The organism is Nocardia sp. NPDC019323, assembly GCF_044389845.1.
GTDB lineage: Bacteria > Actinomycetota > Actinomycetes > Mycobacteriales > Mycobacteriaceae > Nocardia > Nocardia implantans.
The window spans coordinates 341,441-399,111 of record NZ_JBIRYN010000001.1; the positions used below are offsets into that span (position 1 = coordinate 341,441).

The following is a 57,671-nucleotide window of genomic DNA, read 5'->3' on the forward strand; positions in this document are numbered from 1 at the left end:
ACGGATCGCGCACGGACGGAACAGTCCATCGACATCGCGACCACCCGGCCGCTGCCGGGCACCTTCACGTGGACCGACGACCGCGAAGTGACGTGGACGCCGACCGGGTTCCTGCCCGCCGAAGCGAGCATCCTCGTCTCGGTCGGCGGCGTGCGCACGGAGTTCCGCACCAACGCAGGCGTTTTCGGTGAGGCGGACATGTCGGCGCACACGTTCACGCTCACCGTCGGCGGCACGGTCGTCCGGACGATGCCCGCCTCGATGGGCAAGCCGGGATACGAAACGCCGACGGGCACTTGGCCGGTGCTGGAGAAGTTCCGGTCCGTCGTGTTCGACTCCCGCACCATCGGCATTCCGCTGAGTTCGCCGGAGGGCTACATCATCAACGGTGAATTCGCCGAACGGCTCACGTGGGGTGGGGTTTTCATCCACTCGGCCCCGTGGTCGGTGGACCAGCAGGGGTACGCGAACGTCAGCCACGGCTGCATCAACCTCGCTCCCGACGACGCGGAATGGGTCTATCACACGATCGGCGTGGGCGACCCCGTCGTCACCCACTGGTGAGCCGTGTCCTCCTCCGGGTAGCGTCGGACGACGTATCCGACGGGAGGGGCACCATTGCGCGAGTTTCCGATTCCACCGCCGCGTGACGCGAAAGAAGCCGAGTTCCAGGATCTCTGGGGCCCTTGGGCGTCCGTCATGCCCGGCGATGTCGGCGAGATCCTCGGCGACATCGCTGCTCCGTGGTGGATCGCGGGCGGCTGGGCGATCGACGCCTGCACCGGCACCCGGCGGCAACACAGCGACATCGACGTGGCGATGTTCCGCGCCGACCTGCCCGCTCTGCGCACCGCCGCACGCGGCCGCCTGCACATCTGGTCCGCGGGCCCGGACGGCATCCGCCCCGTCGACGAGCGCTTCCCCGAGGTGGCCGAGAACGCCGATCAGGTGTGGCTGCGCGCGAACGCCCGGTCGCCGTGGCTGATCGACCTCCTGCTGAATCCGGGACAGGACGGGGCATGGGTCAACCGGCGCGATCGCGCCATGGTCGCACCGCTCGACGAGGTGACCTGGATCGCCGACGACGGCATCCGGTACCTCAACCCGGAACTGGTGCTGATCTTCAAAGCCAAGCAGGGCAGGCCGAAGGACCGCGCGGATCTCGAGCGGACCTGGCCGCACCTGACCTCGGCACAGCGCGCGACGGTGCGTACCTACGTGACCGGCCACTTTCCCGAGCACGAATGGCTGGATCTGCTGGGGTGATGCCCGCAATCCCGCAATGCCCGCCGTGCGACGACGCTCGTACTGCCGGCACGGCGGGCCCGCGTCGGTCGCGGTCGGCGCGATCCCGGGAGCCGGGCCCGATCACGCGGCGCAGGTGCGCCGGATCGGCGTACCGGACGGTACCCTCCGAGGTGCGGGCGGCTCAATTGTGAACGCGGCAGGGCGTTCCCGGCTCGTGACGATGCGGTTAATCTGACGGGGACCTGATGAAGGGCGGGGCGATGGATCGACCGGAGATGAGCGCACGACCCGGTTACGACCGGGGGAATCCCTACGATGCCGAACGGCCGCTGCAGGCGCCGTCCGGCGAGGACTACCGCGGCGAGTGGGCCGCGTGGGTGGATCGGCCGCCCGCGCAGCCGCCCGAACCCAGGGGGCCGCAGGAAGCCGAGCCGGACCTGTACGAGGACCAATTCTCGGGACTGATCGACCGCTCACCCGCGCCGCGTAGCGCGTGGCGATGGGCGCTGCCGCTGCTCGCCACGCTCGGCATCGCCGCGCTGGCCCTCGTGGCCTATCTGCTGGTCGGGACCGGCGGGCCCGATACCCCAGCCGCCGCACCAGCTCCGTCCGCGCCGAACACCGCCCCCGCGGCGCCCGCCGCGCAATGCCCCGCCGAGCGAGTGGGCAACCGGATCCAGGGCAACGGCGTGGGCGGTTTCGACTCCGGTCCCGCGGTGATTTTCGCCTTCCAGCACGCCTATTACGTGGACCGGTCCGGCGAGCAGGTCCGCGCCACCACCACCGCGGACGCCGCCGTCCAAGCAGCCGACGCGATTCAGCGCGGCATCGACAGCATTCCCGCGGGCACCACCCACTGTGTCGCGATCAGTCCCGCCGCTTTCGCGGGCCAGTACATCGTGGTGGTCACCGAGCACCGCCCCGGGCAGCAGCCGGTCACCTACAACCCGCAGATCGTCACCACCACCAAGGACGGCGAGCGCACACTCATCAGCGCCATCGCCCGGGGGTGAGGCGGCTCGGGCCGAGTTCGCCGGGAACGCGGTCGCTCAGTCGGATTCGGCGGCGGTGACCACGTGACGCATGAGCAGGGCCGTGGTGACCGGGCCGACGCCGCCGGGGACGGGGCTGAGCCCCGCGGCCTTGCCGCGCACCGAGTCGGCGTCGACATCGCCGACGATCTTGCCGTCGGGAGCCTCGTTGGTGCCGACGTCGATGACCACCGCGCCCTCCCGGACGTGCTTGCCGGAGATCAGGCCGATGCGGCCCGCCGCGGCGACGACGATGTCGGCGGTGGCGGTGACGGCGGCGAGGTCGGCGGTGCGGGAATGGCACACGGTGACGGTCGCGTCCTTCGCCAGCAGCAGCTGGGCCAGCGGCTTTCCGACGATGTTGGAGCGGCCGACCACCGCGACGTGGCGGCCCGCCAGCGGGATCCGATGGTGTTCGAGCAGTTCCACCACGGCCTCGGAGGTGGCGGGGACGAAGCCGTCCAGCCCCGCCGCCAGCAGGCCGAGCGACAACGGGCTGACGCCGTCGACGTCCTTGGACGCGACGATCGCGGAACTCACGTCGTCGAGGGTGACGCCCTTCGGCAAGGGGGTCTGCAGCATGATCGCGTGGGTCGCCGGATCCGCACTCCGCGCGTCGAGTTCGGCCCGGATCGCGGCCACGTCGGCATCCTGGCCGAGATCGACCGTGTCGCAAGCGATGCCGAGCCGTTCGGCCGCTTTGCGGAGCGAGTTCACATACCAGGCGCTGGCCGGGTCGTCGTTCGCCACGACCAGAGCGAGGCGCGGGGCGGCGCCCCCCTCGGTGCGCGCGGCGGCACGAGCCTTGGTGTCGGCGTTGATGGCGGCGGCGAGTTCCTTGCCGGACAGCGAAACGGTATCCACGTTGACACAGCCTAACGGGCGCGGGCGGACGAATACCGCACCAGTCCACGTCGAGCCGCGCTGACAGGAGGCAATCGCACGCTGAACGGGCGGCGCGGCGAACGCGACCGGACCCGGCATCCCGACGACTCTCGTCCACCGTCCCGGTGGCACCGGCGAGCCCGCCTCGGACTTACGTCCGCCCCGGCGCCCTTCCCGACCGGCTCGCCATGCCGGGCAGAGCGACACGGACGGGAGTTACGGCGGCAGTTCGCCTGGCGCCGCTTCGGAGTTCTTCGCGCTACCGAGCGACAGTGAGTCGGCGACCGGCACCGCTCCGAAAACCACCGACTGCGACTTTCACGACCCGCGATTGCGCCGAGCGCGCGTCGCCGTGACGGCATCGCAGGACCCGTTCGCAATGTGCCGGATGGTCGGGAAGTTCGGCCGTATGGTAATCCGTGCTTGCCCCAGCTAACTGCTAGCACGTGCCATCCCGTCCCAGAGCGGAAAGGTGACGACTGTAGTGATGATCTCGAGGCATTGGAAACTTCTCGTCGCGGCGTCGTTCGCCGCGTTCTCGCTCACCGGGCTCGCCGCGGTCCCCGCGCACGCCGCGCCGGAAACGGACGCGCTGTACAACTCCGCCCAGCGCCACTTCGCCAACGGCGACGACGCCGCGGGCCGCGCCGACCTGCGCAACCTGATCGGCGCCGACCCGGCGGACGCCGAAGCGCTCGCCCTGCAGGCGATCTGGTCGGACTACGCGGGTGACTTGCCCGCGCTGGTGGACGCCATGGCTCGGCTGCACGCGGTCGACCCCGGCTTGGCGCAGGGCACCGACAACGTGCTCGGCGCCATCCGCGCCGCGGTGGGCACCCTGCCGAACCCGCTGCCCGCGCTGGCGGGACCACAGACCGGCATCGTCGTGCTCGGCTACGGCCTGCTCCCGGACGGGGCGCTGCGTCCGGAACTGGTGAACCGGCTCATCGCGGCGTGGTTGCAGTCGGTCGCGGCGCCGCTGTCACCGATCGTCGTCACCGGCGGTAATCCGCAGAACGGCGTCACCGAGGCCGAGGCCATGCGCGACTGGCTGGTGGGCCACGGCGTGCCGCCCACCCGTATCCACGTGGAGAGCCGCGCGGGCTCGACCGTGCAGAACGCCCTGTTCAGCACGAGGCTGCTGCGTGACGTCGGTGCGACGAGCGCGATCGTGGTCACCTCGCCCAACCACATCCGCCGTGCCGTGGCCGATTTCATCGTCGCGGGCACCAGGGTCGTCGGGGCGACGACCTCGCTGGAACAGCTGGTCTCGCAGCTGCCGCCGCCGGGCCGAGCGGGCCAGCGCGGCATCTATCTCGACGCCACCCGCACCTTCCAGCTCGACACGGCACGCTGACGCCGGGCCGATCGCGACCCGCGTCCGCGGCGCCGGTCCCCATCACCGGGGAAATCCGTTGGCGCCATCGCCTGTGCGCGCGGCACGATGGCCCGGTGACGTCAGCGGGAAGTACCGATGTGGTGGCCCGGCTCCGGGCGGCGGGCTGCGTGTTCGCCGAGGACGAGGCGCGGCTGCTCACGGCCGCCGCCGCGGAGACCGGCGCGGATCTCGAATTGCTCGTCACCCAGCGCGTCACCGGCAGCCCGCTCGAGCACGTGCTCGGCTGGGCCGAGTTCCACGGGCTGCGGGTCGCGGTCTCCCCCGGCGTCTTCGTGCCGCGGCAGCGCACCGCGTTCCTCGTCGACCGCGCGGTCGCGTTGCTGCGCGACCGCACGGGTCATCCGGTGGTGGTCGATCTGTGCTGCGGTTCCGGCGCGCTGGGCCTCGCGGTGGCGCGGACCGTCGCCGACGAGGGCCGCCCGATCACCCTGGCCGCCGCAGACATCGATCCGGTCGCGGTCGAGTGCGCCCGCCGCAACCTCACCCCGCTGGGCGCGCCGGTCTACGAAGGGGACCTCTTCGAACCCTTGCCGGAGGAATTGCGCGGCTGCATCGACATCCTGCTCTGCAACACGCCCTACGTTCCCTCGGCGATGATCGCGCGGATGCCGCCGGAGGCTCGTGAGCACGAGCCGCGCACCGCTCTCGACGGCGGTCCGGACGGCTTGGACGTCTTCCGCCGGGTCGCGGCCGAGGCCGCCGCGTGGCTGTCGCCGGGCGGACATCTGCTCGTGGAGACCAGCGAGCAGCAGGCGCCGCCGGCCCTGTCCATCCTGGCGCGGCACGGCCTCGCGGGCCGGGTCGCCGAATCCGAGGAGCACTACGCGACCGTGGTCATCGGCACCCGTCCCCGCTGACGAGGGCGTCGGACCGTCCCGTCATGGCTTGCCGCGCGCTACTTCTCGCGGCCGGTGAACTCGTCCATCGAGTGGTAGACCCCGACCGTGTTCAGGAACAGGTCGCGCAGCTTGATCGGCAGCAGACCGGACAGGGCCTTGTTCAGGCGCGAAGTCCACGGCAGCACGACCAGCGGGGTGCCGTTCTTCATCTCGCGCCACGAGGTGTCGACCACCTTGTCCTGTTCCAGGATCGGCGTGAACAGGAATCCCTTGGCGCCTTCGAACATTCCGGTGTTGATGTAGGTCGGGCAGACCGTGGTGACCTTCACGTGGTCGTGGCCGACCTGTTCCAGCTCGATGCGCACGGAGTCCGACCAGCCGAGCGCCGCCCACTTGGACGCGGCGTAGACGCTCATGCGCGGGTTCGACACCAGGCCCGCCGAGGAGGCGATGGTGAGCACCCGCGCTTCGGTGGACCCGGCGACCATCGCGGGCAGGAACTCGAGCGTGACATACATCGGGCCGAGGGAGTTGATCGCCATCGTCTTGTCGATGTCGGCGCGGTTGCCGGTTTCCCAGAAGTAGCTGTTGCCGCGCACGATGCCCGCGTTGTTGACCAGGATGTCGATGCCGCCGACCTGCGAGCGCACGCTCGCGGCCGCCTCGGCGATCGAGTCGGCCGAGGCCACGTCGACCACGTGGTGGTGCACGGCGCTGCCGCGGCCGGTCAGTTCCGCGGCGGTGTCCTTCAGCGCGGCCTCGTTGATGTCCCACAGCACCACCGCCGCGGCGCCCTCACGCACCGCGCGCTCGGCGAACAGCTTGCCGAGGCCCATCGCGGCCCCCGTGACCAGGACCCTCTTGCCCGCCACCGTGTCCAGTTTCATCCGTACTGCTTCCTGATTCGTAAGTTGTGCGCGTTATTTCTGCCGGAGCGCTTTCATGACGCCGAAGTACAGCGTCATGGTCTTGGCCCAGAGCGCTTCGGACATGCCGGGCAGCGGTGCGATCGGCAGCACCCGCTGCACCGCGATGGTCTGGGTGTCGATGTACTTGAGCAGGCCTTCCGGACCGTGCCTGCGCCCGGTGCCGGAGATGCCGAGCCCGCCGGAGGGGGCGTCGGCGCTGCCCCACGCGGCGATGAAGCCCTCGTTGACGTTCACCGAGCCCGCGTTGATCCGCGCCGCCACCGCGCGGCCGCGTGCGGTGTCCTTGGTCCAGACGCTGGCGTTGAGGCCGTAGGCGGTGTCGTTGGCCTGCGCCACGGCTTCGTCGTCGCTGCTCACCCGGTAGATCGAGACCACGGGACCGAAGGTCTCCTCGCGGTGCACCGTCATGCCGGGCCGCACGCCCGCCAGGACGGTGGGCTCGTAGAAGTACGGCCCCAGGTCCGGCCGCGCGCGGCCGCCCGCCAGCACCGTGGCGCCCTTGGCCACCGCGTCGTTCACGTGCTCCACCACCGTGTCCAGCTGGCGCCGGAAGGTCAGCGACCCCATGTCGCTGTCGTAGTCCAGCCCGCCGCCGAGCCGGATGGCCTCGACGTGCGCGACGAATTCGGTGACGAAGCGGTCGTAGACGCTGTCGTGCACGTAGATCCGTTCCATCGACTCGCACAGCTGTCCGGCCGAGGCGAAGCAGGCGCGGATGGCGATCTTGGCGGCGCGCGAGACGTCCGCGTCGGCGAGCACCAGCAGCGGGTTCTTGCCGCCGAGTTCCAGCGAGTAGCCGATCAGCCGCTCGCCCGCCTGCTGGGCGATGGTCCGTCCGGTCGCGCTGGAGCCGGTGTAGTCGACGTAGTCGGCGCGGGCGATCACCTCGCCGCCGATCACCGAACCCCGGCCGAGCACCGCCTGCCACAGCCCGCGCGGCAGTCCGGCGCGCACGGCGGCGTCGATGGCCCACAGCGCGGTGAGCGCGGTCTGGTTGTCCGGGCGCGCCACCACCGCGTTGCCCGCGACGAGGGCGGGCAGCGCGTCGGAGACGGCCAGGGCCAGCGGGTAGTTCCACGGCGAGATCACCGCGACCACGCCCTTGGGCCGGTGCCGCACGTCGACCTGGGTGAGCACGGGAAGCACCCCGCGCGGTTTGCGGGTGGCCAGCAGCCGTGCGGCCACCGAGGCGTAGTACCTGGCGTTCACCGCCACGTCGCCGACCTCGTCGAAAGCGTGCGCGCGCGCCTTGCCCGTCTCGGTCTGCACGATGTCGAGGATGGTGTCCTGCTCGGCCAGCACGATGTCGTGGAACCGGCGCAGCACCGCCACGCGTTCGCGCACCGGACGCAGCGCCCATTGACGCTGCGCTTCGCGGGCCGTGGCGAACGCGGTCTCGATGTCGGCGGCGGAGGACTGCGGCAGATCGGCGATCTTCGCGCCGGTGGCGGGCGCGAACACTTCGACCGCGGGCGCGCCGCCCGCGACGGCGTGCGCGAGCAACGGCCGCACCAGCGCGGAGGGCAGCGCGTCGGCGGTGGCCGGGTGGGAGGCGGTGGTCATGGTCGGCCCTCTCGCGGACGGTGGGCCGCGCCGCATGCGCGCCCTATTTAATGAACAGTGGTGTTAGATTAATGTCTATGTCACAGCTCGTGTCAAGCTGTTCGTCGTGGCGCACAGATATCCAGGGGGCCGCGTTGTGAGGTGGCACCATGCCTGCTGAGTCGGCGGCCGCCCGCCGCGGCCGGCCGCCGCAGACCCCGGAACAGGCCGAGGAGGTGCGCGCCCGGATCGTGCTGGCGACGGCGGAAGTGTTCACCCGCACGGGTTCTCGCGGGTTGAGCGTCGCGCAGATCATCGAGCAGGCCGGACTGGCCCGGCCGACCTTCTACCGCTACTTCGCCAACGCGAACGAGCCGCTGCTCGCGGTGCTCGACAGTTCCAACGACGGGTTGGTCGGCGGCATTCGCGCGGCGCTGACCGGCACCGACGAGCCGGTCGAGCTCGGCATCCGGCTGATCGACGCCTACCTGGACTGGGCGCGCGGGCACGGCCCCATGCTGCGGCCGCTGTTCGCCGAGCTGCACGATCCGGGCTCCCCGGTGTCGGCCTACCGGGAGCGCGCGCTCGACGACATCCGCGCGTTGGTGCGCGAGACGTTCGCCGGACTCGGCCGCCCGGTGCCGAGCCCGCTGGACCTGGACGCCGCGCTGCACCTGTGCGAGTACGTGGTCTACCGGATCTCCGCGGGCACCGCACCGGGAGCCGAACCGGACGCCGACACCGTGGCGGCGGCACGGCTGACGATGATCCGCGTGCTGCTCACGACGCTCGGCACGCGGGACGACCTGGAGTACGCGCTGACGCTGCCGACGATCTTCCCCGCCGAGCCGTAGCCCGGCCCGCGGTCAGCGCGGCACCGGGGTTACCGGGCGGCTGTCGAGGACGCGCTGTTCGACCCGGTGGATCAGGTCGTGCACGCGCGGGTCCCGGGTCAGCCTGCTGTCCAGCACCACGTTGATCGCGCCGCGGAACAACGCGTAGGGCTCCCATTGCGGCGGCGCGATGGTGCGCGCCGCGCGACGGGCGATGCCGTCGGCGATGGACTCCGCCGCGTCGCGCACGGTGATGCGCAGGTTGAGCGGCCACGGCAGCAACGCGCCCAGATCGGCGCCGAGTTCGTCCTCGTCCAAGGTGCCGTGGGTCATCGCGGTGTCGACGATGCCGAAATACGCCACGCCGGCGGTCGCGCCGACCGCGGCCAGCTCCACCCGCAGCGCCCGCCCGAACTGCTCGACGGCGGCCTTGCTCACCATGTAGGGCGAACCGGCCATGCCGGGCGCGAACGCCGCGGCAGAGGAGACCACCACCACATGTCCTTTCGCGGCCACGATGTCGTCGAGCGCCGGATGCACGGTGTTGAACACCCCGGTCACGTTGATGCCGATGACCCGATCGAAGTCGCCGGGGTTCATCGTCCTGATGGTCGCCGGCTCCGGCACCACTCCGGCGTTGGCCACCACGACATCGATCCGGCCGAACCGCTCGCGCACCTGAGAGATGGCCTCGCGCATGCCGATTCGATCGGAGACGTCCGCGCGCACGACCAGCGCCCGCTCCCCCATCGAGCGGCCGACGGCCGCCGCCGCGGCCTGGTCGATATCGATCAGCGCCACCGAAGCGCCCGAGGCGTAGAGTCTTTCGGCCAGCGCTCGGCCGATGCCGGTGCCCGCCCCGGTGATCACCACCACCCGGTCGCGGACGTCCAGGCGGTGCTCGGCGGGCGGCGACACCAGCTGACGCAGCAAGTCGACGATCACGGCGCTCACCCGGCCCGCAGCAGGTAGGACTCGGGATCGAACCGACTTGTCCGCCTGCGATATTCGAAACTCCAGTTCGGGTACAGGCCCGCGTTGCCGCCCTCGGCGGTCTGGTAGTAGCTGCGGCAGCCGCCGGTCAGCCAGGCGGTGTCGCGGCTGCGCTCGTTCACCTCGTCGAGGAAGGCTCGCTGCACCTCCTCGCGCACCGCGATCCGCTGGATGTTCCGCGCACGCATGGTGGTCACGGCATCGACGATATAGCGCACCTGGGCTTCGATCATATAGATCGCGGACTGATTGCCCGCCGCTCCGAACGGACCGAGTGTGCAGAAGAAGTTCGGGAAGCCCGCCATGGTCGTGCCCAGGTAGCTGCTCGGCCGTTCCCGGTACCGCTGGCCGATGGACCGGCCGTCGATGCCGTGCACCCGATCGAAGACCGCTGGTGGAACGCCGAATCCGGTGCCCCAGATGATCGTGTCCACGGGGCGCCGCACGCCGTCGGCGGTGACGATCGAACCGGCGCGGATCTCCCGGATCCCTTCGGTGACCACCTCGACGTTCGGTCGGGTCAGCGCCGGGTAGTAGGCATCGGAGAAGATCGCCCGCTTGCACCCGATCACGTAATCGGGGGTGAGTTTGCGGCGCAGTTCCGGATCGCGCACCTGCCGCAGCAGCTGGAGCCTGCCCAGCGCCTCGTACGGATGCCGGAATCGCTTGTCCACGAAGCCGACCAGGCCGAATCCTTCGATGCCCGTGTAATACAGGCCGCGCAGCGCTCTGCCGAGCGCGGGCACCCGCCGCAGCAGCGCGCGTTCGGCGGGCAGCGTGCGGCGATCCAGGCGGGAGACGATCCACGGCGCCGAACGCTGGAAAACGGTCAGCTGACCCACCACCGGCTGGATCTCCGGGATGAACTGCACGGCCGACGCGCCCGTGCCGATCACCGCGACCCGCTCGCCGGTGAGATCGTGCTCGTGATCCCAGTGCAGCGAATGGAATTGCTTTCCCGCGAAGGTTTCCGCGCCCGGCAACCGCGGGATCCGCGCCTCGCTGAACGGCCCGACGGCGGAGACCAGGACGTCCGCGGTCAGGTCGCCGCGACCGGTGCGCAGCCGCCAGCGCGTGGCCGCTTCGTCCCAGCGCGCCTCGAGCAATTCGACGCCGAACCGCATGTGCCGCAGCACATCGTGGCGCGTCGCGACCGAGCGCAGGTAGGCGAGAATCTCCGGCTGCGTGCCGTAGGTGCGCGACCACTCGGGGTTGGGCGCGAAAGAGTACGAGTACAGCTGCGAGGGCACGTCACAGGCGCAGCCCGGGTAGGTGTTCGCCCGCCAGGTGCCACCGAGGTCGTCGGCGCGCTCGAGCAACACGAAATCGTCGATGCCCGCCGCGCGCAGCGAGACGGCGAGACCGATCCCGGCTATCCCCGCTCCGATCACCACGAGCGGAACGTGCTCCGGTTGCGCAGCCACTGCCATGTCCTCCTCCCACCGCGGGCGACGTCGCCCGCCGGGCTCACAGATCCAGTTCGAGTTCGCCGCCGCACGCGCGGGAGACGCAGGTCAGCATCGTGTCCGCGCGCTCGGAGTCGAGCAGCGTCCGGTCCCGGTGCTCCACCGCGCCCGCGAGCACCCTGGTCTTGCACGTGCCGCAGAAACCCTGCTGGCAGGAGTAGGCCACGCCGGGCAGCACGCGGCGGATCGCGCTGAGCGCCGACTCGTCGGCGGCGACCTGCACGTCGAACCCACTGCGCCGCAGGCTGATCCGGAACGGCTCGCCGTCGCGCACCGGCAGCGGCGAGAACCGCTCGGTGTGCAGCGATGCCGACGGATCATGCAGCACCAGCACCCCGCGCGCGGCCTCGGCCAGCGGCGGCGGACCGCAGACGTACACCGCGGCGCCTGGCGGCGTCTGCTCGAAGATCATCCGCGCGTCGGGTACGCCGAACTCGTCGTCCGGCCGCACCACCACATCGCCGCCGGTGTAGCGGGCCAGGTCGTACAGGAACGGCATGCGCGTCCTGGACCGGCCCAGGTACATCAACCGCCACGGCACTCCCGCACGCTCGGCCGCGGCGACCATGGGCAGGATCGGCGTGATCCCGATGCCGCCGGCGACGAACAGATAGCACGGGGCCGCGACGAAGGGGAACGCATTGCGGGGGCCGCGCACGCCCAGTCGGTCGCCCACCCGCAGATCGCGGTGGATCTCGGCGGAACCGCCGTCACCGTCGGCGATGAGGCGCACCGCGATGCGGTAGAACCCCCGGTCGGCGGGGTCGTTGGTGAGCGAGTACTGCCGCTGGCGACCGGACGGCAGGAAGACGTCCAAGTGCGCGCCCGGCGTCCACGCGGGCAGCGGGCCGCCGTCGGGATGGCGCAGCCACAAGCTCACCACCCCGTCGGCCTCGGCGCCGATCCGGTCGACGACCACCTCGAATTCGTAGCCGCTGCGGCGCACCGGATCGGGGCGCGACAGCAATCGCGCGGCGTCGCTTTCGACGAACAGTCGTTTGTAGGCGTCGGCCGCCGAGCCGATCAGACGCAGCGCCGGTCCGGGCTGGAACCGCTCGACGGCGGTCACGCGCGCGCCGCCCGTGCCGCGGGCGACTGCGCGAGGTAACGCAGCGCGTTGTCCATCGGGCCCAGCTGCGAGGGATGGAAGCCCGGCCGCAGGTAGCGCGGGATCTCGGTGAAGAACGTCGTGAAGCTCGGCACCACACCGCGCACCGAGGCGCTGGCCAATTGCAGCGGCCAGAACCGGCCTTTGTGCTTCGACGGGTCTTTGTGGAAGAGATAGCCGCCGGAGATGACGAACAAGACGAGCAAGCCCGCGCTGGCGAGCAGCGCCTGCCGCGCCTTGCGGGCGTAGCCACCGTCGACGTGCATGTACGCGTCGTAGACCACGCTGCGGTGCTCGACCTCCTCGGCGCCGTGCCAGCGGATCAGATCCAGCATCGCCGGGTGCATGCCCTTGGCCTCGAGCTTGTCGTTGGTGAGCAGCCATTCCCCGATGACCGCGGTGTAGTGCTCCATGCCCGCGAACAGCGCCAGCCGCTCGCACAGCCACTCCCGCTTGGCCCGGCCGGACAGTCCGTGGTCGCCCAGTATCCGGTCGACCAGCCAGGTGACCCGCTCGACCATCGGGCCGACCTCGAGACCCAGCCGCTCCAGCTGTTCGCGCGCCTTCTCGTGCGAACTGGCATGCATGGATTCCTGGCCGATGAAGCCGCGGACTTCCTCGCGCAACCGCTCGTCGTCGATCAGGGGCAACGCCTCGGCCAGCGCCTGCGCCATCGCGCGCTCGCCTTCGGGGAGCACCAGGTGCATCACGTTGATGATGTGGGTGGCCATCGCCTCGCCGGGGATGTAATGCATCGGGACCGTGGCGAAGTCGAACTCCACGGCCCGCGCGTTGATGGCGTGCGCCTGGTCGGCATATACGGCAGAACCCATCTCGCACCCCTCGTGATCGATCGGTTCTTCGCAATGTATTGGTGACATCACATGCTGTCAACATCACATGATGTCAATTCGGACGCTATGAGAGGATGTCGGCCATGGACGAAGCCGACGGGTCGATTCCCGGCATGCGCCGCTGGCGCGGGCAGTCCCCCGCCGATCGCGTCGCCGCACGCCGGGAACAGCTGATCGAGGCGTGCACGGAGCTGATGGCCACCGTGGGCGCGGCCGAGACGTCCATGCGCGGCGTCTGCAGGCAGGCCGGCCTCACGGAGCGCTACTTCTACGAGAGCTTCCCGAACCTGGACGCGCTGCTGACCACCGTGCTGGACACCGTGGTACTGGGCGCGCGCGACCGGCTGCTGGACGAACTGCCCAACGCGCCCGTCGAACGCGACGCGATGTTCCGCCACATGGTCGCCGTCTTCACCGACTACCTGCTGGAGGACCGCCGCCGCGGCCGGATCATGTTCGTCGAGTCGCAGGCGACGCCCGTGCTCCTGCCGCGCGCCTACGAACTCATCGGCCTTTTCACCGCGCCGATCGCGCTGGTCATCAGCGCGGGCGACTACACAGGACCGATGCCGGACGAGCACGATCACGAGCTCAACGCCAGCGCCATCTTCGGCGCGCTCGCCTACCTCTACCGCCCCTGGCTCGACGGCGAGATCCTGGTCTCCCGCGAGCGTTTCGACGCGCACGCCTCCGACGTGCTGGAACGGATCGCCACCGCGCGCTCCTCGCTGAGCACCGAAGCCTAGCTCCGGACGCCGCGCGCCCGTGCACGCGTCGCGGTCACTCCGGTCGGCGAATCACCCGCGGCTGGCGGTCGAACGGAGTTCGACGCAGCATTCACCCGCCGCGGGCGCCAGGATCGCGGTCACGCTGTCGGCTTCCAGACCGTCCAGAAAGCCGCGCAGATAGGCGTGGTTGATTCCGCACACCAGGTGGGGGGCCTTGGCCGCCAGCGGGTGGAACGGGCAGTTCCGCAGACGCAGGCAGCCGGAACCTTCCCGGCTGGGTTCGAACCCTTGATCGGTGAGCGACGAGCGCAGCAGGGTCAGCGCGCGTTCCGGGCCCAGGCGCCCCGGCCGGAGTTGCCGACGTAGCGCCCGTCCGTCTTCGGCGCCGCGATCACCCGCGACCCGGATCGCCGCCTCGCGCGACGTCTCGCCGGCCGACTCGGCGAGGACGGCGTCGGCGAGTATCTCCGCCAGCACCTGATGGCGCCGTTCGGGGATGCTCACCTGAACGTCGGTGTCGGCCGGCTCGTAGACCTTCGGCGCGCGCCCCACCCGCCGGACGCCCCCGACCTGCTCGTAGCGGGCCCGCAGCAGCCCGGCGTCGACGAGCTTGTCCAGATGGAACGCGGCGAGCTTACGGGATATCCCGACCTGTTCGGCGGCCTCGTCCCTGGTCACCGGACGGCGGGCGCCACGGATGTACCGGTACATCCCGCGCCGCAGTTCGTCATCCAAGGCGGCCACGGCACCGATCGCCGCATCGCTGGTCACCCGATCACAATAACACTCATAGTGCTGGCCGAAGCAGGTCTGGCAACGACTTCACGTGCTGGACTTGACCGGCGATAACTATTTCACCAATAATATTTGTCGTAATGAGCGCTACAGGAGATCGTCGTGACCAGTGACATGCAGCAGGCCGAGCGCTTGGTGGGCGGGATGCTCGCCGACCACACCGTGCGTCCGTTACGAGTCGTCCACGACTCCGGCGCCACCATCGACCTGGCCGCCGCCGAGCGCGCGGCGGGCGAGTTCCTCTCCGCTCTCGGCGTCGGCCTCGACGACGAACACCTCAGGGCCACTCCGGGCCGGATGGCGCGCGCCTATGCCGAACTGTTCACTCCCCGCCCGTTCGACCTGACCACCTTCCCCAACGACGAAGGCTACGACGAGCTCGTGCTGGCCCGCCGCATTCCGTTGCGGTCGGTGTGCGAGCACCACCTGCTGCCGTTCGTCGGAGTCGCCCACGTCGGTTATCTGCCCGGCGACCGCATCCTCGGGCTGTCCAAGCTCGCCCGCATCGTCGAGCACTTCTCCTGCCGCCCCCAGGTGCAGGAACGGCTGACCAAACAGATCGCCGATTGGCTGGCGTCGAATCTGAGCCCCAAAGGCGTCGGGGTCGTCATCGAAGCCGAGCACACCTGCATGACCCTGCGCGGCGTGCAGGCCGTCGGCACGACCACGGTCACCTCCACCATGCTCGGCACGCTGCGTGACGATGCCCGCTCCCGCCAGGAGTTCTTCTCCCTCACCGGCATCGCGCCATAATTACGCCGTCGCGCGCCCGCCCTTGCGCCGGCCGATGGCGCCGATCGCTGTCTGCCACAACGATGTTCGGCGACGATCGGCCCACCGTCCGCACCGGCCGCCGCACCCTCACCCGGCGCGCGCTTCGCAGTGAAGTCACTCACATCCGGCGAGAGAGACAGCCCGCCGAGCACTCATCGATTACCGCCATCCGGCAATAGCCGATCGGTAGCCATTCACGGGGCGACACATTCGCCCGCACCGCGGGCCGCACACGCCTTCGGACACGAAACAGCGCGACAAACCGAAACGGCAACTCACATCGCCATACTGCGAACGCCATAGCCAGCCGGTCACCGGTTGGTGATACCTCACGAAACAGATACTCTCCGCAGTGATTTCCGTCTCAGACGGAACGCTTCAAGGCGATATAGCCATTCGTTGTTACCGTCGGGTAGTGTTCACCGCACCGACGATCAGAGTCGATCCGGAACCGTAATTCCCCACGATTTCAGGAGCGCTCGTGTCTCCCCATTCCCGTTTCGAATCCATCGGCGCCTATCTGCCTTCCAGAGTTGTCACAACGGCTGAACTGCTCTCCGGCCTGAAAGAACCGCCTTCATTCGATCTGGAGAAAATCACCGGCGTCCGCGAACGCCGGGTCCGCGATACCAGGCCGGAAAGTCACGAAGACTCGTTCACGCTCGCCACCAAGGCTGTCGAAGACTGTTTGTCCAGGTCGCAGTATGCGCCGGAGGAGATCGACGTGATCATCTCCGCCTCGATCACGCGCAGCAAGCACGCCACCAGGATGTACATGGAGCCGTCCTTCGCCGGTTCGATAAGCCGCCTTATCGGTGCGAAGAACGCGATCACCTTCGATATCACGAATGCCTGCGCCGGAATGCTCACCGGCACGTACATCCTGGATCGGATGATCCGGTCCGGCGCCGTCCGCAACGGCCTCGTGGTCAGCGGCGAGGCGATTACTCCGATCGCCGAGACCGCGGTCGCCGAGATTTCGCAGAAATACGATCCGCAGTTCGCCTCGCTGTCGGTCGGTGATTCCGGATGCGCGATCGTCCTCGACCAGGCGGTCGACGAAAACGACATCATCCACTACATCGAAATGATGACCGCCGCGGAATACGCGCAGTTGTGCCTCGGCATGCCGAGCGGCAAGACGCAGGGCATCGCGATGTACACCGACAACCGCAGGATGCACAACGAGGATCGTTTCCTGCTCGGCACCAACACGCAGCGGAAATTCCTCGAGGCGCAGGGCAAGACCTTCGCCGACGAGAAATTCGACTATGTCATCCACCATCAGTTCGGCGCCGCCGCCATCCCGTGGATGAACGCGATCGCCGAGCGCGAGTTCGGCAGCCCGATGCCGCCGGACCTGCGGGTCATCGAGAAGTACGGAAACACTTCCACCACTTCGCATTTCATCGTGCTGCACGATCAGCTCAGCGAGCAGAACATTCCCGCGGGCTCGAAGCTGCTGCTGGTGCCCGCGGCTTCCGGCATCGTCACCGGGTTCCTGTCCACCACCATTTCGTCGCTGAAGGTCTGAGGTCCGGTCATGAGCGTGCGTATCAAGTCCACCGCGATCAGCCGGGGCGGGGACACCAACAGCATCGTCGAGCACAACGGGCGCGCGGCCAAGCGGTGCCTCGAACGTGCCGGTATCCGTCCCGACCAGGTCGGCCTGCTGATCAACGCGGGCATCTTCCGCGATTCGAACACCGTCGAGCCCGCGGTGTCGGCGCTGATCCAGAAAGCGGCCGGCATCGGCCTGGAATACGCCAAGGACGACCCGCGGACGTTCTCGTTCGACCTGATGAACGGCGCGGTGAGTGTGCTCAACGCGGTGCAGGTGGCCACCTCGGTCCTGGAGACCGGCAGCGCCGAGCACGTGCTCGTCGTCTCCGGCGACACCCATCCGTCCCTGTTGCGCTCCGTCGGTGACGAACGGTTCCCGTACGCCACCTGCGGCGCGGCCCTGCTGCTCGAGCACACCGACGAGCCGACCGGCTTCGGCCGGGTGCACACCGCCGCGGGCGAGGGCACGCCCGCGATCGAGGCCTACGTCGACGTCACGACCATGGGCAATACGGGGCGCGGCGCCATGACGGTGGAGCGCGAGCCCGGCTTCGAGGAGCGTCTGCTGGACGTGGCGATCGACGTCGCGCGCCGGGCGCTCGCCGAGTCCGACCACGTCTCGCTCGACGAGATCGCGCTGATCGCCTCGACGCCGAGCCCGCAGTTCCCGAAGAGGCTGGCCGCCGCCCTCGGCATCGACGAAAGCTCGGTCCGCACACCGGATCTGCGCGACGGCGACCCGCACACGGCGGCGCTGACCGCGGCCTACGACCAGGCGGTGGCGGACGACACCCTGGCCCCGTACCGCCAGGTGCTGTTCGTCGCCGCGGGCGCGGGTCCTTCGGCAGCGGCGGTGCTCTACCGGCTGCCCGTCCTCGCCGGGGCGCCTGCGTGACAACGGGGACCTACTGGCAGGCCATCGATCGGTTCCGTGCGGTCGTCCGCACCGACCCCACCCGCGTGGCCGTGCGCTACGCGGACGGGGTCGGCCCCGATGGCCTGCCGGCCTACCGGCACCTGACCTATCGCGAGCTGGACGCGTGGTCGGACACGATCGCCCAGCGGCTCGCCGCGTCGGGAGTCGGTACCGGGACGCGCACCATCGTGCTGGTGCTGCCGAGCCCGGAGCTGTACGCGATCATGCTCGGGCTGTTGAAGATCGGCGCGGTGGCCGTGGTGATCGACCCCGGCATGGGTGTGCGGAAGATGTTGCGCTGCTTGCGCGCCGTGGATGCCGAGGCGTTCATCGGTATCCCACCGGCCCATGCGCTGCGCGTGCTGTTCCGGCGCGGCTTCCGCACCGTCCGCACGACGGTGACGGTCGGCCGACGCTGGTTCTGGCGCGGCGACACGCTGCGCGACTGGGGCCGCACGCCCACCGGCTCGTTGCCCACCGCCCGCCCGGCCACCGAGGACGACCCGCTGGTGATCGCGTTCACCACCGGCAGCACCGGCCCCGCGAAGGCCGTGCAGCTGACCCACGGCAACCTTGCCGCGATGGTGGAGCAGGTGCACCTGGCGCGCGGTGAGGTGGCGCCGGAAGCCTCCTTGATCACGCTTCCGCTGGTCGGCGTGCTGGATCTGCTGCTCGGCTCGCGGTGCGTGCTGCCACCGCTGATCCCCAGCAAGGTGGGGGCGACCGACCCGGCGCACGTGGCCGACGCGATCAGGAGGTTCGGGGTGCGCACCATGTTCGCCTCCCCCGCCGTGCTCATCCCGCTGCTGGAATACCTGCGCGCCCACCCGATTCCGCTCGACTCGCTCGAGAGCGTCTATTCCGGTGGCGCGCCGGTGCCGGACTGGTGCATCGCCGGGCTGCGCGCGGTGCTCGGCGCGGACGCGAAGGTCGTCGCGGGATACGGGTCCACCGAGGCGCTGCCGATGTCCACCATCGAGTCGCGGGAACTGCTGGACGGCTTGGTCGAACGGGCGCACCGCGGCGCGGGCACCTGTATCGGCAGGCCCTCCTACCAGGTGCAGGCGCGCGTCGTCGCCATCACCGACGACCCCATACCCACGTGGGACCGGGCCGAAGAACTCGCGGGCGGGCTGGCGGACACGCGCGGCATCGGCGAACTGGTGGTGAGCGGGCCGAACGTCAGCACCAGGTACTACTGGCCGGAGCAGGCGAACGCGCTGGGCAAGATCGCCGACGGCGACCGGATCTGGCACCGCACCGGCGATCTGGCGTGGATCGACGAACAAGGACGGATCTGGTTCTGCGGCCGCAAGAGCCAGCGCGTGGTCACGGCGCGCGGACCGATGTTCACCGTCCAGGTGGAGCAGATCTTCAACACCGTCGCGGGCGTGGCCCGCACGGCGCTGGTCGGGATCGGTCGGCGCGGCGCGCAGCGGCCGGTGCTCTGCGTCGAGCTGGAGCCCGGCGCGGACCCCGCCGTCGTCGAGCCCGCGCTGCGGGCCCACGGGGCGGGATTCGAACCGACCAGGACGATCGCCGACTTCCTGGTTCACCCGTCGTTCCCGGTGGACATCCGGCACAACGCCAAGATCGGGCGCGAACAGCTCACGGTGTGGGCGGCCGAGCGCCTGGGAACGGACACCTGATCATGAAAACGACCGTATTGCGGGCGGTTCCCGTCCTGGGATGGCTGTATCTGGCGGGCGGCGCGCTCGCCGCGGCTACCGGCCGGGTCCCCGGCAGCCGGATCCTGCGCACCGTCTGGTGGATCGACGCGTTCCTCAGCGTCGTCGTGCACGCGGCCCAGATCCCTGCGGCCTTGCGCGCCGCCGACGGCTCCGGCCACGGCAGGCTCCGGACCGCGGTCCTGACGCAGATCTTCGGCCTGACCTGGTGGCGGACCCAGCCCGGCAAGGAGGAAAGGCAATGAGCAAAGTTCTGGTGACCGGCGCGTCCGGTTTTCTGGGCGGCGCGCTGGCGCGCAGGCTGGTGCGCGACGGCGAGCACCACGTGTCGATCCTGGTGCGTCGCACCAGCGATCTGTCCGATCTGGGCCCCGACCTGGACAAGATCCAGCTGGTCTACGGTGACCTGACCGATCCCGCGTCGCTCGAGCGGGCCACCCGCGGTGTCGACATCGTCTTCCACAGCGCGGCCCGGGTGGACGAGCGCGGCACCAGGGAACAGTTCTGGAACGAGAACGTCAGGGCCACCGAGCGGCTGCTGGAGGCCGCCCGGCGCGGCGGAGCCGCACGGTTCGTGTTCATCTCCAGCCCGAGCGCGCTGATGGACTACTACGGCGGCGATCAGCTCGACGTCGACGAATCGGTGCCGTACCCGCGGCGCTACCTGAACCTGTACTCGGAGACCAAGGCCGCGGCCGAGCGGGCGGTGCTCGCCGCCGACACCGACGGGTTCCGCACCTGCGCGTTGCGCCCGCGCGCGATCTGGGGTGCGGGCGACCGGTCGGGCCCCATCGTGCGGATGCTCGGGCGAGCCGGCGCGGGAACGCTGCCGGACCTGTCGTTCGGCCGCACCGTGTACGCCTCGCTGTGCCACGTCGACAACATCGTCGAGGCCTGTGTGCTGGCGGCCGCGTCGGACGAGGTGGGCGGCAAAGCGTATTTCATCGCCGACGCCGAGAAGACCGACGTCTGGGGATTTCTCGGCCAGGTGGCCGCCCAGCTCGGATACCGGCCGCCGACCAGGAAACCCAACCCCGAGGTGATCGGTGCGGCGGTGCGCGTCATCGAGACGATCTGGCGCGTTCCCGCCGTCGCGACCCGCTGGTCGCCGCCGCTGTCGCGCTACGCCGTCGCGCTGCTGACCCGCAGCGCCACCTACGACACCAGCGCCGCGGCACGCGATTTCGGCTACCGGCCGGTCGTCGACCGCGACAGCGGGCTGACCGCCTTCCTCGCCTGGCTGGAAGACCAGGGCGGGGCGGTGGAACTCACCCCCCGTCTGCGCTGAGCACTTCATCGGCACCGGAGACCAGCATGAGCAACGCACCCGTCTTCCGCAGGAAGATCACCCCCACCGAACGCCTCTATTTCTCCACCCGGCAGGTGACTCCGCCGTTCGTGATGCACCTCGCCGTCCACGGCGACGGCAGCCTGGACCCGGCCGCCTTGCAGGCCGCCGTCGACCTGGCGTCGGCGGCCGCCCCCGGCGCGCGCTTGGTGCGCGACGGCCGCGACTGGGTGGACAGCGGTCTGGCCGCCACCGTGCGCGTGGTGCCGGGATGGTCGCTGAACTACGACGCCCTGGAGCACGACGCGGTGCTGAACAGCCCGATCGGTCCCACGCCTGACCGCACCACCGAGGTGCTGCTGCTCACGGGCGCGCAGACCACCGTGCTGTTCCGCGCCTTCCACGGCGTGATGGACGGCATGGGCCTGCGCCTGTGGGTCGACGACGTCTTGCGCGCCTTGCGTGGCCGGCGTCCCGTCGGCGCGCCGCACCCGGTCGCGGACGCCGAACTGGTCGCGCGGACAGGCGCTGCGGGCCGACCGACGCTGGTGCTGCCCACGTTCAAGGCGCCGTCGGGGCGCGGCCGCCAGGATCCGGCGGCCCCGCGCTGGCTGCTGCGCCACCGCACGATCGAGGCGACCGGCAAGGGCATCGTCGCGCGGGTGGCGGCGATCCTGGCCGGGGAGTCGGATGCGAAGTCGCGCTTCATGATCCCGGTCGATCTGCGCAGGCACGATCCGGCCCTGCGCTCCACCGCGAATCTGGCGCTTCCCCTGTTCCTCGACGTGGCGCCCGGCGAAGACTGGGAGACGGTCAGGGAGCGGATGCGCAGCGGGCTGCGGGAGAAACGCGAACTGAACGAATTGGACAACGGCAAGTTGTCGAAGTTTCCGGACGCCGTCATCCGCGCGGTGCTGCGCGGCAGCAACTGGCTGGGCGCTCGGCTGAATCGGAACATGGTGTCGGCCACCGTCTCCCACCTGGGCGCCTTCGATCTCGACGAGATGGCGGTGCCCGGCTGGACACCGACGACCATGCGGGTGCTACCGCAGCACAGCGGCGCGATGCCGCTGCTGTTCGCGATGGTCGAATCGCGCGGGAAGCTGGAGCTGACCGTCTCCTGCCGCAACGGCGCCGGCATCGAGCCCCGCCTGGAGGCGCTGCTCGACACGATCACCGCGCGGCTCGAGGCCGAGCTCGCGCCGCACGATGCGGCCGTGGGATGACCGCCGTCGCCCGGGTGGTCCTCGCCCGGCCACGGATGGTGCTCGCCGTCGTCGCCGGGGTGATGCTGCTGTCCGGCCTGCTCGGCATCGGAGCGTCGGACAAGGTCACGGCTGCCGGGTTCATCGATCCCGGCAGCGAGTCCGCGCACGTGGATCAGCTCGTCAGCGAGCACTTCGGACCGCAGAACCCCGACGTGGTCGTGCGCTACACCGCTCCGGAGGGACAGACGCTCGACGACATCGGCCCCCGGGTTCGGGAGGCGCTCGCGCGGATCGATCCGGCGATGCTGCAACGGCCGATCGAAACCTATTGGAACGCCGGATTCGCGCGCAAACAGTTCCTGCGGTCGGCCGACGACCGGCACGCGCTGGCCGTGGTCTATCTCGCGGGTGACGCCAACCAGCGCGTCGCCGCGTATCCGGACATCGAACCGCTGCTCCGCGTTCCGGGTGTCCCGGCCGATCTGTCCGGCTACAGCGCGGTCTCCACGGAGATCAACGCGCAGTCCCAGCACGATCTGGTCCGGGCCGAAGCGCTCTCGCTGCCGCTGACGCTGCTCATCCTGGTGCTGGTGTTCGGCGGTCTGATCGCCGCGTCCTTCCCGGTGGTGGTCGGCGGCCTGACCGTGCTCGGCGCGAGCGGCGCCATCCGCGTGCTCGCCGAACTCACCGAGGTCAGCACGTTCGCGATGAACATCGCCTCCTTGCTCGGCCTCGGGATGGCGATCGACTACGGACTGTTCCTGGTCACGCGGTTCCGCGAGGAGGTCGCCGACGGGCACGACGCGCGCTCCGCGATCATCCGCACGTACGCGACCGCAGGGCGCACCATCGCGTTCTCGGCGCTGCTGCTGGTCTGCGCGTTCGCGGGGACGTTCGTCTTCCCGCAGGCGGTGCTGCGTTCGCTCGGCATCGGCGCGATCACGGCGGTGGCGCTGGCCGCCGGGCTCTCGCTCACCGTGCTGCCCGCACTGCTGGCCCTGTTCGGCGCGCGCATCGGCACCGCGCGCGCGATCGATCGCACCGACCGGTTCTGGGGTGGCCTGGTCGACCGTGTGCTGCGGCGGCCCGGTCTGGTGACGGTGCTGGTCGGCGCCGTCCTGCTGGTCTTCGCGGCGCCGCTGGCCGGGCTGCGGCTGGGCGACATCGACCATCACGCCTTGCCGCCGGGCAACCCCATGCGCGTCACCATCGAGGAGCTGACCGGGCAATTCCCCGCGGCGGGCAGCGGAGCCACCATCGTGCTGCGCGGCACGGACGGGCCGCCGCAGTCGGCCGCGGTGGACGCGGCCGCGGCGGCACTCGGCACGGTCGACGGTGTGCGGCAGGTCGTCCAGGTGGGCCGCGCCGAGGATTTCGTCGTCTTCCACGCGTTTCTGCGCGACACCGATCGCACCGAGGCGGCGAGCGACTCGGTGCGCTGCATGCGCGGTCTGACGCCCCCGGACGGCACCGTGCTGTGGATCGGCGGCGACACCGCGGCCACCGTGGACAGCGTGCGGTCCATCGTCGCCGCCATGCCGTGGATGATCCTCGTCATGGTCGGCGCGACGGTGGTGCTCTTGTCCACCGCGTTCCGCTCGATCGTGTTGCCGCTCAAGGCGGTCGTCCTCGCCTTCCTCAGCCTCGCCGCGACCTTCGGCGTACTGGCCTGGATCTTCTGCGGCGGGCATCTGGCCGGCGCGTTCGGCGTGAGCACGGGCCCGATCGCGGCGGGCATGCTGGTGCTGATCATCGCCGTGGTCTTCGGCCTGTCCACCGACTACGAGGTGTTTCTGCTGTCGCGCATGGTAGAAGCGCACGACGCGGGCGCCGACACGGCGGCGGCGGTGCGCCTCGGCACGGTCAGGACCGCGCGCGTGATCACCGCCGCGGCAACCCTGCTGGTGATCGTCACCGGGGCGTTCACCCTCTCCCCGCTCACGCCCATGCGCTTCCTCGGCCTCGGCATGATCATCGCGCTCGTCGTGGACGCCACCCTGGTCCGCATGCTGTTGGTGCCCGCGCTGGTCCAACTGATGGGCCCGGCCAACTGGTGGTCGCCGCGCCGCCGCATCATCCCGGCCACCGTCGGCCGCATCCGCGACCGCACGCCGACCGCGCGCTGAGCGCCATCCGCGCGGGCATCATGTCTGCCGTGCGCCGGTCGGCTGCGCGGGCGTCCCCGCCGGCTGGCGCTCGCTCGCCACGGCGTCACGGTTGCATTCCCGGAATACGCGCCGGGTGCCCTACGGAGTGAGTGCCTTACTCGACTCCGCGGCGGTTCTCTGGGTGAATCGTGCACCGAGGCGCGTCGTGGGACAGAGCCGTCCGGCATCTGCGCTGGCGGAGCCGTTGTACAAGAAATCGCGGACGGTCGCGCCGAAGGGGAACCGCCGGTCACCACGATTCGATCAAGGGGACGTCGTGCTCCTGCCGCCGCCATTCCTCGGTGAGGCGGCCGAGTCGGTCCGGGGCGGCGATGCCGCGCACGCCTGCGATCTTGTCGTCGCGGACTTCCAGCACCACCAGGCCCACGACACGGTCGCCGAGCGTGGCGACCATGGCCGGGCAGCCGTTGACCACGGCGGCGTGGATCGCCGGGGTGCCACCGGCGAGCCTGCGCTTGGCCGGCGTCGGTTTGAAGCCGGCTCGCACCGCGCCTGCGATCCGCTCCGGGGTCGCGTACCGGATCAGCTTCCCCGCCAGGCCCAGCCCGGCGCCGTCGGAGATGCCGGTGGCGTCGTCGGTCAGCAGCGCGACCAGCCGTTCGGTCCGGCCCGATGAGGCGGCGTCGACGAACGCCTCGACGATGCGGCGCGCGCAGGCATGGTCGATGTCCGCGCCGTTGCGGGCGGCGGCGATTCGGCGCCGGGCTCGGTGGGTGTGTTGCTGACTCGCGGACTCGCTGATGCCGAGGATCCCGGCGATCTCGGCGTGGCTGTAGTCGAAGGCCTCGCGCAGCACGTAGACGGCCCGTTCGACCGGCGAGAGACGCTCCATCAGCGTCAGCACCGCCAGGGTCACCGATTCGCGCTGTTCGACGGTGTCGGCCGGGCCAAGCATCGGGTCGCCGTCGAGGAGCGGTTCGGGCATCCAGGCGCCGACCGCGCGTTCGCGCCGCAGTCGCGCCGACCGGAGCCGGTCCAGCGCCAAGTTGGTGACGATCTTGGTCAGCCACGCCTCCGGCACTTCGACGTACTCGCGGTCGGCGGCCTGCCACCGCAGGAAGGCGTCCTGCACCGTGTCCTCGGCGTCGGCGGCCGAGCCGAGCAGACGGTAGGCGAGTGCGGCCAGCCGATTCCGGCTGGCCTCGAAACGCGCCAGGGTGGCCGTGTCCATGAGCGTGACTCTATGCGGCGATCGCGTCGAGGGAGCGCTCTCGGGCGGTGGCCGAGCGGTAACGGCGACTCGGCCTTCCGAAGGTCGGGTGGCTCACGCTCCAGGCGGCGGTCCCGACGATCGCCGACTTGACGCGCGCGGCCGCCCGGCCACGCAGCGCCCACGACTTCGATCGCGCCGCACCGTCCACGAACTGGAAGATCCCGTCCTTGCGACCGAGGCTGATGTGGTTGCCGACATACGACAGCGCGGTCGTCGGGATCTCGCGCCCGGTCCGGTCCCCGATGATCGCGGCCGTCGCCTGCATGCTGGTGTATCCCGCCGAAGCGCAGGACATCGGCAACGGGCCACCGTTGTCGCCGATGACGAAGACGCTGTCACCGGCGACGTACACATCCGGGTGGGAGACCGACCGCATCTGACGGTCGACCTCGATCCGGCCGTCGGGGAGCACCTCGAGGCCGCTGGCGGCGGCGATCGGGTGGACGGCGAACCCCGCGGCCCACACGGTCGCGTCGGAGGCGAGGGCAGTGCCGTCGGACGCGACCGCCGCCGCCTGCTCGACGCGCTCGATGGTGGTGTGCTCGTAGACCGTGATACCGAACCGATCGAAGGCGCGCAGCAGGTGGCGGCGGGCCTCGGCGCCCAGCCAGCCGCCCAGTTCGCCGCTGGTGGCGACGGCGACCCGGAGCCCGGGGCGGGCTTCGGCGATCTCGGTGGCGGCTTCGATCGCGGTCAGGTTGCCGCCCACCACCAGCACTTCGCCGTCCCCGCGCAGCTCGTCCAGTCGTGCGCGCAGCCGCAGCGCGGACGGCCGCGCCGCCACGTGGAAGGCGTGTTCGTCGACGCCAGGAACACCGTGATCGGCGACGGTGCTGCCGAGCGCGTAGAGGAGGGTGTCGTAGCCGAGCCGGTCGACGCCATCGCCGTCGGCGACCGTGACAGTCCGGTGCTCGACGTCGACGCCGGTCACCCGCGCCACCCGTAACCGGATGCCGGTGCCTGCGAACACCTCCGCCAGCGGCCGGTGCGGGAGATCATGCCCGGCGGCGAGCTGATGCAGGCGCAGCCGTTCGACGAAATCCGGTTCGGCGTTGACCACGGTGATCTCGAAGTCGTCGGAGTGGAGCCGACGCGCCAGGTAGCCGGCGGAGAAGGCTCCGGCGTAGCCTGCCCCGAGGACGACGATGCGGTGCTTCATGGTTCGCTCCTGTCTGGTTCGCGTGTTCCCTGAACGAGACAGCTGCCGGATTCCTGACAGCGTCAGGCAGTGATGTGGATCACCCCGAGGTTCACTCGGCGGACAAGCCGGTGGGACGGTGCCTCCGCAGCAAACCGATCCCGTCGCCGCGCCTTTTCGGTCCCTCACCGGCACTGCCTGGCTGTTGCGGCGAAAACTCCTGCGGGGCCGCTACGGCACCAACCTGTTCGGATTCACGGTCTACGATCTGGCGATCGACCTGCCGTTCCTGCCCGCCCATCCGACCTTCGGTCTCACCGGCCCGCACGGCCGCGCGGACAGCCCGCCGATCGATGGCACCCTCACCAACGGTGGCGCCAGTTGCACCGGAGGCGGCCGGGGCGCCCTGTTGTGCACCTCGAAGGGCCACAGCTTCAGCTTCGGCTGGTCGGGCACGCAGATCAGCTGACCGAGGAAGCCGCCCGGCCCGCGCGCAGTGCGGGCCGGGCGGCATGTTCATCGCGCCCCGCCGCACCTCCCGCATCGCCCGACATGTGCACCGCCTTCCGGACCCCGCGGTGCTACGCGACCAGTTCCATCAGCCCGCGTGGATCCCACGGCATCGGCCCGGTCGGGAAGCTGAGCCGCGCCAGCCGGTGCGGCGGGTCCGCGTCGAAGTGGGCCACCGCGGGCGGCAGGAATCCGCCGATCACCTTCTCCACCATCGTGTTCAACCCGGACAACCGCGGCCGTAGCCGTACCTGCCAGCTGGTGATGCGCCCGGCCGGTACGTCGACGACGGTGCGCTGCTCCACTTTCGCCCCGAGCGGGACGTGGACAGAGAAGGCCAGCCACAGATCGACGCACTCCTCGGCGCCCTCGGCGAAGTCGAGGCCGCGCAGCAATGTCAGGCCACCGGCGAGCGGCATCACGTTGGCCGGGAAGGGCGCGATACCGCCGCCGAACTGAAGGTGGGTGGTGCCGATGAAGTTGGCTTCCTCCCGGCTGACCACCGTGGCGCCCGAGCGGGTTTCGGCGCGGTAGCGCTCGGCCGACAACCGGTCCCCAGAGCGCTGGAACCGCTGCTCGACGGTCATCGCGAAGTTCGCGTGCCCGAGACCGACCTCGAGCATCGAGCGGTAGCCGTCGCCGTCGTGCGACACCACGCTGATCAGGTCCAGCTTCGGCGGCCGGTCGGCGACGGTGACGGTGTAGACGGATTTCTCTCCGTCGGGGATCCCCGGATCCCGGAATGCCGTGTGCACAGGTCCTCCTCACCGTGTCTTCCCGGCCGCCGCCGCGAACACCGCTCGCAGCGTGGCCACATAGCGCTCGACGGAATCGTGCGCCACCGGCGTGTCCGGGTAGATGACGCTCAGCGTGGTCTCCGACGCGAGCCGGTTGATCCAGATCAGCACCTGCTCGGAGGCGGCCCGATTGGCGTACAACCCGCACGACGCCAGGTCGAAGAACTCGTTGCCGAGCAGTTCTCTGGCGTCGACGTAGGAGATCATCGGCGTGGACCAGCCCGGTTTCAGATCCAGATCGGAGTCGGCGGGCAGCAGTTCCACCACGCGCTGGAACGAGGTGGGGGCCAGGCGAAGGCCATTCTCGTAAGCGTGCTGCGCGAGGGCCGCGGCTCGGCCGAAAGAGGTGGCAGACCCGAGCGGGAAGGCCACCGGAAGCAACGTCACATACCAGCCGACGGACGCTCGTTCGGCCGCGGAGCTACGGGTGCTGACGGGCGTCATGCCGAAGTAGTAGTCGCTGTCGACGAGCTCGCGCTCGGCCAGCGCCGCCGCGGCGAAGATGCCGCCGACGAACTCCGCGCCGTTGTCGCGGCAGACCCGCTCGAACCGCAGCGCGGTGTGCTCGTCGAACAGCGTGACCGTGCGGTGCGCGCTGCGGTTGTAGACATCGGTGCGCCTGCCCAGATCCAAAGGAAAAGAGGGCAGTTCGCCGTCGTTTCCGCGAATCAGCTCCAGCCACTTCTGCACGCCGGGCGAGGCGAGCGTCATCCGGCCGGTGTACTCTCGCTCGGCGGTGCAGTAGTCGAGATAGCTGGCCGCGGGTTGCAGCATGCCGACGTCTTCCCACACCTCGCGCAGGTACAACAGCGCGAGGTCGAACCCGGACAGGTACTGGCCGAATCCGTCGGTGTGCAGATGATCGACCGCCAGGTAGACCGTCGTGGAGTCCTCGCGTTCGATCGCCCCGAAGGTGAAGCAGTCCCAGTCGAAGGGCCCCGGCGTGGTCTTCTGCACATGGTCGCGGATGGCCCTGGCCTCGTCCACGTGCCCGTAGTCGACGGGCACGAAATCGACGTCGCCGGCGGGCACGAGGTGCCGTTCGATCGCACCGGCGGCGTCGACCCGGAACCAGGTCCGGAAGGTGTCGTGGCGCAGCAGGAACGCGTTGACCGCCCGCGTCATCGCGGCACGGTCCAGCCCCCCGGCCGGGATCTCCGCGGTCACCAGGCACAGGCCCGAGTACCGGAAATCCGCGTCGGCGTGCCGATCGGCGAGGCGCAGATACTGCTCCTGCTGGTGCGAGGGCGGGGCCGGGTGCACCGGCGCCCGCCGGGCGCGCGCCACCGACTCCGGTGACGCCACCCAGCTGACCAGCCGGCCCGGCCCCGGCTCCCATTCATCGATCAGCCCGAAACGGACCACGGGAACTCCTCGTTTCGACGACGGCGGCCGGTCACGGCTTGGCCCCGGCCGCCAGCAGCGCCGGAACCGGTTCGGGCGCTGCGCCGTTCGACGCAGACGCCGGGGCCGGATCCGCGACCGGCTGTGCCTGACCGGACTCCGCGGCGAGAATCAGCTCCGCCACCTTCGGACCCGCCTGCTCGAGGCTGAACGACCGGCCCATCTGCAGCGACATCAGGTCGATGCCGAGCGTCTTGGTGACCCGCGCCCCCAATTCCACCGCCATCAGCGAATCCAGCCCGAGTTCGGGCACCGGAACGGTCATGTCGATGGACTCGACCGGCACGCCCATGACGACGGCGAGTTCCTCGGCCATCTTGCGGGCGACGAAGGCTCCGCGCTTGCCCTCTTCGATCGCGGCCACCTCCGCCCGCAGCCGGGCCAGTTCGGAGGTGTCCTTCGCGGAGGCCTGCGCGAGCGCGGTCGTGCGCCCGGTGCGGGTCAGCTGCGGGAAGGTGCCGGTCAGCTTGGCCCAGTCGGTGGGGATGATCGCCGCGCGGGCCACGCCCAAGCGCAGCGTCTGCTCCAGATAGGCGGTGGCGTCGGCCATGTCGATGGGGTCGAAGCCGACCAGATCGAGGTACTTCAGGGCCGTCTCGTCGGCGGCCATGCCTCCCGTCGCGCCGGACAGGTGCCCCCAGCCGACGCACAGCGCACGCTCGCCGGCCCGGGACCATTCCTCGGCCAGCGACTCCACCGCCACGTTGGCCGCGCAGTAGTTGTACTGACCGTAGATGCCGTACATCGAGCCGCCCGAGGAGCACAGCACGAACATGTCCAACCGGATGCCCGCGTCGGCTACGGCCCGATGCAGCACCCTCGCACCGTGCACCTTCGGGCGATACACCCGTGCCAGCTCGTCGAATTGCATGGCGGCCAGCCGATTGTCGGCCACCGCGCCCGCCGCGTGGAACACTCCGCGCAGCGGGTGCTCTGCGCTGTGCGACCGCGCGACGATCGCGGCGACCGCCTCCGGATCGGTGACGTCGGCCCGTTCCTCGACCACCTCCACGCCTACCGTTCGCCACGCCTCCAGCTGACGGCGGGCCTCCTCCGTGCTCGCGCCGCCGCGGCCGAGCAGAACCAGCCGCCGCGCCCCGCGCAGCACCAGCCAGCGCCCGATGGCCATCCCGAACCCACCGAAACCGCCGGTGACGAGATAGGTCGCGGCGCTGTCGATCTCGATCTCCGGCAGGTACGGCCGCACCGCAGGGGTGGGTGAATCCATGCGCAGCGCGATCCTGGCCAAGCCGGTGGAGCGGATGGTCTCCTCGAAGGCCCTGCCCACCTCGTCGGTCTCGAACAGCCTGTAGGGCAGCGGCTGGTAGGTGCCCGCGAGCACCTTCTCGTAGACCCGCTGCAGCAAACGGGCCAGCCGCTGCGCGTCGACGGCGACCAAGCGGTCCAGATCCATCGAGAAGTACGCCAGGTTCTTGTCGAAGTTCGCCATCTCCAACAGGCCGCCGGTGTAGATGTCGGCCTTGCCGACCTCCACGATGCGCCCGAATTCGGCGACGGCGTTGAAGTTCTGGCGCAGGATCTCCCCCGGCGCGCTGCTGAGCACCACCTCGACGCCCTTGCCTCCGGTCAGCTCCAGCACGTCGTCGACGAAGTTGAGCGAGCGCGAGTCGATCGCGTGATCGGCGCCGAGGGCGAGCACGTGGGCGCGGCGCTCGTCGGTGCTGGCGGTGCCGATGATGCGCGCCCCGCGATCCTTGGCCACCTGGATCGCGGCCGTGCCGACACCGCCGGCCGCGCCGTGGATCAGCACCGTCTCGCCCGGTTCCAGCCGGGCCAGATCCAGCAGCGCGTACTCGGCGGTGCCGAAGGCGATGGTGCTGGTGCAGTAGGCCGGATCGGCGTCGGCGGGCAGCGGGATGGCCAGTTGCCGGTCGACGACGACGTAGCGCTGCATCATGCCCTTGGCGGCGACGGCGACCAGATCCCCCACCGTGACGTCGGTGATCGCGGCGCCGACCCGCACCACCTCGCCGACGCCCTCCATTCCGGGCACGGTGCCGAAATAGGTCGGCGCCAGTTCGCGCTCGCCGAGCAGTCCGATGACCTTGAGCGGGTCCTTGTAGTTGAGGCCGATGATCTTCATCCGCACCTCGATCTGGCCCGGTCCCGGTTCGGGCCGCGGGCACTGCCGCCACGCCAACGCCGACAGCAGGCGCGTGCGGGGCATCTCCAGTGCGAAGCTGGCTTCCGGGTCGGTCAGCGGCTCGGCGGTGTCGAGGGCGTCGAGGCGCTCCTGCAACGGCTTGGTCACCATCGGGACCCAGCGCTTGCCCGCGCGCAGCACCACCTCGTCGAGGTTGTCGTTCCAGAAGGCGCCGGGCACCGCCAGCTCCCCGATCAGATCGCCGATCGCGGTGTCGGGTTCGACGTCGATCAACCGCCAGCGCAACGCCGACTGCTCGTTCAGCAGCACCCGGCGCGCACCGGCCAGCGCGGCGTGATTCGAGTTCGGCGGGACCGGGCTGTCCGGCAGGGCGAACGCCTGTTCGGTCACCAGGGTGGCATGGCACCACCCGTCCCCGAAGACGCTCTGCGGCCCCTGTTCGGTGGTCTCCGGGTGCACGAACTCGTCGAGGGCCACCGCGATCCGCTCCAGGGTCCACAGATCGGCCACATCGTCCTCGACCCCGCCCGCGACCACGCAGACGTGCAGCCGGTCGGCGCCCTCCGCCTTGGCGGCCGACAGTGTCGCGGCCAGATCGGCGGCGAGTTCGCGGCCCGCCACGCCTGCCACGTAGAGCCGGGAGCCCGGGAGCGCGGCGGCCAGTTGCCCCGCCCGCGTGCAGCTGCTGCCCAGCGCGATGATCACCGTGGACACCGAATCCTGCGGCAGGGCGGCGGGATCGATGGCATCGCGCGGTTCCAGCGTCTCGGTGTAGTAGAAGTCGACCATCCGGTGCAGCGGATCCTGGCCCGGCGCCAGCGCGCCGATCTGCAGGCCGCTCAAACGCATCACGAGGTTGTGCTCGTCGTCGAGCAGGTCCACGTCGGCGCGCAGCCTGGCCCGTGGGTCGCGCCGCGCGACCACGGTGATCCGCTCGGGCAGCGGCGCGACCAGCCGCACCGCCGCGACACCGACCGGCACCAGCGTGCCCTCGTCGATCCTGGCGTCGGCGAACAGCAGGGCCGCGGACTGCATCGCGGCATCGACCACCGCGGGGTGGGCCAGATGTCCGGAGTCCGCGGCGATGGCGCCGTCGACGGTGGCCACCACCGCGTCCGCGCCGACGCGCACGGAGGTGACGCGGCGGAAAGCCGGTCCGTACTGCAGTCCCGCCGCGGCCAGGCCGCTGTAGAACATGTCCGGGTCGACGTCGAGACCGACGTCCAGGGTGGGCACCGTGACCTTGGTCGGCTTGTGGCTGCCGGTCAGCGTGCGGCCGAACGCGTGCACCGTCCAGGCCGTCCCGGTCGCCGAGCGCGATCGGATCAGGAACCGGCCGCTGGCCTCCTCGACGGTGAGCGCCACCAGCGGCACGTCCGGCGCGCCCATGATCAGCGGGGCCACGAACCGCACCTGTTCCAGCGCGACCCGTTCCACGCCGAGCCGGGACGCCGTCGCGCTCAGCGCGGCATCCAGGTACGCCGCGCCCGGCATGATCTTGACGCCGTTGACGACGTGGTCGGCCAGCCACGGCAGCAGCTCGGTGCCGACCTGCAGCAGCCAGTCCGGACGGCCCTCCACGTCGGGATCGCCGAGCATGGCGTAGGCGCCCGGTGTGCCGAGCCGGGCCTGCTCGAACAGCGGCAGCGCCGCGTGCAGCCGGGTCCGCTGCCACGGATAGCGCGGCAGCGGCACGTGCGGGGTGGCGGGATGCCGCGCCGGGAACAGCTCGTCCAGGTCGAGCACGCCCGCGCCGTAGAGGCCGATGAGGGTGCGGCGGATGCTCACCGAATCCGGCTGCTTGCGATCCAGCGTCGGCACCGTCGTGCCGTTGACGTCCGCGCCGAGCAGCGCTTCGCGGATATTGCCCGAGAGCACCGGGTGCGGGCCGACCTCCAGGAAGACCCGGTGGTCCGCGCCGATCAGCTTCGTGACCGCGTCGGCGAACAGGACGGGCTGGCGCACGTTCGCACACCAGTACTCGGCGTCCCACTCCGGGCCGAGCACCGGTTCGCCGGTGACCGAGGAGTACAGCGGCACGGTCGGCGCCGCAGGCGTCAGCCCGGCCAGCGCCGCGCGCAGCTCGTCCAGGATGGGGTCCATCAACCGGCTGTGGTACGGCACCTCCACGCGCAGCCTGCGCGCGAAAACGCCGTCCTCGGTGAGCTTCTCGGCGAGCGCATCGAGGCGGTCGGCATCACCGGACAAGGTCAGCGAGCTCGCGCTGTTGATCGCGGCGACATCCACCCGCTGGTCGTCGCCGACGAGCTCGCGGGCCCGCTCCGGCGACATCCCGACCGCGAGCATGCCGCCCGAACCGGCGGTCGTCGCCTGCAACCGGGCCCGGTGATAGGCCACCAGCACCGCGTCGCGCAGCGACAGCATGCCGCTCACGTAGGCCGCCGACACCTCGCCGACGCTGTGCCCGACCACGGCCGCGGGCCGGATGCCGTACTCGGCCAGCTCCCGCACCAGCGCCACCTGCACGAGGAAGTTGGCCGGCTGCGCCACCTCGGTGCTGGTGACCCGTGACTCCTGCTCGGGCCGCAGCAGCTCCTCGATGATCGACCACCCGGCGACCGAACGGAACTCCGCGTCGACCGCCTTCGCGGTGTCGGCGAAAACACCCTCGCCGCTCAGCGATTCGCGCGCCATCCCCCACCACTGCGGGCCCATGCCAGAGAACACGAACACCGGTTCGGCCGTCCGCGCCACGATCGTGCGCGCGGCGTCGCGGCCCTCGCCCGCGGCGAACGAGCGCAGATCGCGCACCAGCTCGGCGGTGTCGCCGAGGAGCACGCCCGTGCGGTACTGGTGGTGCGCCATGCGGGTCCAGGCGGCCTCCGCCAGCCGTTCCGGATCGGCGCCCGCGGCGATCAGATCCCCGAACCGGCCGGCCAGCGCACGCGCCGCGCCGGTGCTGCGCGCCGAGATCGGCAGGACGCCGAAATGCCTCGCCGGCGCGACAGGCGGGGTGGAGCCCTGCCGGAACTCCTGCAGGATGGCGTGGGCGTTGGTGCCACCGTAGCCGAAACCGTTGACCGCGACGGTCATCGGCTCGGCGTCGTCCGGCAGCGCCTCCGCCTCGAGCTGCACGTGCAAGCCCAACTCGTCGAACGGGATGTCGGGGTTCGGTGTGTCCAGCCAACCCTGTGGCGGGATGGTGCGATGCCGGATGGCCAGCGCCGCCTTGATCACGCTCGCGATACCCGCCGCGGCCTCGGTGTGCCCGAGGGTCGACTTCACGGAGCCGACGCCCAGCGAACGGGTGCGCCCTGCCGGCGCGCCGAACACCCGGCCGAGCGCGCGCAACTCGACCGGATCCCCGACCAGCGTGCCGGTGCCGTGCGCCTCGACATAGGTGATCGCCTCCGGCGCGAGCCCGGCACGGTTGCACACCGAACGGGCCAGCGCCTCCTGGGAATCGGCGTTGGGGACGGTGATCGCGGTGGTGCGGCCGTCCTGATTGGAACCGGTCGCCTTCACCACCGCGTAGATCCGGTCGCCGTCGCGGACGGCGTCGTCGAGCTTCTTCAGCGCCACCATGCCCGCGCCCTCGCCGCGCCCGTAGCCGTCGGCCGAGGCGTCGAAGGACTTGCAGCGGCCGTCCGCGGCCAGGAAGCCGCCCTTGCACATCAGGACGAAGGTCTCCGGTTGCAGCATCACGTTCACCCCGCCCGCGAGCGCCACCTCGCAGTCGCCGTTCTCCAGCGCCTGACAGGCCAGATGAAACGCGACCAGCGACGACGAGCACGCGGTGTCGACCGTGAGCGCGGGGCCGACGAGGTTGAGCGCGTAGGCGATCCGGTTGGACAGCATGGTGTAGGACGCGCTCGCCGGAGTGTGCATGTCGGTGTGGAACAGGGCCGGGCCGACCACGCCGATCACCGACTGGTCCACCACGAACCCGCCGACGTAGACGCCGATCGATCCGCCCGCCGCGCGCCGCGCGATCCCGGCGTCGTCGAGCGCCTCCCAGGTCACCTCGAGCATCAGGCGCTGCTGCGGATCCAGCACGGTCGCCTCGCGGGCGGAGATGCCGAAGAAGTCCGGGTCGAATTCCCACGGGTCGATCGTCATGAACGCCGCGCGCTTGGTGTAGCTGCGCCCCGGCGTCCTCGGTTCCGGATCGTAGTAACGGCGGTAGTCCCAGCGATCGGCCGGCATATCGACCACGCCGTCCCGTTTGTCCAGGACGAATTCCCAAAAGGTGTCGGGCGAGTCGATTCCCCCCGCAAACCTGCAGCCGATGCCGACAATTGCAATATCCGACATGCACATCCTCCGGGTCGGATCCAGTTCGACCGCCATTCTTTTCCGGCGATCGGCGAATTAGATTGTGCGCAGCTGGCGTCCGGCCCAGCGTAACGGCCGCCACACCGGCAGGCGCGGGCTCAGGGAGACTTCACAACCGGCCGGTGAATCGAGTTGTGGCATCTCGAAATTCTGGATCGCAAGCCGGTGAAATGCGTTCATATTGCTAGGTTTCACCTGTTCCCGGCCCTCGCCGAAATACGATGTCATCGGTTAGGAGGCGGCATTGTTCGCCGAGTTCACGCACTGGACCGATATGCTCGTCCGGCGGCGATTCACCGTCATCGGGGTCGTCGTCGCCGCACTGCTCGCGCTCGGCGGGTACGGCCTCGGGCTGGACGAACATCTCAGCGTCAGCGGGTGGAACGATCCGACCTCGGAATCGGCGCGGGCGGCCCGGCTCAAAGACGAGGCGTTCGGCCACGATCACATCGCCGATGTGCTGTTGCTGTATCGCGCCCCGGCAGGCAGGACGATCGACGATCCCGCCTTCGCCGCCACCGTCGTGGGCCACTTGAACAGCCTGCCGCAACGCTTCCCTGACCGGATCACCAAGATCAACGCGACCTACTGGCCCACCGACACCGGGCTGCACCTGCCGGATGTCTTCGGTTCCCAGGACCGCGAGTACGCGTTCGCCTCCGTCGCCATACGCGGCAGCGATGACACCGAGATCATGCGCAACTATCGAAAGGTCGCCGATCAGTTCCGGATACCTGGCATCGAGATGGAGGTCGCGGGCGGGCAACCGGTCGCGGCCGCCCTCAACGACACCATGGCCCACGACCAGCGCCGCATGGAGCTGTTCGCCGTGCCCGCCGTGGCGGTGCTGCTGTTCTTCCTGTTCGGCGGCGTCGTGGCGGCCGCGCTGCCGCTGATCGTCGGCGGGCTCACCGTGCTGGGGGCGTGGGGAGTCATTCGCGCCATGACCACCGTCATGGAGGTGAACTCCTTCGTCTCGCCGGTGGTCTCGATGGTCGGCCTCGGCTTGGCCATCGACTACGGCCTGTTCATCGTGAGCCGGTTCCGTGAGGAGCTGGCCGACGGGCGCGAGCTGCCGCAGGCGGTGCGGCGCACGGTCGCGACCGCCGGGCGCACCGTGGTGTTCTCCGCGACCATCGTGGTGGTCGCCGCAGGCGCCATTCTGCTGTTCCCACAAGGTTTTCTGCGCTCGTTCGCCCTCGGCGCGATGGTAACGGTGGCGCTCGCGGCGCTGATCTCGATCACCTTGCTGCCCGCCATGCTGGCCGTGCTCGGCCCCCGCGTGGATCGTCTGGGTTTCAATCGGTTCCACGCGCGGCGGGCGAGCGACCGCGAGGCGGACAATCCGTGGGGCCGCGTCGCCGGGTGGGTCATGAAAAGACCGCTGGCCGTGGCGGTTCCGGTGGTGGCCATCCTGGTGCTGCTCATCGCCCCGGTGCGCGACGTCGCGTTCGGCGGTATCTCCGAGCGTTTCCTGCCGCCGCGGCATCCGGCCCGCACGGCGCAGCAGCACTTCGACCAGGTCTTCCCGCTGCGGCAGATCAATCCGGTCGACCTCGTGCTGATCACCCACAACACCGCCGATATCGACGGGGTGGTCGCGCGGGCGGGCCTGGCTCCCGGACTCATCGCGCCGTTCCCGCGCGCGGTGCAGGGACCGGCGCATCCGAGCGTCTTCACCACCTCGACCGTGCTGCGGGACGCGCACGAGGCGAACGCGACCATCGACTATCTGCGTTCCATGCCGGTGCCGAAGGGAACGACCGTGCTGGTGGGCGGGCAGCCCGCGGTCCAGCGCGACAGCGTCGACGCGCTGCTGCGCCGGATGCCGCTGATGATCGCGCTGGTCTTCCTCGTCACCACCGTGCTGATGGTGCTCGCCTTCGGCTCCCTGGTGCTGCCGCTCAAGGCCGCGCTGCTGAATCTGCTCGGGCTCGGCTCCACACTCGGCATCCTGACCTGGATCTTCGTCCAGGGCCACGGCGCTGACCTGCTGGAGTTCACCCCGCAGCCGATCATGGCGCTGGTGCTGGTGCTGATCGTCGCCGTGATCTACGGGCTGTCGACCGACTACGAGATATTCCTGCTCGCCCGCATCGTGGAGGCACGGGCGGCGGGCGCGACGACCACCGAGGCGGTGCGCACCGGCATCGCGCGCACGGGCTGGATCATCACCGCTGCCGCCCTGATCCTGCTGGTGGTCACCGGGGCGTTCGCCTGGTCGGATCTGGTCATGATGCAGTACATCGCCTACGGCATGGTCGCGGCGCTGTTCATCGACGCGACGATCCTGCGCATGCTGCTGGTGCCCGCCACCATGCGCCTGCTCGGCGACGCCTGCTGGTGGGCGCCTTCCTGGCTGCGGCGCGTCGTCCAGCGCGGCGGGCCGGACGGGACCTCTAGCGAACCGGAGACCCGCACCGAAGCCGTCCACGGCTCCGAGCGCGCCTAGCCTCGGCGGAGGTTTTGTGTTCGGCCGAGCCATGGACGCTGCGCGCGGGCATCGCGCCGTCTTCGGCGGCAGTGCCGGCGCCCACGCACCACTGAGAAGGAGAACTTCGCGATCGGGCGATGATCGGGTGGGGCGCCGGGCGGAATCGCGTAGCCGGGGTCAGCCCGCGATCGACCAGCTGAACGGACTCGTAGCCGCCCGCGCGCGGTCCGGCAAGGCCCGCGTGAGCACGGCGAGGCCGAAAGCCGCGGCGGCGATGGCCGCGAGCATGACCATGCTGCCCGAGAGCGTGTGCGCGCGGAAGAACAGCGCGCTGAGCACCGCCAGTCCGACCGAATTGCCGATCTGCTCGATGGTGGGGAGCACGCCAGAGGCCTCGCCCATGGACCGATCGTCCAACTCCGCCAGCATCAGCGGCTGCAGCGGCACGCCGAACACGCCGACGCCGAACCCCGCGAGAAACGTCGGCCCAAGTACCAGCGGGAGGTTGACAGCGCCGTCACCCACATACAGGTAGCCCACTCCCACCGCGACGCATCCGCCGAACAGCGCGATCCCTGCCGACAGCGCCAGATTTCCCCAGCGCCGAACCAGCAACGGCGACAGCACCGCACCCGCGCCCGCGCCGAGCGCGAACGGCGTCATCGCGACGCCGGTGCGCAGCGCGGAGAACCGCAGCACGTCCTGCAACAGGATCGATACGGTGAACACGAACGCGGTGAACAGCCCGAAGAAGATCGCGACCAGGGCCGATCCGACGGCGAAGCCCCGGTCGGCGAACAGGTCGAGCCGCACCAGCGCCCGACCGCCGCGGCGGCGCGTCGCGCGCTCATGTGCCACGAACACCGCGCCCAGCACCACCGCGGCGGCGATGTACACCCCGTGCACCGGGCGCCAGCCCGCCTGCTGGCTGTCGGACAAGGCGAACAGCAGACCGAACAGCGCCGCGGTGGCCACCACGGCGCCGCGCGGATCCAGTGGTTCCCGATCCGTCGCCGGGCCCGGCCGCAGGTAGCTCGCGGCCAGCGCGATCGCCACCACGCCCAGCGGCAGATTCATCAGGAAGATCGCGTGCCAGCCGAGCCCGAACGGGTCCACGGTGATCAGCGCGCCGCCCAGGATCGGGCCGAGCATCCCGGCGAAACCCGCTGTGGCGCCGTACACGGCGAAGGCGTACTGATGGTGCTCGCGGCGGAAACTCGCGGTGATGATGGCGATGGTCTGTGCCGCCATGCCCGCGCCAGCCACACCCTGAACGATCCGCGCGAGCACCAGTTCCGTAGCGGCGGTGGACATCCCGCACCACACCGAGGCCGCCGTGAAGGCCACCGCCGACCACAGGAACATCCGCCTGCGTCCGACGATCGCGCCGACGCGAGCGGCGGTGAGCAGCACGCAGGCGAAGGCCAGCGAGTATCCGGCGACCACCCACAGCTGCTCCGACCGCGACGCCCGCAACTCGGCGGTGACGACCGGCAGGGCGGTGTTGACGATCGTCACGTCGATCATCTGCATGAAGACCGAGATGAGGCAGGCCCCGAACGATCCCAGCGCCACCGCGGCCTCTTTGCGGGTCATCGCAGCGCCGCTTCCATCATCGGCCACGAATTGTGCAGGTCCTGATGCCAATAGCCCCAGGAGTGGGTGCCGTTCGGCCGGAAATCGAAGGTCGCCGCGACACCCAACTGGCGCAGCCGGTCCTGCAACTGGTGCGTGCACAGGTTCGCCACCGCCTCCAGCGGCGCCCCGATCACCAGTTGGTAGAGCAGTTGCGTGAAGTCGCCACGCGCGCCGTCGAGGTTGTCGATCGGTCCGGGCAGCCCGGTTCCCGTGGAGACGTAGATGGCGGTGCCGCGCAGCCGTTCGGCGTGCAGATAGGGATCGTTGGCGCGCCACGCGGGGTCGGTCGGCGGCCCCCACATGTTCGACACCGTGCCGCGCTGCTGGGTGACCACCGCCTGAACCACCGCCTGACCGGCGGGATCGCTGGTGCGCACGCAACCGCTGTAGGAGCCGATGGCCTTGTACAAACCCGGTGCCGCCATGGCCAACTGGAACACCGAGGTGCCCGCCATCGAGATGCCCGCGATGGCGTTCGTCCCGGTGCCGTTGAACGTGGCGTCGATCAGCGGCGGCAGCTCCTTGGTCAGGAAGGTGGACCAGCGCTGCCTGCCGAGGACGGGGTCGTCGCTGCGCCAGTCGGTGAAATAGCTGCCCGCGCCGCCGAACGGGATGACCACGTTCACCTGCTTGTCACGGAAGAAATCGACCAGATCGGCGCCGTCGAGCCAATTCCCCTCCGATCCGCCGTCGGCGCCGTTGAGCAGATAGAAGGTCGGCGCGGGCAGGTCCGGATCGGCCGCGCGCAGCACATGAATCCGGGTGGTGCTGTTCATCGCGGCCGAATACACCTCGAGTTCGGATTGCCGGTCGGATTCGAACCGGGTTTCCACTATGCGTGAGCCGTCCGCCGCCGCGACCGATTGCGGTGGATCGGCACGGACCGGCTGTGCGCCGATCAACGCGTAGGACAAAATGAGGACCGCGGCGATCACCGCGCCTGTTCGATGCGAATATGCGGACATGTCGACTCCTGGCCCCGGGTAGGAGGGCTCGAATTCGCAGTCAACAACATCGGGTGGACAGGTCGCCGGATTTTCCGGCGATTCTGTGTGCGATACCAATTCCCTGCGGCGGCCATTTGCCGGATTTCCCAAATCGGGCGTGCGGCCATTGCGGTCCCGGTGCGGCGAAACCTAGCGTCGAGCGCATGGCGTCCCGTCGACCGTGCCGCAGCTCGCGCGGAACCGCCTGGCGCGCAGGCATCTTGGCGCTGTCGATGCTGATGTGCTCCGGCAGCCCCGCGAGCGCCGAGCCTGCCCCGATGACCCGTGCGCACGGGCGCGCCGTCGAATTGACCGTCTTCTCCCCCGCGATGGCCGCACCGGTGTCGGTCGTCGTGCTGCCCCGCCCGGACCCGTCCCGCCCCGCTCCGGTGCTGTACCTGCTCAACGGCATCGACGGCGGCACCGGCGGCGACGGCTGGACCGACCGGACCGACATCGACCGGTTCTTCGCCGACCAGCAGGTGACCGTGGTGGTGCCGGTCGGTGGCGCGGGCAGCTATTTCACCGACTGGCGCGCCGACGATCCGGTCCTGGGCCGCCAGCGCTGGACCACGTTCCTCACCCGTGAGCTGCCCTCGCAGATCGACGCCACCTTCGGTGGAAGCGGCGCCAACGCCATCGCCGGAGTCTCGATGACGGGCACTTCGGTCTTCCAGCTGGCCATGGCCGCACCGGGTTTGTACAAGGCCATCGGCTCCTACAGCGGCTGCGTGCGCACCAGCGATCCCGCCGGGCAGGCCATGGTGGCCACGATCGTGACCGCCGAGGGCGGCACGGTGTCGAACATGTGGGGACCGCCGGGTGATCCGGCCTGGACGGCCAACGATCCTTACGTGCACGCCGATCGGCTGCGGGGCACGACGATCTACGTGGCCGCAGGCAACGGGCAGGCCGGCCCGCTGGACCAGCCGCACAGCACGGGGATCGACGGCAACGCCACCAAGCTGGTGGACCAGCTGGCCATCGGCGGCATGCTCGAAGCCGTCTCGGACCGCTGCACCCGTGCCCTGCGCGACCGCTTCCAGGAACTCGGCGTCCCCGCCACCTTCGATCTGCGCGCCAGCGGCACCCACTCCTGGGGCTACTGGCAGCAGGACCTGCACAACAGCTGGCCTTTGTTCGAATCGGTTCTGCGCTGAGAACTTCGCGAACCGGGCGCCGGCTTCGCTTCGGAACGCCGCCCGGGCGCGCACGCTGTACTCGAGCGGTAGCCGGCATCAGCACATCGCAGGGCTGCCCGGTTCAGGAGCTGCCCTGCTGGCCGCGTTCGCCTGTACCGGGCCGGACGAGCGAAGCCGAGGTGGATGAATGTGACTTGCGCCACTTCATGTCGGATCTGAGCGCCGGCGCGTGTCTCGATGGCATGACTGATTTCAACGCCATCACCAAGGTTGTCGTTCTCGGCGGCGGATACGCCGGTTCCGTAGCTGCCAATCGGCTGCGGCTGCGTCCTGACGTCGAGATCACGCTGGTCAACCCGCGGCCGGAGTTCATCGAGCGGATGCGGCTGCATCAGTTCGTGGCCGGCACCCACGCGGCCGCCATCGGCTACGACACACTGCTCGGCGCGGGCGTGCGGCTGGTCGTCGACCGCGCTCTCCGTATCGATACGGCCACCCGCACCGTGGAGCTGGGCTCCGGTCGTGAATTGGACTACGACTACCTCGTTTACGCGGTCGGTAGTACCGCGGCGATGCCGGCATCGATTCCCGGTGCGGCGGAGTACGGCTATCCCATCGCCGAATGGGAGCACGCGCAGCGGCTGCGCGAAGCGATCGGGAAAGTGCCCGCGGATCAGCCGATCGTCGTCGTCGGCGCTGGGCTCACCGGAATCGAGACGGCCGCCGAACTGGTCGAGCAAGGCCATACCGTCACATTGGTGTGCGGAGGTAGGTTGGCGGCGAGCTTCTCGGACCCGGCTCGGCGGTCGGTCGGGAAGTGGCTGGCCGGGAACGGAGTCGATGTGCTGGAGAACGCGAGGGTAGCCGAGGTGCGGCGCGACGCCGTGGTGCTGTCCGATGGCAGTACGCTGCCCAGCGCGGTCACGATCTGGGCCGCCGGGTTCGGTGTGCCCGATCTGGCTTCACGTAGTGGCCTGCGCACCGACGCGCTGGGCCGCCTGCTGACCGACGAGACGTTGACCAGCATCGATGACGACCGAATCGTCGCCGCGGGTGACGCGGCCGCCCCCTCGGGCCGCCCGCTGCGGATGAGCTGCTACGCCGCACAACCTCTGGGCGCCCAAGCCGCGGACAACGTGCTGGCCCGCATCGCGGGCGCCGAGCCCGCCGTGCTGGATGTGGCTTTCGTGGCCAGCACTGTGGGGTTGGGCAGCCGCGCCGGTGCGATGCAGTTCAGCCGTCGCGACGACACTCCGGTGAATCTGCACATCAGCGGGCGTGTGGCGGGCTTGATCAAGGAGAAGGTGGGTCTGGCGGGTCCGGTGGGAACCATTCGCAAGGAGGCCCGCAAGCCGGGCGCCATCCCATCCTTCATGGGCCTCGGCAGGCGGAAGGACATCCGGGGAACCGAGCCGGAGGCGGTGTCGCACCCGTGACCGGAGTCGACGAGCACACCGAGCGTTTCCTGCATCTGCGACCCCTGCTGTTCACCATCGTGTACGAGATCCTCGGCTCCGCGACCGAGTCCGACGATGTGCTGCAGGACAGCTACCTGCGGTGGAGGAACGTGGATCTGGCAACTGTCCGCGACACCAAGTCGTATCTGGCGCAACTGGTCACCCGGCAGGCCCTCAACGCGTTGCGGGTCAGTGCCGGTCGCCGCGAGGAGTACGTCGGCCCGTGGTTGCCCGAACCGCTACTGCTCGCCGACGGCGACGCCTCCGCCGATGTCGTACTCACCGAGTCGGTATCGATGGGGATGCTGGTGGTGCTGGAAACGCTCACCCCCGCGGAGCGGGCGGTATTCGTTCTGCGTGATGTATTCGGCTTCGACTACGCCGAGATCGCCGCGGCGACGGGTCAATCCGTCGACGCCGTGCATCAGATGGCCCGTCGTGCCCGCAATCACGTCCAGGCGCGGCGCAAGCGGTTCGGTCCCGTCGACACCACCAGAACCGCGGCGGTCACCGAACGATTCATGTCCGCCGCGACCACGGGTGACATGGAGGGCCTGCTGGCGATCCTCGCACCAGACATCACCTGGACCACCGACAGCGGCGGCAAGGTGACCGCGCTGCGAGACCTGGTCCTCGTCGGCGCAGAGCGAGTGGGCGCCGTGCTCATGGCGGTCTTCCGGTACGCGCGGCGACACCCTGACGTCCGGATTCATGCGGTGAACTGCAACAGCCAGCCCGCACTCGCCTGTTATATCGGCGACAACCTGGAGGCGGTGCTGGTGTTCGAAATCGCCGACGACAAGATCGTCAACGGCTACGGCATCCGGAACCCCGACAAATTGGCTGCCCTCGACATTCCCCGTGTCATCAGCCGTACCGCCGCACCGCGACCATGACACGCTCGGATCCCGACGTCGTCGGTGAACCGTGCGGGTCCCCATCGGACCGATGCTTTCGGCCGCGCACACGACCCGTCGTACGCGGCCGGGGCTGCGCGGCGGCGCGGACCGCCAGGGTAGACGCGGCGGGCGCCGCGCAGGGTCATCGCGGTCCTTCCCGGCGCGACAGCCCGCTGGCGCGCAGCACCCGCCGCGCGATACCGGCGCGGATGGACTCCTCGGTGCCGATGATGCGGACGTGGCGGCGCGCCCTGGTGATCGCGGTGTACAGCAATTCCCTGGTGAGCAAGGTGGATTCGGGCTCGGGCAGGACGACCGAGACGGTGTCGTACTGGCTGCCCTGGCTGCGGTGGATGGTCATGGCGAAGACGGTCACCACGGCGGGGAACTGCGTCGGATGCACCAGGTACGGTTCGCTGCCGCGTTGCAGCGCCGCGCGCAGCGAACCGTCGGGCATCCGCACGACGACGCCGGTGTCGCCGTTGTAGATGCGCGCCTCGTGATCGTTCGCGGTGACCAGCAGCGGTTGTCCCGGGTACCACGGCGCGTGGTGGGAATCGGGGCCCGCCCCCGCGACGGCGGCCCATTCCGCGGCCATCCGGTCCCAGCGCTCGACACCGAACGGCCCCTGGCGGTGCGCGCACAGCAGGCGATGCGATTCCAGCGCGTGCAGCGCGCCCGCCGCGTCGCCGTCGAGCGCGGCGGCGGTGACCGCGGTCGCGGCCCCCACCACGTCGGCGCGGACCGCGGTCAGCTCGTCGGGCGAGCCCAGCGACACTTCGTCACCGCCCGCGCGCAACAGCTCGAGCGCGGCGTCGGCGTCGCCCGCCCGCACCGCGACGGCCAGCTCGGCGATCCGTCCGCCGAACCTGCGGCCCCGTGTCAACCGGACGATGCCGCCCCGCAGGCGGGTGCGCTCCAGCACGGTCAACGCCTCGGCGTGCTCGCCGGTCGCCTCCGGGCCGAGGATCTCGTCGAGCACCGGATTCGGGGTGGCGGCGACGGGCCCGGCGACCAGGTCGGCGAGCACCGCGCCCGCGTCGACCGAGGCGAGCTGGTCCGGGTCGCCCACCAGCACCAGACGGGTGTCCGGGCGCAGCGCCGCCAGCAGCCTGCTCATCATGGTCAAGGAGACCATCGAGGTCTCGTCGACCACGATCACGTCGTAGGGCAGCCGGTTGAACTCGTGGTACTTGAACCGGGTGCTGCGACCGCGCTGCCAGCCGAGCAACCGGTGCAGGGTGGCGGCGGTGAGTTCCGGCAATCGCAGCGCAACCGCTTGCTCGCGAACGGCTTCCTGCAGGCGTGCCGCCGCTTTCCCGGTGGGCGCGGCCAGCGCGATGCGCAGCGCGGGCAGATTCGGCTCCGCCTCGCGATGCGCGGCCAGCAACGCGATGATCCTGGCGATGGTGTGGGTCTTGCCGGTGCCAGGTCCACCGGCGACCACGGTGGTCCAGTGCGTCGCGGCGAGCGCGGCGGCCAGACGCTGGCGATCCGGCGCCGTCGCCGACGGCCCGTCGAACAACCGGTCCAGTTCGCGGCGCACGATCGCGGGATCGACCACCGGATGGTGCGCGGATCGCTCGGTGAGCACCCGCCGGATCGTCTGCTCCTGCCGGTAGTACCGATCGAGGTAGAGCAGCGGACCGGAATCGCCCGCCCCCTGGGATTCGACCAGGCGCAGCGGCCGCAACGGACCCGCAGGTCCCCCGCGCACCAGCGGGCTCACCCGCAGCGCGGCGACCACGGCGGGGATGTCGGGCCACGGCAGCGTCGCCGGATCGATGCCCGCGTCCCACGTCTCGTCGGCGTCGACGCCGATCTCCCGCATCCGGTGCAGTTCCAGGCACACCGATCCGGAGCGCACCGCGCGCACCGCCAGCGCCGCGGCGAACAGCACAGGCTCCGACGATTCCCGGCCCAGCCTGCCCAGCCGCAGCGCCACGTGCACGTCCGCGGCCGACAGCACACCGGCCTCGTTGAAGACGCGCAGCAGGCCGGTTCCCCGCTGCGCCACCTGGATCGAGGTCACCGCCCCGCCTCCCCCGCCAGCAGCGCCGACAGCGCCACCACCAGATCGGCGGGCGGGTGCCAGTCGAAGACGCCGCAACCCGCGGGGGTCCGCGGTCCGATCATGCCGCGCACGAACAGGTACCGGACCCCGCCGAGATGCCGAGCGGGGTCGTAGCCGGGCAGCCGCCAGCGCAGATACCGGTGCAGCGCGATGGAATACAGCAGCGCTTGCAGCGGATAGTGGGAGCGCAGCATCTCCGCCGCCATCCGGTCGCGGGTGTAGTGCGCGACGGTGAGATCGCCGGTGCCGAGCCGGTTGGTCTTGTAGTCCACGACGACGAAGCGCGGATGCGCGCCGCCCGCGACGCGGAGCACGGCGTCGATGCTGCCGGTCAGGTATCCGCGCAGCGGGATGTCCTCCAGCGCCGCCAGCTGGTCGGCGTAGGGCAGCATGTCGTCGTCCGCCGGAAGATGCTCGCGCAGCAACTCCGCCACGCGCCGCAGCGTCGCCGCGGTGGCGCCGACGCGGTCCCCGCCCGCCAGCGGCAACTCGAACTCGAGTTCGCTGAGACGGTCGCCTGCGGCGACATCGGCCAGACAGCCACCGTCGAGCGGGGTGCGCAGCACCGCGAGCAGCGCGGTGGCCAGGCATTCCGGATCCAGCTCCGCCATCAGCTCGGCCACCGCATCGCGGCACCGGTCGCGCACCTCGGCGTCCAGATCGCGACGACCGGTGTCGATCCGTTCCAGGACGCCGTGCACCAACGTGCCGAACTCCGCTCCATAGGGCAACGCGTTCATCAGCGACGCCGCGCCAGCGGCCTCCGGTTCCGCCGCGCCGATCGAGGAGGTGCCCTCGGGCTCGTCGCCCTGCCCGCGCGCGTCCTCCGGCTCGCTGTCGGATCCGGGCGCCGCCGGACCGTGCGCGGAGGCGGTCAGCGCCGAGTACGACGTGCGCCGCCACTGCTGGTCCAGCACCCGGTCGAAACGTGCGGCGGCCAGTGCTCCCGGTGCGGGCGCCGTGCGCGCCCGCCGGATCGCCACACCGTCGGTCCCGGCCACCGCCGTCACCGAGATCGCCGCGCCCGCCTCCTGCGCCCAGGACGAAAGGGATTGCGCGGCAACGGCATCGGCGGGAACCGCGGCTCGGGCGGCGACGGCGGCGCCCCGATCGGAGCGCCCGAAGACCATGCGGTGCAGCGGTGAAGCCGCGGTGGTGATCGCGGGCGCCCACCAAGCGACGACCTGGCACATGGCGCGGGTCAGCGCGACGTACAGCAGCCGCAGTTCCTCGCCCGCCTCCTCGGCTTCGCCGCGCGCCTTGCGTTCGGCGTAGCCGGGCGCGTCCGGGCCGCCCACGTCCAGCACGCGCGCGCCGTCCTCGGCGTGGAACAGCAACGTCGCCGGATAGGGATTCTTCGCGCTGTCCCACGCGAACGGCAGGTACACCACCGGGAATTCGAGTCCCTTGCTGGCGTGGACGGTGGCGATCTGGACGGCGGCGGCGTCGCGGTCGAGCCTGCGGCTGCGGTCGGCGACCGCGCCGGAGGCGGGATCGCGCACCCGGTCGGCCAGCCATCGGGTCAGCGCGGTCAGCCCCAGTCCCTCGGTGAGCGCGACCTGGTCGAGCAACTGCGCGAGGTGCCGCAGGTCGGTGAGCTGACGCTCCCCGTTCTCCACGGCGAGCAGCCGCGGCGCCAAGCGGGTTTCGGCCGCGATCTTCTCGAACACGGCCGCGAATCCCGCGCGGCCGAACAGCCGCGCCGCCTCACGCAACTGGGCGCTGACCCGGCCGACCAGATCGGCTCCTCCGCTATCGATCTCGGCAGCGGTCACGCCGAGCAGCGGTGTGCACGCGGCCAGCCGCACCCGATCGCCGCGGTGCGGCTGTTCCAGCGCCCGCAGCACCCACAGCCAGTCGGTGGCGCTTTCGGTCGCGAAGACGCTGACCCCGCCCGCGAGCACGGAGGCGACGCCGACGCGATCCAGCGCGGCGCGCACCACGTCGATCTGCGAGCGGGTGCGCACCAGCACCGCGATGTCGCCGGGCCCGATCTGCCTGCGCGCCGGGTCGCTCACTCGGAGCGAATCCCCCTCGGCGGCAACCATTTCCGCTTTACCGTCCAGCAGAACACCGGATTCCAGCAGGCGCACGATGTCGGCGGCGAGATCGTCGGCGACCTTCGCCCGCATGCGGCCGACGGCGGGGAAGCCGGACTTGTTCAGCGGCCCCGCTCCCGTGCGCGGCAGGCACCGGATCCGCAGCGGCGTGACGAGTTCGCCGGGTCCGGACAACCGCGACCACGGCCTGGTCGGGGCGACCGGATAGACGCGGATCTGCTCGTGCCCCAAGGCCGCCGCGCCGTGCAGGTGGTCCAGCGCGGCGAGCAGCCCCGCGTCGCTGCGCCAGTTGGTGGTGAGTTCTCTGCGGACGTCGGCGTGCGCGACCGCGTCCAGGTAACTGAGCACCTCCGCGCCGCGGAAGGCGTAGATCGCCTGTTTGGGATCGCCGACCAGCACCAAGGTGGCATACCCGTGGAACGACCTGCGCAGGATGTCCCATTGCAGCGGGTCGGTGTCCTGGAACTCGTCCACCAGCGCGACGCGGTAGCGCGCCCGGATCCGCAGGCACGCGCGCGGGCCGTGCTCCGGGTCGGCGAGCACGTCGTGCAGCAGCACCAGCAGGTCGTCGAAGTCGCGCAGCCCGGCCAGCCGCTTGCGGCGCTCGGTCTCCGCGCGGACGGCCTGCGCGAACGCCACCCGCTCGCCCGCCTCGCCGTCGGGCGCCAGCGTTGCGTGCCGGTCGCGCACCACGGCCAGCGCGAGCGCGCGGGCCTCCTTCACCGAGAACGGCGGTTGCGATCGCGCGTAACGGTGCAGATACAGATCGTCGACGACGGTGCCGACCAGGTCGTCGACGGTTTCCACCAGCCGGGTGCCGGGGTCGTGTTCGCCCGCGAGACCGAGTTCGTCGAGCATGCGCTGGCAGAAGCTGTGCGTGGTGGCGATGGTGCCCGCGTCGAAATCCGACAGGGCGGCCAGCAACCGTCGCCGCCGCGACCGGACCTCGTCTTCGTCGGCCTGCGCGAGATGGCGGACCAGTTCGTCGGCGTGCGCTCGGGCCGCGCCGGGATCGGCCAATCCGGCTGCGACGGCGACGAATCGGTCCCGCGTGCGCTCCCGCAGTTCCTGCGTCGCCGCGCGGCTGAACGTCACCAGCAGCAATTGGGACACGTCGATCCCCGCCTCGGCGACATAGCGCACGGCCAGACCGACGATGGCGTGCGTCTTGCCGGTGCCCGCGCTGGCCTCCAGCACGGTCGTGCCGGTGGGCAGCGGCCCGTACGGTTCGAACGCGTCGGCGTCGAAAGCGCCCGCAGGGAAGGAGGTTTCCTGCACGGTCATGCGTGCCTCCCTCCTGTGCGGCCGGTGGTCCCGCGCTCCGCGGTCGCCCGGGTGTCCGGCCACGCCGGACGGTGCTCCCGAAGCGACTGTCCGAGCCGATATTCTGCCGCGCGCGCCGTCGCGCCCCGGCGACCGACACGCGCCGCGGCGCTGTGTCGCGCGCGTTCGCACCGGAACCCACCCCGGATGCGCTCCGAACGGGCCTGCTCGCGCTCGATCACGGCTGACCCTGGCTTTCCGCGGCCAGCAACGGCGTCCACATGCGCCGGGCCAGCGCGCCGAAGCGGGTGCTCTCGCCGGGTTCCCCCGCCGGGGCGGGCGCGGCCATGAGGTCGTCGAGCCGGGGCGCCGGACCCCAGATGTAGCGCAGATGGCGGTCGGTGTGATCGCCGAAAGGCCCGGGGCCGTTGGGCCCTCCGTTGAATTCGCGTTCCGCCGCCGCGATCGCGTCCTCGGTGTTCGCGCCGCGGAAACGGCGTTCGGCGTAGACCGCGGTGGCGGTGGGCGCGACGGGAAGCGGTTCGGTGAGACCCGCGTCGCGCAACGCGACCAGCTGGCGCAGGATCTCCATGGCGGCGGGCGCGTCGGGTGGGGTGAGCTCGCAGCGCCAGGCGGGACGCCCGAACTGGCCGCGGCCGGTGCTCACCGCCCGCCATGGGCGGTCCTCGGTGACGGTCAGCGCCAGCAGCGAGACCCACGCCCCGATCCGGTGTTTGGGGGCCAGCCGGGAGAAGGTGGTGCGAACCAGGGTGTCCCCGCGCACCTCGGGCACGGTTCCGGTGAGCCGCCGCCCGTTCCCGAGGTCGACCGCGATGTCCACCGCGCGCGCCGGGCCCGTGTAGTCCGCCTGCGCGGCGCGCACCAACCGGTCCACGGTGTGTTCGACCTCGTCGAGCACGGCGGCGCCGAATCCGAACGGCGGCAGCGTGCCGCGCCGCCACTCCGCCGCCCGAAGCCCGGCCGGGTCGGCGCCGGTGAGGCGGGCCGCGAGCAGGCGTTCGCCCAGCTCCCACTTGGCCAGGCCGTCGAGTTCGATGGGCAGCCGGTCGGCGATGTCCTCGTCGTGCTCCGGGACCCGCAGACCGAGCCGCTGCCACAGGAACGCGCGCACCGGGTGCTCGGCGAACGAGATCAGATCGGCCAGCGCGACGTCCGCCGTCTGCGCGGCGGGCAGCGGCGCGGCCAGGAATGCGGGCCGCGGACGCACCGGTCCGTCGGCCGCGTGCGCGCCGGCCAGGGCCACGGTGTCGAAGCTGAACGGATGTTCGGCCCGGAAGTTGCGGCGATCGAAGGATTGCAGCGGATGCCGCGTCACCACCGCGCGCATCGCCTCGGCGCCGACGTGGGCCCGCAGCGCGTCCAGCAACTCGGCCACCGGAATCGCGGGCGGGCGGTGTGCGCCGCTGACCGGGTCGGCGCCGGTGTGGAAGACCAACAGCGTGTCCCCGGCCGCGAGCACCGCGTCCAGCAGCAGTTGCCGGTCCTCGCTGCGCGGATCGCGTTCGCCGAGCAGCGGTTCGCGGGCGAGCACATCGTCTCCGTCCGCGACGCTCGCGCGCGGGAACATCTCGTCGTCGAGCCCGAGCAGCACCACCACGCGGTGCGGCACCGACCGCATCGGCACCATCGTGCAGACGGTGAGCTCGCCGGTGCGGAAGTTGGCCCGCGTCGGCCGCGCCGCCAGCCGCGAACGCAGCAGCACACCGACGTCGGCCAGCCGCAACGACACATCGCCCGCGTGGTCGGTGGCGGCGGCGAGTTCCTGCCTGGCCTCGGTGCGCACCCACGCCTGCGCCTCGGGCACGTCGGTCAGCAGATCCAGTGCCCGGCCGAGCACCGCCGCCCATTCGTGCGCGGGCCGGGGGCCGCGCAGGTCGCGCAGGCACACCGCGAGCCGATCGATGAACTCCGCGAAACGCCCGGCCAGATCGACGTCGTTGCTGTCCACGTCGTCCAGAGGCAGCGCAAGATCCAGCCAGTCCTCGGCGGTCTCCCCCGCCGTGACCCCGAGCAGGATCCGGTCCACCGCGCTGTTCAGCGTGTTCTGCGCGAAATCGGCGAGCCCGAACGCTTGGCGCTGGCGCTGCCCGATGCCCCATCTGGCCCCGGATTCCGCCGCCCACTCGCGCAGTCGCTCGATGTCCTCGTCGTCGAATCCGCACCGGCGCCGGACGGTTTCGGCGGCGGCGAGATCGAGCACCTGGGTCACCGTCACCCGTCCGTCGGCCAGCTCGAGCAGCACCGCGATGACCGCGAGCAGCGGATTGGTCACCCCGCGCCCCCGGTCGGCAAGGCGCACCCGCAGCAGATGCGCCGGGTGCTCCGGATCGCTCTGCGCTTCCGGCGATCCCGGCGTGCGCTGCCCGAAGGCCGCGCGCACCAGCGGCGCGTACGCCTCCACCTCCGGACACATGATCAGCACGTCACGCGGCTGCAACGTCTCGTCGGCCGCGAACAACCCCAGCAGGCATTCCCGCAGCACCTCCACCTGCCGCGCCGGGCCGTGGCACGCGTGCACCTGCACGGTGCCGTCGGCGCGGGCCGCACCCGGCGCGGGCGGCCACCGGTCGTCCCGGATACCGCGTTGCAGCGCGCGCAGCAATGTCGCGGGCGAATCGTCCTCCGTCGCGATGTCGCCGGACGCGGCGCGCGGATGGTAGGTGTCGGAGCCGACGGCGGCGGACGCGGCCAACCGCTGCTGCAACTCCCGGACGTCGCGAGCCAGCCCCGCCGAGAGCGGATGCTCGACCGCCGTGGCGCTGCGATCCTCGGCGCGCGACCGGGCAGCGGGCAGCTCGCTCAGAGCCGACCAGAGGACCGGACTCGGATGCACGAGCCACACGTGAACCTCGCGCCCAGCGGCCAGCGCCGACAGCACCGCGAGCTGGTCGCTGGGCAGCCGGGTCACGCCGAACAGCGACAGCCGCGGCGGCAGCGCGACCAGATCGGGCCGTGCGCGCAGCCGCGCGCAGGCGGCGTCGAGCCGTTCGGCCGGGCTCGGCGTCCCGATCTCGGCGCGCAGCCTACGCCACAGCATCGGCTGCCAGAGCAGGTCGTCGGGAATCGGGGCGCCCGCGCCGTCGGTGTCCCGGCCCGCAGCCCACTCGGTGATCAGGGCGGGACGCTGCGCGGCGTAACTGTCGAACAGCGCGGCGAGCTGAGCGGCGGTCGCATAACGCCGTCCGGCGCGGTGCTCGCCGCCCGCGGCGTCCCGCGCGCCGAGATGCCTGGCGAGTACAGCGCACCACGGCTCGGACAGCGAGGCGTCGATCACCCGCAGCAGCGTCCACACCGCCCGTTCCTGCGCCCACGGATCCTCCGCCTGCGCCACCCCGCTCGCCGCGGCCAGGGCCTCGGCGACGAGCGCCGCGGGAGAGGGGAAGGCGATGTTCGCGCACACGCCGTCGGCCGCGCCGCCCGCGCCGAGTACCCCCGACAGCGTCTGGGCCAGCCAGCGCTCCACGCCTTTCGCCGGCACCGCGACCACCTCGGCGGCGAACGGGTCGTCCTGCGGCGACGCCAGCACCCCGGCGAGCGCGCGGGCAAGGACGTCGGCGCGCTCGGCACGGTGGATGTGCAGCGGCATCTGCGCCCTCTCGATCGCCGGTGTCCGGCAGCACCTGCCTCGGACTTCGTGCACGTTTATACGCGCAGCGACCGACGCGCAACTGCACCGCCCCATCCTGAGGTCAGTGAAATGGACCACACCAGAACGGATTACTCCGCCGTGTCACGCCGGAACCGTCACGGCGATGTGCGACAGTGCTGCACCGGGGAGGAGAGTTTGCACCGGGGCGGAACGAGAGAGCTGCACCGAAAGGCTGGTTCGCGTTCATGGATGCGATGGTGATTCCCCTGGTCCCGAGAGGCGGATTCACGGTCCGCCGGATCGGTGACCGCTGGGAGCTGATCAACTCGCGCCACTACGGTCGCACCGTCGTCCTGCATTCCTGGCCACGGGAACGCCACACCGAGGCCTTCGAGCACTGCTACCGGCTCAACGGACGCACCGTCGAGGAACTGCGCGCGGCCTTCCGCTGACCCGCCTGGCCGGGGGCGATGAGCGAAATCCGCTGCGGCGCAAGGGGCGGAAACCGGCATAGCACACCCCGGATGCGAGCTCAAGACGTGCGTCCGGACTCGCGATGTGCGATCGTGGTCCCTCGTGCGTTACCCGTCCCCCGCCACCCGGGCCGTTCCCCGCGTGGCCGCTTCCGCCTGTGTCCTCGCCGCCGCGGCGATCATCGCCCCGAGCCTGCCCACCGCGCTCCCGATCGCGGGCGCGGCGCCGCTCGCGCACACCCAAGGCTGCCTGCCCGGTTTCGACTGCGATCTGAGCAGCCGCATCGCGAAGGCCGACGCCTACCTCAACAGCCGTCCCGGTGTCACCGGCTACGTCCTGCGCGACCGGGTGTCCGGCGGCGTCTACGCCAACGCCAACGCCGAGAACGCGGTCTGGACCGCCTCCACCATCAAGCTCGCGATCGCCGCGGACCTGCTCAACCGGGCGCGGGTCGGCGCCATCAACCTGACGCCCGAGGACCGCGGCCTGATGGAGGGAATGCTCGCGACCTCGAACGACGGCGCCGCCGACCTGCTGTGGACGAAGTACGCAGGCATCGACCGGATGGCGTTCAACAACGCCTTCCGCGCCAACGGGATGACCTCGCTGGTCCCGCAGCCGACCAACACCGCGCTGTTCCCGGACTGGTCGTTCCAGAAGTGCACCGCCGCCGACCTCGACCGCCTGATGGACCACGTCCTCAACCACATGCACCCCGACGACCGCAACTACCTCGTCGACCGGATGCGCGCGGTGGACTCCAACCAGCACTGGGGCGTCTGGGGCGCGGGCGCGAGCATGCGTCCCGGCCTGAAGAACGGCTGGTCGGCCGAGCAGGGCGGCTGGGTGGTCAACTCGGTGGGCTTCGCGGGACCGGGCGAGCGCTACACCCTGGCCATCATGAGTTCGCTGGGTGACGCGGGCGGCTACACCGAAGGCGCCGAGACCGACACCAAGCTCGCGGAGATCCTGCTCGCGGGCCGCTGACCGCACGGCCGCTCAGGCGGCCGCGCGCCTGCGCAACGTCATCGGCGCACCGTCCCTGGGGAAGGGGATCGTGGTGAATCCCCAGGGCATGCGGTATTTCTCGGGGATCCGCCACTCGTATTCACGCACCAGTGCCGCGGTCACCGTCTTCACCTCGAACGTGCCGAAGTGCATTCCGATGCACTTGTGCGCGCCCGCCCCGAACGGCATCCAGGCGAGGCGGTGCGATTTGTCCTCGCGCCGCTGTTCGCCGAATCGCTCCGGATCGAAGCGCTCGGGGTGGGTCCACAGTTCGGGCAGCAGGTGGTTCACCTGGTAGGCGAGGTCCACCGGGGCGCCGGCCGGAATGTAGTGGCCCGCGATCTCGGTGTCGCGCACGGCGCGGCGCGACAGTCCGGGAACCGGCGGCATCAGCCGCAGGCTTTCGCGGACCACCAGGTCCAGGTCGCGCAGCGTTTCCAGGTCCGCGATGGCGGGCGGGGCGTCGCCGAGGCGGGCGTCCATGTCGAGCACTTCGGCGCGCACCCGCTGTTGCCACTCCGGGTGCTTGCCCAGGTAGTAGGCGACGGCCGTCGCGGTCGTCGTGGTGGTGTCGTGCGCCGCCATGATCAGGAAGATCATGTGGTTGACCACGTCCGCGTCCCCGAAGACGCCGCCGTCCTCGCTGCGCGCGTGGCACAACCCGGAGAAGAAGTCAGCCGTCTCGACGCGGCGTTTGTCCGGAAGCATCGCGGTGAAGTAGTCCTCGAGCACTCTCCTGCCGCGCAGCCCGGCGCGCCAGTTGCCGCCAGGCACCGGATGCCGGATGATCGCCAGCCCCGCGTGCGTGCAGTCGACGAACGCGTCGATCAGTTGCCTGCGCCGGGGGCCGACGTCGGCGGCCATGAACGTCTCGCCCGCGATCTCGAGGGTCAATTCCTTGATCGTCGGATACAGCCGCACCGTGCGTTCGGCGTCGCGCTCCGGCGGCACCCAGTGTGCGATGGTGTCGCGTACCACCGGTGTCAGCGCCGCCAAGTGGGCTTCCAGCCGGTCTCTGGTGAACGCCTGCTGCATGATCTTGCGGTGGAATTTGTGCTCGTCGAATTCCAGCAGCAGCAGGCCGCGCCGGAAGAACGGGCCGATGAAATAGTCCCAGCCCTGGCCGAAGTCGCGGCGCCGGTGCCCGAGCACTTCTTCGAGCGCCTCCGGTCCCGCGACCAGCACCCGGTCGACGCCCAGCGAGGTGTTCAGCGAGACGGGTCCGTACCTGCGGTAGCGCTCCATCATCTCCGCTGGGCCCCAGCGCATGTAGTGCAACGCCCGGCCCAGGTAGGGCAGCCCGGCATCGCCGCGCACCGGGACGGTGCCGCTGCCCAGCGGCGGGGTGGCCAGCACCTGGCGCCGTTCCGGCAGCAATCCCAGCGCCCGGTCGATCAGATGGCCGTGCGGTACCTCGATCAGCGCGATGTTCTCCGATTCGGCCTGCACGCTGGGCTTCCGGCCGATCGCACGGTCACCGGCGACCATGGCAATCCTCCCTGAGCGACAGTTACCATCGTAGGCTCCCGACCTCGTCCACCCGGCCGGTTCGCTCGGGTCGATCCTCCCCTACCCGGCCCGGCGGCGGTGCGACTTCGCACCGCAACACGCCAGGAACGGGGATCTCGCCGTGACGGTGCCCGGCGCGGCGGCTACGGTTTAGCTGTCAGGAATCGCCGCCGGGGACGACCCCCAAGGTCCATCGAGGAGCAGGACGATGAGCACTCAGACTGTCGAGAACGGCCGGCACCGGGTGGTGGTGATCGGCTCGGGCTTCGGCGGCCTGTTCGGCACCAAGCACCTCAAGCGCGCCGATGTCGACGTCACGCTGATCTCGAAGACCTCGACCCATCTGTTCCAGCCGCTGCTCTACCAGGTCGCCACCGGCATCCTTTCGGTCGGCGAGATCGCGCCGGCCACCCGGCTGGTGCTGCGCAAGCAGAAGAACGCGCAGGTGCTGCTCGGTGAGGTCACCGACATCGACCTGACCGCCAACACGGTGACCTCCCGCCTGCTCGACCAGGACACGGTCACCCCGTTCGACAGCCTGATCGTCGCGACCGGCGCGCAGCAGTCCTATTTCGGCAACGACCGCTTCGCCACCTACGCGCCGGGCATGAAGACCATCGACGACGCGCTGGAGCTACGCGGCCGCATTCTCGGCGCCTTCGAGCAGGCCGAACTCGCGACCACCCAGGAGGAGCGCGACCGGTTGCTCACCTTCGTCATCGTCGGCGCGGGCCCGACCGGCGTGGAGCTGGCCGGGCAGATCGCCGAGCTGTCCGACCGCACGCTGGAGGGCACCTTCCACAACATCGATCCGCGCGACGCCAGGGTCGTGCTCATCGAGGGCGCGGGCGCGGTGCTCGGCCCCATGGGTCCCAAGCTCGGCGGCAAGGCCCAACGGCGCCTGGAGAAGATGGGCGTGGAGATCCAGCTCAACGCCATGGTGATCGATGTCGACGCGTTCGGCGTCACGGTGAAGGACTCCGACGGCACGGTCCGCCGCATCGAGTCGGCGTGCAAGGTGTGGTCGGCGGGCGTGCAGGCCAGCCCGCTGGGCAAGCTGATCGCCGACCAGTCCGACGGCACCGAGGTCGACCGCGCGGGCCGGGTCGTGGTCGAGCCGGACCTGACCGTCAAAGGCCACCCGAACGTCTTCGTGGTCGGCGACCTGATGTCGGTGCCGAACGTACCGGGGCAGGCGCAGGGCGCCATCCAGGGCGCGACCTATGCCGCCCGGCAGATCAAAGCCGGGCTGAAAGGCCAGACGCCGCAGGAGCGCAAGCCGTTCAAGTACTTCAACAAGGGCAGCATGGCCACGATCTCGCGGTTCAGCGCCGTGTGCCAGGTGGGCAAGCTGGAGTTCGGCGGGTTCATCGCGTGGC

42 protein-coding genes (2 of these 42 running past the window's edge) are annotated in these 57,671 nt (G+C 70.6%); 23 read left to right on the plus strand and 19 right to left on the minus strand.

What is annotated here, in order from left to right; all coding sequences use genetic code 11:
* The 3 genes from ACH49X_RS01565 to ACH49X_RS01575 all read left to right on the plus strand — a co-directional run.
* Positions 1-564, plus strand: the 3' portion of a protein-coding gene (locus ACH49X_RS01565) for a L,D-transpeptidase family protein (RefSeq protein ID WP_195080116.1). It extends 189 nt beyond the left edge of the window; the window shows 564 of its 753 coding nt (coding positions 190-753); its start codon lies off the left edge, out of view; its stop codon occupies positions 562-564.
* Positions 565-699: 135 nt separating this feature from the next.
* Positions 700-1,266 carry a nucleotidyltransferase domain-containing protein gene (locus ACH49X_RS01570; RefSeq protein WP_195080117.1) on the plus strand — a complete coding sequence of 189 codons (567 nt, stop codon included), beginning with the start codon at positions 700-702 and terminating at the stop codon, positions 1,264-1,266.
* A gap of 257 nt (positions 1,267-1,523) precedes the next feature.
* Positions 1,524-2,261, plus strand: coding sequence for a hypothetical protein (locus tag ACH49X_RS01575; RefSeq protein WP_195080118.1), 738 nt, complete (start codon positions 1,524-1,526; stop codon positions 2,259-2,261).
* 36 nt (positions 2,262-2,297) lie between these two features.
* Here ACH49X_RS01575 and ACH49X_RS01580 read toward each other — a convergent pair whose 3' ends face one another.
* Positions 2,298-3,143, minus strand: a complete 846-nt coding sequence (locus ACH49X_RS01580) for a bifunctional 5,10-methylenetetrahydrofolate dehydrogenase/5,10-methenyltetrahydrofolate cyclohydrolase (protein ID WP_357207214.1) — start codon at positions 3,141-3,143, stop codon at positions 2,298-2,300.
* Between the two features lie 508 nt (positions 3,144-3,651).
* Here ACH49X_RS01580 and ACH49X_RS01585 point away from each other — a divergent pair.
* On the plus strand, positions 3,652-4,521 hold the full coding sequence (locus ACH49X_RS01585; RefSeq protein ID WP_357207212.1) for a YdcF family protein: 870 nt from the start codon (positions 3,652-3,654) through the stop codon (positions 4,519-4,521).
* Positions 4,522-4,616: 95 nt separating this feature from the next.
* Complete coding sequence (locus tag ACH49X_RS01590; RefSeq protein WP_323123992.1) at positions 4,617-5,420, plus strand: putative protein N(5)-glutamine methyltransferase; 804 nt, start codon at positions 4,617-4,619, stop codon at positions 5,418-5,420.
* 38 nt (positions 5,421-5,458) lie between these two features.
* On the opposite strand, the gene ACH49X_RS01595 is transcribed toward ACH49X_RS01590, so the two are convergent.
* Both ACH49X_RS01595 and ACH49X_RS01600 read right to left on the minus strand, forming a co-directional pair.
* A complete protein-coding gene (locus tag ACH49X_RS01595; RefSeq protein ID WP_357207210.1) occupies positions 5,459-6,289 on the minus strand; it encodes an SDR family NAD(P)-dependent oxidoreductase in 831 nt (276 codons plus the stop codon).
* 33 nt (positions 6,290-6,322) lie between these two features.
* Positions 6,323-7,894: a succinic semialdehyde dehydrogenase gene (locus tag ACH49X_RS01600; RefSeq protein ID WP_195080122.1), complete on the minus strand. Its 1,572-nt coding sequence runs from the start codon at positions 7,892-7,894 to the stop codon at positions 6,323-6,325.
* 149 nt (positions 7,895-8,043) lie between these two features.
* On the opposite strand from ACH49X_RS01600, the gene ACH49X_RS01605 reads away from it, so the two are divergent.
* A complete protein-coding gene (locus ACH49X_RS01605; protein WP_195080123.1) occupies positions 8,044-8,727 on the plus strand; it encodes a TetR/AcrR family transcriptional regulator in 684 nt (227 codons plus the stop codon).
* A 12-nt stretch (positions 8,728-8,739) separates the two neighbouring features.
* On the opposite strand, the gene ACH49X_RS01610 is transcribed toward ACH49X_RS01605, so the two are convergent.
* Genes ACH49X_RS01610 through ACH49X_RS01625 form a run of 4 tightly spaced genes read right to left on the minus strand, consistent with a single transcriptional unit; the run spans position 8,740 to position 13,106 of the window.
* Positions 8,740-9,648, minus strand: a complete 909-nt coding sequence (locus ACH49X_RS01610) for a short-chain dehydrogenase/reductase (RefSeq protein ID WP_397069142.1) — start codon at positions 9,646-9,648, stop codon at positions 8,740-8,742.
* Between the two features lie 8 nt (positions 9,649-9,656).
* A complete protein-coding gene (locus tag ACH49X_RS01615) occupies positions 9,657-11,129 on the minus strand; it encodes an NAD(P)/FAD-dependent oxidoreductase (protein ID WP_357207209.1) in 1,473 nt (490 codons plus the stop codon).
* A 37-nt stretch (positions 11,130-11,166) separates the two neighbouring features.
* Positions 11,167-12,234 carry a PDR/VanB family oxidoreductase gene (locus ACH49X_RS01620; RefSeq protein ID WP_357207207.1) on the minus strand — a complete coding sequence of 356 codons (1,068 nt, stop codon included), beginning with the start codon at positions 12,232-12,234 and terminating at the stop codon, positions 11,167-11,169.
* On the minus strand, positions 12,231-13,106 hold the full coding sequence (locus ACH49X_RS01625; RefSeq protein WP_195080126.1) for a metal-dependent hydrolase: 876 nt from the start codon (positions 13,104-13,106) through the stop codon (positions 12,231-12,233). Before ACH49X_RS01625 ends, ACH49X_RS01620 begins: the two co-directional genes overlap by 4 nt.
* 104 nt (positions 13,107-13,210) lie before the next feature.
* Here ACH49X_RS01625 and ACH49X_RS01630 point away from each other — a divergent pair, with 104 nt between their 5' ends.
* A complete protein-coding gene (locus ACH49X_RS01630) occupies positions 13,211-13,873 on the plus strand; it encodes a TetR/AcrR family transcriptional regulator (protein ID WP_323123990.1) in 663 nt (220 codons plus the stop codon).
* Between the two features lie 51 nt (positions 13,874-13,924).
* On the opposite strand, the gene ACH49X_RS01635 is transcribed toward ACH49X_RS01630, so the two are convergent.
* Entirely contained in the window at positions 13,925-14,626 is a 702-nt protein-coding gene (locus tag ACH49X_RS01635; RefSeq protein WP_195080128.1) for a metalloregulator ArsR/SmtB family transcription factor, read from the minus strand.
* A 168-nt stretch (positions 14,627-14,794) separates the two neighbouring features.
* Here ACH49X_RS01635 and folE point away from each other — a divergent pair, with 168 nt between their 5' ends.
* The 8 genes from folE to ACH49X_RS01675 all read left to right on the plus strand — a co-directional run bounded on the left by folE (position 14,795) and on the right by ACH49X_RS01675 (position 24,213).
* Positions 14,795-15,403, plus strand: coding sequence for a GTP cyclohydrolase I FolE (folE, locus tag ACH49X_RS01640; protein ID WP_357207276.1), 609 nt, complete (start codon positions 14,795-14,797; stop codon positions 15,401-15,403).
* Between the two features lie 502 nt (positions 15,404-15,905).
* Positions 15,906-16,958, plus strand: a complete 1,053-nt coding sequence (locus ACH49X_RS01645; protein WP_195080129.1) for a 3-oxoacyl-ACP synthase III family protein — start codon at positions 15,906-15,908, stop codon at positions 16,956-16,958.
* A 9-nt stretch (positions 16,959-16,967) separates the two neighbouring features.
* The gene (locus ACH49X_RS01650; protein ID WP_357105673.1) at positions 16,968-17,882 is read left to right on the plus strand and encodes a hypothetical protein; all 915 of its coding nucleotides are present in this window, start codon (positions 16,968-16,970) and stop codon (positions 17,880-17,882) included.
* Positions 17,879-19,552, plus strand: a complete 1,674-nt coding sequence (locus ACH49X_RS01655; protein ID WP_357105670.1) for a fatty acid CoA ligase family protein — start codon at positions 17,879-17,881, stop codon at positions 19,550-19,552. Before ACH49X_RS01650 ends, ACH49X_RS01655 begins: the two co-directional genes overlap by 4 nt.
* A 2-nt stretch (positions 19,553-19,554) precedes the next feature.
* Positions 19,555-19,836 (plus strand): hypothetical protein, encoded by a 282-nt coding sequence (locus tag ACH49X_RS01660; RefSeq protein ID WP_195080132.1) that lies wholly within the window; start codon positions 19,555-19,557, stop codon positions 19,834-19,836.
* Positions 19,833-20,879: an NAD-dependent epimerase/dehydratase family protein gene (locus ACH49X_RS01665; RefSeq protein WP_357207205.1), complete on the plus strand. Its 1,047-nt coding sequence runs from the start codon at positions 19,833-19,835 to the stop codon at positions 20,877-20,879. The genes ACH49X_RS01660 and ACH49X_RS01665 overlap by 4 nt, the downstream gene beginning before the upstream one ends.
* A gap of 26 nt (positions 20,880-20,905) precedes the next feature.
* The gene (locus ACH49X_RS01670) at positions 20,906-22,105 is read left to right on the plus strand and encodes a peptide synthetase (protein WP_195080134.1); all 1,200 of its coding nucleotides are present in this window, start codon (positions 20,906-20,908) and stop codon (positions 22,103-22,105) included.
* Complete coding sequence (locus tag ACH49X_RS01675) at positions 22,102-24,213, plus strand: MMPL family transporter (RefSeq protein ID WP_195080135.1); 2,112 nt, start codon at positions 22,102-22,104, stop codon at positions 24,211-24,213. The genes ACH49X_RS01670 and ACH49X_RS01675 overlap by 4 nt, the downstream gene beginning before the upstream one ends.
* Before the next feature lie 271 nt (positions 24,214-24,484).
* Here the strand turns inward: ACH49X_RS01675 and ACH49X_RS01680 are convergent, their stop codons facing one another.
* Both ACH49X_RS01680 and ACH49X_RS01685 read right to left on the minus strand, forming a co-directional pair.
* Positions 24,485-25,426, minus strand: coding sequence for a sigma-70 family RNA polymerase sigma factor (locus ACH49X_RS01680; protein ID WP_195080136.1), 942 nt, complete (start codon positions 25,424-25,426; stop codon positions 24,485-24,487).
* A 10-nt stretch (positions 25,427-25,436) separates the two neighbouring features.
* Positions 25,437-26,627, minus strand: a complete 1,191-nt coding sequence (locus ACH49X_RS01685) for an FAD-dependent oxidoreductase (RefSeq protein ID WP_357105662.1) — start codon at positions 26,625-26,627, stop codon at positions 25,437-25,439.
* Between the two features lie 118 nt (positions 26,628-26,745).
* Between ACH49X_RS01685 and ACH49X_RS01690 the strand changes: the two genes are divergently transcribed.
* Positions 26,746-27,075: a hypothetical protein gene (locus tag ACH49X_RS01690; RefSeq protein ID WP_357105660.1), complete on the plus strand. Its 330-nt coding sequence runs from the start codon at positions 26,746-26,748 to the stop codon at positions 27,073-27,075.
* Between the two features lie 112 nt (positions 27,076-27,187).
* Here ACH49X_RS01690 and ACH49X_RS01695 read toward each other — a convergent pair whose 3' ends face one another.
* The 3 genes from ACH49X_RS01695 to ACH49X_RS01705 are packed head-to-tail and all read right to left on the minus strand — an operon-like array spanning position 27,188 to position 35,717.
* Entirely contained in the window at positions 27,188-27,871 is a 684-nt protein-coding gene (locus ACH49X_RS01695; RefSeq protein WP_357207203.1) for a hypothetical protein, read from the minus strand.
* Between the two features lie 9 nt (positions 27,872-27,880).
* Entirely contained in the window at positions 27,881-29,278 is a 1,398-nt protein-coding gene (locus ACH49X_RS01700) for a condensation domain-containing protein (protein ID WP_357207201.1), read from the minus strand.
* A gap of 31 nt (positions 29,279-29,309) precedes the next feature.
* A complete protein-coding gene (locus ACH49X_RS01705; protein ID WP_357207199.1) occupies positions 29,310-35,717 on the minus strand; it encodes an SDR family NAD(P)-dependent oxidoreductase in 6,408 nt (2,135 codons plus the stop codon).
* Between the two features lie 265 nt (positions 35,718-35,982).
* Between ACH49X_RS01705 and ACH49X_RS01710 the strand changes: the two genes are divergently transcribed.
* On the plus strand, positions 35,983-38,190 hold the full coding sequence (locus tag ACH49X_RS01710) for an efflux RND transporter permease subunit (protein WP_195080142.1): 2,208 nt from the start codon (positions 35,983-35,985) through the stop codon (positions 38,188-38,190).
* A 159-nt stretch (positions 38,191-38,349) separates the two neighbouring features.
* Here the strand turns inward: ACH49X_RS01710 and ACH49X_RS01715 are convergent, their stop codons facing one another.
* Positions 38,350-39,768, minus strand: a complete 1,419-nt coding sequence (locus ACH49X_RS01715) for an MFS transporter (RefSeq protein WP_357105650.1) — start codon at positions 39,766-39,768, stop codon at positions 38,350-38,352.
* The gene (locus tag ACH49X_RS01720) at positions 39,765-40,775 is read right to left on the minus strand and encodes an alpha/beta hydrolase family protein (protein WP_357207197.1); all 1,011 of its coding nucleotides are present in this window, start codon (positions 40,773-40,775) and stop codon (positions 39,765-39,767) included. The genes ACH49X_RS01715 and ACH49X_RS01720 overlap by 4 nt, the downstream gene beginning before the upstream one ends.
* A gap of 185 nt (positions 40,776-40,960) precedes the next feature.
* Here ACH49X_RS01720 and ACH49X_RS01725 point away from each other — a divergent pair, with 185 nt between their 5' ends.
* The 3 genes from ACH49X_RS01725 (at position 40,961) to sigJ (ending at position 44,291) form a co-directional block, all read left to right on the plus strand.
* The gene (locus ACH49X_RS01725; protein WP_195080145.1) at positions 40,961-41,956 is read left to right on the plus strand and encodes an alpha/beta hydrolase family protein; all 996 of its coding nucleotides are present in this window, start codon (positions 40,961-40,963) and stop codon (positions 41,954-41,956) included.
* 224 nt (positions 41,957-42,180) lie between these two features.
* The gene (locus tag ACH49X_RS01730; protein WP_195080146.1) at positions 42,181-43,374 is read left to right on the plus strand and encodes an NAD(P)/FAD-dependent oxidoreductase; all 1,194 of its coding nucleotides are present in this window, start codon (positions 42,181-42,183) and stop codon (positions 43,372-43,374) included.
* Positions 43,371-44,291 carry an RNA polymerase sigma factor SigJ gene (gene sigJ, locus ACH49X_RS01735; RefSeq protein WP_357105643.1) on the plus strand — a complete coding sequence of 307 codons (921 nt, stop codon included), beginning with the start codon at positions 43,371-43,373 and terminating at the stop codon, positions 44,289-44,291. Before ACH49X_RS01730 ends, sigJ begins: the two co-directional genes overlap by 4 nt.
* A 145-nt stretch (positions 44,292-44,436) precedes the next feature.
* Here the strand turns inward: sigJ and recD are convergent, their stop codons facing one another.
* The 3 genes from recD to recC form a co-directional block, all read right to left on the minus strand.
* The gene (gene recD / locus ACH49X_RS01740) at positions 44,437-46,326 is read right to left on the minus strand and encodes an exodeoxyribonuclease V subunit alpha (RefSeq protein WP_357207195.1); all 1,890 of its coding nucleotides are present in this window, start codon (positions 46,324-46,326) and stop codon (positions 44,437-44,439) included.
* Positions 46,323-49,712 carry a UvrD-helicase domain-containing protein gene (locus ACH49X_RS01745; protein WP_357207194.1) on the minus strand — a complete coding sequence of 1,130 codons (3,390 nt, stop codon included), beginning with the start codon at positions 49,710-49,712 and terminating at the stop codon, positions 46,323-46,325. The genes recD and ACH49X_RS01745 overlap by 4 nt, the downstream gene beginning before the upstream one ends.
* 217 nt (positions 49,713-49,929) lie before the next feature.
* Positions 49,930-53,298 carry an exodeoxyribonuclease V subunit gamma gene (recC, locus tag ACH49X_RS01750; protein ID WP_195080150.1) on the minus strand — a complete coding sequence of 1,123 codons (3,369 nt, stop codon included), beginning with the start codon at positions 53,296-53,298 and terminating at the stop codon, positions 49,930-49,932.
* A gap of 257 nt (positions 53,299-53,555) precedes the next feature.
* Between recC and ACH49X_RS01755 the strand changes: the two genes are divergently transcribed.
* Together ACH49X_RS01755 and ACH49X_RS01760 are read left to right on the plus strand one after the other, a co-directional pair.
* The gene (locus tag ACH49X_RS01755) at positions 53,556-53,753 is read left to right on the plus strand and encodes a hypothetical protein (RefSeq protein ID WP_228827007.1); all 198 of its coding nucleotides are present in this window, start codon (positions 53,556-53,558) and stop codon (positions 53,751-53,753) included.
* Positions 53,754-53,877: 124 nt separating this feature from the next.
* Positions 53,878-54,762 carry a tat pathway signal sequence gene (locus ACH49X_RS01760; RefSeq protein ID WP_323123988.1) on the plus strand — a complete coding sequence of 295 codons (885 nt, stop codon included), beginning with the start codon at positions 53,878-53,880 and terminating at the stop codon, positions 54,760-54,762.
* Between the two features lie 12 nt (positions 54,763-54,774).
* On the opposite strand, the gene ACH49X_RS01765 is transcribed toward ACH49X_RS01760, so the two are convergent.
* On the minus strand, positions 54,775-56,271 hold the full coding sequence (locus ACH49X_RS01765; RefSeq protein WP_357207192.1) for a cytochrome P450: 1,497 nt from the start codon (positions 56,269-56,271) through the stop codon (positions 54,775-54,777).
* 229 nt (positions 56,272-56,500) lie between these two features.
* Between ACH49X_RS01765 and ACH49X_RS01770 the strand changes: the two genes are divergently transcribed.
* Positions 56,501-57,671 carry the 5' portion of an NAD(P)/FAD-dependent oxidoreductase gene (locus ACH49X_RS01770; RefSeq protein ID WP_195080152.1) on the plus strand. Its footprint extends 263 nt past the window's final position, so only the first 1,171 of its 1,434 coding nucleotides appear in the window; it begins with the start codon at positions 56,501-56,503; its stop codon lies beyond the right edge, outside the window.

What these genes read in the sequence shown, in the direction of transcription:
- ACH49X_RS01570 (WP_195080117.1), top strand. Translation starts at nt 700, where the DNA reads ATGCCCGGCGATGTCGGCGAGATCCTCGGCGACATCGCTGCTCCGTGG.
- ACH49X_RS01575 (WP_195080118.1), top strand. Translation starts at nt 1,524, where the DNA reads ATGAGCGCACGACCCGGTTACGACCGGGGGAATCCCTACGATGCCGAA.
- ACH49X_RS01585 (WP_357207212.1), top strand. Translation starts at nt 3,652, where the DNA reads ATGATCTCGAGGCATTGGAAACTTCTCGTCGCGGCGTCGTTCGCCGCG.
- ACH49X_RS01595 (WP_357207210.1), bottom strand. Translation starts at nt 6,289, where the DNA reads ATGAAACTGGACACGGTGGCGGGCAAGAGGGTCCTGGTCACGGGGGCC.
- ACH49X_RS01600 (WP_195080122.1), bottom strand. Translation starts at nt 7,894, where the DNA reads ATGACCACCGCCTCCCACCCGGCCACCGCCGACGCGCTGCCCTCCGCG.
- ACH49X_RS01605 (WP_195080123.1), top strand. Translation starts at nt 8,044, where the DNA reads ATGCCTGCTGAGTCGGCGGCCGCCCGCCGCGGCCGGCCGCCGCAGACC.
- ACH49X_RS01615 (WP_357207209.1), bottom strand. Translation starts at nt 11,129, where the DNA reads ATGGCAGTGGCTGCGCAACCGGAGCACGTTCCGCTCGTGGTGATCGGA.
- ACH49X_RS01625 (WP_195080126.1), bottom strand. Translation starts at nt 13,106, where the DNA reads ATGGGTTCTGCCGTATATGCCGACCAGGCGCACGCCATCAACGCGCGG.
- ACH49X_RS01630 (WP_323123990.1), top strand. Translation starts at nt 13,211, where the DNA reads ATGGACGAAGCCGACGGGTCGATTCCCGGCATGCGCCGCTGGCGCGGG.
- folE (WP_357207276.1), top strand. Translation starts at nt 14,795, where the DNA reads ATGCTCGCCGACCACACCGTGCGTCCGTTACGAGTCGTCCACGACTCC.
- ACH49X_RS01650 (WP_357105673.1), top strand. Translation starts at nt 16,968, where the DNA reads ATGAGCGTGCGTATCAAGTCCACCGCGATCAGCCGGGGCGGGGACACC.
- ACH49X_RS01660 (WP_195080132.1), top strand. Translation starts at nt 19,555, where the DNA reads ATGAAAACGACCGTATTGCGGGCGGTTCCCGTCCTGGGATGGCTGTAT.
- ACH49X_RS01665 (WP_357207205.1), top strand. Translation starts at nt 19,833, where the DNA reads ATGAGCAAAGTTCTGGTGACCGGCGCGTCCGGTTTTCTGGGCGGCGCG.
- ACH49X_RS01670 (WP_195080134.1), top strand. Translation starts at nt 20,906, where the DNA reads ATGAGCAACGCACCCGTCTTCCGCAGGAAGATCACCCCCACCGAACGC.
- ACH49X_RS01675 (WP_195080135.1), top strand. Translation starts at nt 22,102, where the DNA reads ATGACCGCCGTCGCCCGGGTGGTCCTCGCCCGGCCACGGATGGTGCTC.
- ACH49X_RS01680 (WP_195080136.1), bottom strand. Translation starts at nt 25,426, where the DNA reads ATGGACACGGCCACCCTGGCGCGTTTCGAGGCCAGCCGGAATCGGCTG.
- ACH49X_RS01685 (WP_357105662.1), bottom strand. Translation starts at nt 26,627, where the DNA reads ATGAAGCACCGCATCGTCGTCCTCGGGGCAGGCTACGCCGGAGCCTTC.
- ACH49X_RS01705 (WP_357207199.1), bottom strand. Translation starts at nt 35,717, where the DNA reads ATGTCGGATATTGCAATTGTCGGCATCGGCTGCAGGTTTGCGGGGGGA.
- ACH49X_RS01715 (WP_357105650.1), bottom strand. Translation starts at nt 39,768, where the DNA reads ATGACCCGCAAAGAGGCCGCGGTGGCGCTGGGATCGTTCGGGGCCTGC.
- ACH49X_RS01720 (WP_357207197.1), bottom strand. Translation starts at nt 40,775, where the DNA reads ATGTCCGCATATTCGCATCGAACAGGCGCGGTGATCGCCGCGGTCCTC.
- ACH49X_RS01725 (WP_195080145.1), top strand. Translation starts at nt 40,961, where the DNA reads ATGGCGTCCCGTCGACCGTGCCGCAGCTCGCGCGGAACCGCCTGGCGC.
- ACH49X_RS01730 (WP_195080146.1), top strand. Translation starts at nt 42,181, where the DNA reads ATGACTGATTTCAACGCCATCACCAAGGTTGTCGTTCTCGGCGGCGGA.
- ACH49X_RS01745 (WP_357207194.1), bottom strand. Translation starts at nt 49,712, where the DNA reads ATGACCGTGCAGGAAACCTCCTTCCCTGCGGGCGCTTTCGACGCCGAC.
- recC (WP_195080150.1), bottom strand. Translation starts at nt 53,298, where the DNA reads ATGCCGCTGCACATCCACCGTGCCGAGCGCGCCGACGTCCTTGCCCGC.
- ACH49X_RS01755 (WP_228827007.1), top strand. Translation starts at nt 53,556, where the DNA reads ATGGTGATTCCCCTGGTCCCGAGAGGCGGATTCACGGTCCGCCGGATC.
- ACH49X_RS01765 (WP_357207192.1), bottom strand. Translation starts at nt 56,271, where the DNA reads ATGGTCGCCGGTGACCGTGCGATCGGCCGGAAGCCCAGCGTGCAGGCC.